Raw genomic sequence first — 56295 nt, 5'->3', positions numbered from 1 at the left:
AGCCATGAAACAAAAATTTGGTCGTGATTTAAAATCTGGCAAATTCATGTATGGTTTCGATGTTGAATTCCAAGTTGAAAGTTATCTTCGTTATCAAGGTGAACAATTTAGTCGTAACTTTGATGCGAATACCTACTTGATCATGACTAAAGCTTTGGATTACTTCGATCCTTCTCGTGAGTATGAACAATCTTTAGTTAAAGCAATGTCGAATACAAAATGTAAATTCCTTGTGATTTCATTTACTACGGATTGGAGATTCTCTCCTTCCCGATCTGTTGAGATTGTGGATGCATTGATTACCAATCATAAGCCTGTGAGCTATGTTGATATTGATGCAGAACAAGGTCATGACTCGTTCTTGTTCCCTATCCCTTTATATGTCAAAACTTTAAGGGCTTTCTTAGGTGGTGTAGACCATCTTGCTTCAACCCCTAAGGAGACCGTGTAATGCGTATCGATCAGAAGCTTGCAGAAAAATGGATTAAACCTGATTCAAGCGTTTTAGATCTTGGTTGTGGCGATGGTGAATTACTGGCTCATATGAGCAAAAAGCACAACATTCGTGCATACGGATTAGAAATCGATCAAGAAAAGATTGCAATTGCAGTCAGTCGAGGGTTAAATATCATCCAACAAGACTTGAACCTCGGTTTGGGACGCTTTGCAGACCAGTCATTTGACTATGTTGTCATGGCACAAGCTTTGCAAGCTGTAGATGCACCAGATGTGCTTTTGCGCGATATGGTGCGTGTTGGGAAACAAGCAATTATTACTTTTCCTAACTTTGCACACTGGAAAACACGCTCTTTCCTTGCTTTAAAAGGGAAAATGCCTGTTTCGGATGCCTTACCCTATATGTGGTATAACACTCCAAATATCCATCTGTGCACGTTTAAGGATTTCGAAGCACTTTGTGCTGAGAATCAAATTAAAATTATTGACCGTTTAGCCGTGAATGGGAATCAACAAGGGAGTTTGCTCAGCAAGCATATCCCGAACTTGTTTGGCGAGGTCGCGATTTATCGAGTGAGCGCTCTATGAAAAAGTTATTCTTAGGTACTTCATTATTTCTAGGGTTGTTGAGTTTCCAAGTTCATGCAGATTATGTACCTCAACAACCATCAACTTCTGCACTGGCTGCACAGTATTCACGTATGCCTGTATCTGAGCTGCAAAAAGCTGCTCGAGCAGGTCAACCGGCTGCCCAGTTTTATCTGGCAACACATTATCAACATGGTAAAGATGTTACTAAAGACCTAAAACAAGCTTTCGTTTGGTATAAGGCAGCAGCCGATCAAGGTATTTCATCTGCTCAGCTGAATGTGGGTCGTATGTATGCTGATGGTATTGGTGTTACTAAAAATGAAACCTTAGCTCGCCAATACTTCGAAAAAGCAGCAAGTCATGGTGACAATCGTGCAAGCTTCAATTTAGCCGTTATGGAAGAGCAAAAGAAAAACTATATGGGTGCTTACCAATGGTATGAGCTTTCTACACGTGATGGCATGTTAGATAATAAAGTGATCAATATGTCTGAGACGAAAAAGACGGCTTTGGCTGCCAACCTGACACCAGAACAAATTCGTACTGCACGTGACCGTGCTGATCAATGGATTCAAAGCCGTTAATTACGCTTATAAGTTTGAAGAAAGCACCTATCGGTGCTTTTTTTATTCGATCATCTTCTTCATTCTTATGAATTTCATATCTTCGAATATGTCCACTTCACTATGTGAAGTAAAACCTAATTTTTTATAAAAATGAACAGCCCCTATATGTGCATTGACTGTTATCTGTTGGATATCCGTTTGAGTTAATTGATCTAACACATAATTAAATAAATGAGTTCCAACGCCTTGAAATTGCAGATTTGGATGAACAAAAAAATGAAAAATATGGGCGGGTTGTTTGTAAGCAATCACCCCCACAAGCGACTGCTCTAATTCTGCAACAAAGTATTTTATCTCTTGATGATTGATGTGCGATACAAGAGCTTCTTTTGAAAATAGGGACTTACTTTTTGGCATTTCATCAAAGTGATTCAAAGCTAAAGCAATACAGGATGCAATATTTTCAGCATCCGCGATCTCGGCTTGACGAATATGAATGCTATTTAAATTTGTCATGTTTAATGATTGGTTATTTTAAAGATGAGTTCATCTGTATCATCGCAAATATCCGTTAGAATAGCTTCAAATTTGAAACAGAAAGTGATTCAACATGGCGTCTAAAGATTGGTTAGATCAAGGTACTTTGGTTTTAGCGAGCAACAATAAAGGGAAAATAGCTGAGTTCGAAAAGTTATTTGAAGAATTAAAACTCCCTGTTAACGTTGTGCCTCAAGGACAACTGAACATTGAGGATGCGGTGGAAGATGGGTTAAGTTTTGTTGAAAATGCCATTATCAAAGCACGACATGCCTCTAAGATTTCGGGTAAACCAGCTATAGCAGATGACTCAGGTATTTGCGTCCCTGCACTTGGTGGTGCTCCTGGTATTTACTCTGCACGTTATGCTGGTGAGCATGGCGATGATGCTGCCAATAATGCTAAATTACTGGCGGATTTAGCACCATTACGTAACAATGGTGACGTGATTGAAGGGATGTTTGTGTGTGTACTCGCCTTAGTTCAACACGCTGAAGATCCTTTACCTCAGATTTTCCAAGGAATCTGGAAAGGTGAAATTTTGGAAGTAGCACGTGGCAAAAATGGTTTTGGCTACGACCCACTGTTTTGGCTACCTGAACTCAATATTAGTAGCGCTGAAATGACCAAAGAAGAAAAAAATAAGATCAGTCATCGTGGTCAAGCCATGCAGTTATTCAAAGCAAGCCTCGAAACGAACTAAACGATCAGTCCATGATAAACCATGGCAAATAAACCAATTGTCATGCAACTTACGATGGTACCCGCTGCGATATATTGGGCTGAAACGCCTGTTCCTGAATAATGTGTTTCTAAAGCAACAATATTCGCTGCGGGTGGCAATAAAAAAAACATAGACATCAGCGCAATAATAACCAGTTCGTGAGGAATCGGTAGAAGCAAATAGGCTACCGCACAGCACACTAAACCAAATAAAAATTTAATCAAAGCAAGTTTTAAACTTTCAATTAAGTCGGACAAGTGAATTTTTACTTGAGATAACCACATCCCAAGGATACACATCCCTGTAAAGGTCATTAACCACTTATCCAATATATACAATGATTGAATTATTGCATTCTGCTGAAAATGACTAACATTCCATAACGAAAGAAAACCAGCAACTAGTAAAGCTAAAATCGGTGGAGAGAAAGTCAACTTTCTCAAAATCTCCATCGCAGACTGCTTTTCAGCACTTAATACGGTCACTGCACAAATATTACCAAAAATAGAGCCCCCGACATAAAGTGCAACCATAGGACTAGATGCTTGCGCACCAAAAATAGCGAATGCAAATGGAAAGCCAAGCCATGTTTAGGTAACTGGAACATAAGGAGACTAATTTGTCTTTTGTACGGTAATAAACAAATAAATACAGCAAAAATGAAGCGATAAAACTAAATAACATCAACCATATACTGCCCTCTTGGTAAAACACCATATTGTAAATAATGATGAGAGGAATCAGCACTTTCGCCAACAACATCGCCATAAAGGGACGAATTTTTTGTAAATATTCTACGCCAAAATAGCCGATAAGAAAGGAGACTAGTGGGAGTAGAAGAACCATATTAAATATGAAATAGATTTTTTCTCATCTTAGCACAACATCTATTTCACTTCAGGATAAGTCTCTTGCACACATAAAAAAGCCATGACTTCAAACTGAAATAATTCCGTCAACTTGCTGTCATAAAGAACTGTTGAAATCATTCAAGATCATTTTCAATAAGGAATATATCATGGCTGGATTATCAATTTGGCACGTACTTATTTTCGCAATTGTCGTTTTACTTTTGTTCGGTACGTCTAAGCTAAAAAATTTGGGTAAAGATGTTGGTGGTGCGGTTAAAGATTTTAAAAAATCAATTAAGGATGACGAAGACCAGAGCACATCTGCTCAATTAAAAGAACCACACACGATTGAACATCAAACATCTCATGATTTGAACTCAACAGCGAAACATTAAAGGTAGGTAACAGTAATGCTGAATATTGGTATGGCTGAACTATTAATGTTTGGCATCATTGCATTGCTTGTTCTTGGACCTGAAAAGCTTCCTGAGGGTGCGCGATTTGCTGGTAAATGGTATGGCAAAATTAAGCGTATGGTCAGCAATGTACAAAATGATATTGATCGTGAACTAAGAATGTCTGAACTTAAAGAACAAATGCAGACTGAAATGAAGCGCATTCAAGAATTAGAAGAAAAAATGAAAGCGCAAATGCAGGAAATTGAAAAACACACAGTATTAAGCGATGAATATTTAAATCCACCTATCCATCAACAGATTCGCTCTGAAACAAGCCCTGTTTATGTGTATTTAAACGTTCAGCAAAGTACAGCAGTTCCTTTTAGAGGACACGCTACACCTAAGCAAAGTTTTATTCATATTCAAAATTCCGCGCAACACAATAAACCGTATGTAGTCTTAGCGGAGGCAGTATGAGTCACAATACTCTCCCAAATATCATCTCTTCAAATGAGGAAAATCCTCAGCTTGAAGAAATGCCAATAACCAAGCATCTTATTATTTTAAGAAAATATTTATTTAGAATAGTTGGGGTCATTCTCGTTTTATTCTTTTGTTTATTACCATTTGCAAATCAAAGCTATCAAATGATGTCTGAGCCTCTTAGAGCTCAACTCCCAATAAATTCATCAATGATTGCAACTGATGTCACCACGACATTTATGGCACCATTTAAGTTAAACTTCTTCGTTGCTCTAATGATCGCTATGCCATTTATCATTTATCAAATATGGGCTTTTGTCAGACCGGCGCTATATAAAAATGAGAAAGCTTTAGCTCTACCATTACTCATCGGAAGTATTACATTATTTTATGCAGGTGTTGCTTTTGCTTACTTTATAGCCCTCCCTTCGATTTTACATTTTTTCATTAGCGTTGCACCTGAAACGGTTGCACCCATGACTGACATTAATAGCTATCTGAGTTTCTGTTTAAAATTATTCTTGGTTTTTGGTTTAACTTTTGAAATTCCAATTGTGACATTATTACTCATTATGATTGGGGTAGTTACCACAGAACAATTGGTTGAAAAAAGACGTTTTATTATTGTAGGTTGTTTCTTCGTTTCTATGTTTGTGACGCCGCCAGATGCACTCTCGATGATTATGTTAGCGATACCAATGTGGATGTTATTTGAATTGGGACTTTTGTTTGGAAAATTACTCGAAAACAGAAGAGCTAAGTCAACTATTTAATATCTTTCCGCTGTTTAATATAGGTGAGTATTAATACTCACCTTTTTCATATTCTTTAAATAAAAGCTTAATTCAACTGACATAAATCTATCACTTGATTGTCATGATTCCGCATTAAGTTGTTTGTGACGCTAAAAACTACCAAGCAAGATGCTAGGAACGAACATGACTGATTTAACACCTTTTAACGATGATTACGATAGCAATGATTCGGGGAATCCAGAATTTCACCATTTACTTGAAAAGCAAATTACGCGTAGAGATCTCATCAAGAAGACTGCTGGTGGTGCAGTAGCATTGACAGTAGCGGCTTCAGTAGCAGGCTGTAACAGTGACGACAATGACAATAACAACTCAAATCCTTCTCTACCTGAATTCGACAAATCAAAAACGCCAACTGAACTAACATTTAAAGCGGTTGATAAAAATATTAAAAATGAATTCACAGTGCCTGAAGGATATGAAGCACGTGTTATTTATGCACTAGGAGACCCGCTTTTTGAAGGTATGCCTGAATGGGATGCAGATAATATTCCGAGTGGTGCTTCATTTACCATGCGTTCAGGTGAATGTCATGACGGTATGACATATTTCGGCATGAAAAATAGCCGTTATGATCAAGACGAGTCAAATGTAGGTTTACTGGTACTCAACCATGAATATGTAGATAACAAAGCAATTTTACATCCAGCGAATAATACCATTTCAGCGGATATTCGTTCTGAAGATGAAGCATTACGTGAAATCAACTGTCACGGCGTTTCAGTGATTGAAGTACAAAAAAATCCTACAACTCAACAAGTCACTCTAAACAAACGCTCTGTATTCAACCGTCGAATTACAGCTGCAACACCGATCGATTTCGCTGGTCCTGTAAAAGGGCATGAATTGGTACAAACCAAGATCAGTCCAGAAGGCACATTTACATTAGGTACGATCAATAACTGTGGTAACGGTTATACGCCTTGGGGCACATACTTAACCACCGAAGAAAACTTTAACCAATACTTTACTCGCGATGATAAAGATCGTTCTGAAAAGGATTTGGAGTCGTTAAAACGCTATAAAATTGCTTCAAATAGTTCTTATAAGTGGCACACAGTTCAAGCACAACTGTTCCCTCAAGATGTTTATGAGCGCTGGTTAACTAAAGTCTCTGCATCTTCTGCAACTCAAGATTTTAGAAACTCACCAAATACATTTGGTTGGATTGTTGAAATTGACCCGTTTGATGGTCGTCAACGCCCAGTAAAACGTACAGCTCTTGGACGTTTTGCACATGAAGATTGTCGTGTCAGTCGTGCCATTCCTGGGCAACCACTAGCCTTCTATATGGGGGATGACTCTCAAGGCGAATATATCTATAAATTTGTTTCAGATGCGGTTTGGGACCCTAAAGATATCAACGGTGGTTATGCTGCTGGCGATAAATATATGAATAACGGTAAATTCTATGTTGCTAAATTTAACTTTAATGAAGCAACTCAAAAGACGTCTGGTGAGTGGATTGAACTCAATATCTCCAATCCACTAATTGCTAGTTATTCAAAATACAAATTTACAGATCAAGCTGATGTATTGGTAAATGCCCGTTTAGCAGGTGATGCAGTTGGTGCAACCAAAATGGATCGTCCAGAATGGGTTGCAGTAAACCCAGAGAATGGTGAGGTTTATGTCACCTTAACCAATAACTCATTACGTGGAAGTGAGCATACAATTGATGCTGCCAACCCTCGTAATTATGCTGATAATGATAAAGGTGGTAGTCCTCGTGGTAATATCAACGGACATATTATCCGTTTCCGTGAAACTGGTGATACTGTTACAGCAAAAACATTTGTATGGGATATCTTCTTATTTGGCGCAGAAGAAGATTCACTTCCGGGTGTAAACCTATCTGGACTCACATCAGCAAATGATTTCTCAAGTCCAGATGGCCTATGGTTTGATCCACGTGGTGTCTTATGGGTACAGACTGATGATGGCGCTTATACAGATGAAACGAATTGCATGATGCTTGCTGCACTTCCAGGTCAAGTAAGTGATGGTAAAGTGACTTCTGCAAATGCTGGTTCAAATAATGCCACTCAACTTACTCCTGCTGGCGCACAGCTTGATGATTCAAAGTTACGTCGTTTTTTAACAGGCCCTTCAGGCTGTGAAATTACAGGTGTAACGATGACACCAGACTATAAAGCTATTTTTGTGAATGTTCAGCATCCAGGTGGCACTTGGCCTGCAAATCACAGCAACACTATCAGCGGTGGTAAAGGTACACGTCCTCGCTCTGCAACGGTCGTGATTACACGTAAAGATGGTGGCGAGATTGTTGGGGAAAGTCTAGAAAAGAAAGAAAACACTCCTGCTGCTTAATTCAAACATTGAAATAGAAAATGCCGACTACGATGTCGGCATTTTTTTTGAGAGATTCAGATCAATTTTGACTATGTGATTCTGATGTTCACCTTGCTGCGTTTTTTCAAGCCAAGTCCATTGGTTTCTTTTCAACAACAGGTAGTTTGAGCATCGTGTTCCATATATCGGGCTTTGTATAAAAGTAGAAGATAACAGCTGCTCCATTTCCACTGATATGCCCGTTTGAGGTAATAAGTCTAAATCAATTTTTCTTTCATCTTGTAAGATATCCCAAACGACATACTCTAAATCATACGCTTTTTGAGCATTGGGATTTAATTGCAATAATGGTAAGAACTCTTGTGTAAAGCGTTTACGCAAATGTTTGGTTTTTTCCCATGGATCACTTAATACACCATTGGAAACCACATATACACCTTTGGCAAGCACTTGTGGAGATTCACCACGATTACTCATATAAACCGCTTGATCAGAGGTTCCAATAAACAGGTTAAATCCAGCGTAATCACATTGCTTTTTTTCTAATTCTTGGGCAAATCGGATCGGTGCTAAATCGGATTCCAGATATTGCTGAATGATATGTCCTCTTGAAGTTGGATATTCCTTCTTATCATTTGCATCACGGTAATTTGTCACAAGTGCCCAACGCCCTGCAGCAGTAATCCCCATCCATGTCCCACCAGATTGTAAATCTTGACCTGCAATAATTGGGCTATTTTCCCACTTATGAATTTGTGAAGCAGGTCGGTGATAAAACTCATCCCGATTTGAAATTAAGCATAATGGTGTTTCATCCAACACTTGCCATGCGATTGCTACAATACACATCGTTGCATCCTTAGAACTTTACACATTGAATGTACAACATTTTTTCAGTCTTTCCGTTAGAATCGACACAAAACATAATATAAAGGAAAAGCAATGCTGACCTATCCTTCTATTGACCCAGTGGCAATATCTGTGGGTCCATTACAAGTTCACTGGTATGGACTCATGTATCTACTCGCATTTTTATTTGCTTGGGGCTTGGCAACATTCCGTGCTAAGCAACGAGGATGGACACCAGACATGGTCTCTGATCTCATCTTTTACGGTGCATTAGGTGTCGTGATTGGTGGTCGAGTAGGCTATGTGTTCTTTTATGGTTTTGATCAATTCCTTGCAAATCCGATATGGTTATTCCAAGTTTGGACAGGTGGCATGAGCTTCCATGGCGGCTTCTTAGGTGTCATGTTGGCCATGTTATTGTGGTGTAAAAAATACAAAATGACTTGGTTCCAAACACTGGATTTTATTGCCCCATGTGTTCCAACAGGTCTGATGTTTGGTCGTATTGGCAACTTTATTGGCGGCGAACTTTATGGCCGACAAGTCACAGATCCAAATTTCGCATTGGGTATGATTTTCCCTACAGATCCTTTACAACTCGTACGACATCCATCCCAACTTTACCAAGCACTCTGTGAGGGTTTGATTCTTTTTATTGTTCTGTGGTGGTTTAGTTCTAAACCTCGTCCACGCATGGCTGTTTCTGCCCTCTTCTTAATTGGATATGGCATCGCTCGCTTCACAGTTGAATTCTTCCGTGAGCCAGATAATGGACAATTATTTATCGGATGGATGAGCAAAGGACAATTCCTTACAGTTCCAATGATTCTCATCGGGCTATGGATGCTTTGGTATGCCTACCAAAAGAAAGTATATGACTGGGGTCCTCTACAAAATAATGGCAAATAAGTAAATCATGCCCTCAAAGGTGAACATCTTGTTCACCTTTTTTTGTGCTAGAGTTTTGACTTATTTACTTTGATTCAGATTACTATGCTCGAGTTTTGGTTTGATCCTAAAGTTTCAATACAACACAAAGCTTTATTTTTTATTTTGATTACGAGTGCTACCGCTACGTTATATTGGATGCAACCGCTTAACTTCGATGCGATCTTAATGTTTGTGGGCACAGGTATCGTTTTTCTTATTTGCCGTTACTGTAAAATTCATTTCGCTTCACACCATCCAACAGGGTTGATGTACCGATTATTTACTTGGATTCCTATCGCTCTGCTACTTGCCTTAATTTTCATACATGCAAAGGATGGAGAAATTCTTTTACCTGGTGCTCAAGGATTAGGATTTATGGCTTTATCTATTTGCTTATTTTCTCCACTGTCACTACTTCATCAACATCAGCATTAAAACGTCATTATGTTAAATTTCTGGTATTCGGAACGATGCACACGCACGCTTAAATTGATCATTTGTATATCAACGTGTGTAGTGATTCTGTTGACAGCTGAAATTAAAAAACTTGATTTTCTATCGACACTAATGAGCTTATGTTTAGGCTTAAGTCTACACATTATTCATCATGTTTTGATCCAATCTAAGCGTCTAAAGCATCAGCTGAAAGCATATTATGCTTTTAGTCCTTTCATCTTGATTGTATTTTTTATCTTCATGCTTTCAGCGCTGAACTTTCAAAATAGCAGAGAGTTTTTTGCACTTTTTGTACAACTCATGGGTTATAGCGCAGTGGGATTATTCGTAGTGAGTTTATATGCATCTCGTACACCCCGCTGAATTTCAAAACAACTAAGCAAATGAAAATAAATATAAAATTAATCACACTCACTTAACGCTTTGCTACAGAACAGTATTATTTCTACTCCAAAACTGTGCCTATACTCAAAGGATGTATCTAATTTAGATTAAATGGAGTACATCATAATGAGTCAAAATTTAACGACCGTATCTAACTTCCAACTTGAACGCTATTTAGGTACTTGGTATGAGATTGCACGCTTACCAATGAAGCATCAACCTGAAGACAGTACGGATATTTCGGCAGTCTATACCTTAAACAGCGATGGAACTGTACGTGTTCAAAATCGTTGTCTTGATGGCAACAAAGAACTGGATGAGTCTATTGGCGAAGCCACAGTTGTAGATGCTGAACATGGCAAATTAGAAGTCAGCTTTTTGCCTGAAGGATTTCGTTGGATTCCATTCACTAAGGGTGATTATTGGGTACTTAAGATCGATGAAAATTATCAAACTGCTTTAGTCGGTGAACCTAATCAAAAATATCTTTGGATTCTGCACCGTGAACCTGTGTTAAATGAATCTATCAAGCAAGCGTATCTAGCATATGCTCAATCCATTGGTTATGACCTAAGCGATTTAATTCATACTGTACATACAGGACACAAAACTGTTTAAGCCCTAAAATTTTGTGTTAAATGAGAGCACCCTAAAGGGTGCTTTCTTATTTCTTTAATTACTCGCTTTCAAAGAGTCTATTCCGTAAGGAAGATATTAAAATGCATGCTGCTTTAGTATAAACTGATGCCAATGAAATTTTTGGCATTGGTTTATTCTTCAAATGCCACATTCAAATCGATCAGGACATTTATGAAAGCGTATTTAGACCTACTACAACATATCCTCGACAATGGCGGTGATAAAGGTGACCGTACTGGTACAGGTACTCGTTCTGTATTTGGTCATCAAATGCGCTTTGATCTTTCTAAAGGTTTTCCTCTACTGACCACAAAGAAAGTTCACTTCCGTTCAATCGTGATTGAATTACTTTGGTTCCTTAAAGGTGATACCAATGTTAAATATCTGCAAGATCATAAAGTTACAATTTGGGATGAATGGTCGACAGCTGAGCAGACTGCTCGTTTTGGACGTCCTGAAGGAGAGCTAGGTCCAGTATATGGACACCAATGGCGTAACTTTGGTGCAACTAAGAAAGACGATGGTTTATACGAGCAAGATGGTTTTGATCAAATCAAATGGTTAATTAATGAAATTAAAACCAATCCAAACTCCCGTCGTTTAATCGTATCAGGTTGGAACCCAAAAGAAGCTGGACAAGTGGCACTCCCTCCTTGTCACACGCTTTTCCAGTTTTTTGTTCAGGATGGAAAATTATCATGTCAGCTTTATCAACGTAGTGCTGATGTTTTTCTTGGCGTTCCATTTAATATTGCAAGTTATGCACTTCTCACCCATATGATTGCGCAAGTCTGTGATCTAGAAGTCGGTGATTTTGTTTGGACAGGTGGTGATACTCATCTTTACGCCAATCATTTCGAGCAAGCACAACTTCAATTAACACGTGAACCACTTCCATTGTGCCAACTCAAACTGAATCCCGAAATTAAAGATATTTTTGATTTCAAATTTGAAGATATTGAAATCGTAAATTACGAATCGCATCCTGCAATTAAAGCACCTGTTGCGGTTTGATTTTAACTAATGTCTTTTGGGATCACAGTTGATACTAATCGTGATCCAACTTTACATTTCCCTCTTTAACTCATATTCGCTGGAAGAATAATCATGGCATTTCAAGGTTTAGAAGTCGTACACGTCGTTGCAATGGATCAGCAACGTTGTATTGGCAAAGGAAATGATTTGCCATGGCATATTTCAGCTGATCTCAAACATTTTAAAGAAATTACCCAAGGTGGTGTTGTGGTGATGGGACGTAAAACACTTGAGTCTATGGGTAGAACGCTTCCTAAACGTGTAAATTGGGTCATTACACGAGATACGTCATGGCAATTTGAAGGAACAAAAATCGCGCATACAATCGAGAGTGCACTTGAGCAGGCAGTCCATGATGTAAAAGCTTCAGAAAAGCCTGGATCTATTTTTATCATAGGTGGTGGAGAAATTTTTAGCCAAACGATCTCTATTGCGGATCGCTTAGAACTCACGCATGTTGAATTAGACGTTCAAGGTGATGCTCATTATCCTGAGATTCCACCTGAATTTAAAAAAGTGGCATCAGAGCAACACATTGATGACAAAACAAATATTGCATTTGAGTTCGCAACCTACCAAAAATAAAGCTTTCTTACATATAGCCAATAACAATGCATAACATCGGTAAAAGAGAGTTTATTCTTGCGCTTGCAAAGGGAGCTTTTCACTCCCTATTTAGTTTATTTGTCATCTTCTCTTCAATTTGGTTATGTATGGCCTTATGGGTTCAAGAGCCATTTGGCTGGTTAGTCAGTCGTATTATCATTGGCTTTTGGGTCGCTTTTGCCTTAAGTGTTTTAGGCATATATGCAACACAACATTTTTTCAGCCGTAGTAAAGATGTTGTCTTATACATTGTCTTTTTTGCGTTCAGTTTAGTTTGGTATTTTAGTATCCCTGCCAAACAAGACCGTGAGTGGAATCCTGAAGTCGCAAGAATTCTCAATTATGAACGTCAAGGTGATTGGGTCACTTTACACAATGTGCGTAATTTTGCATGGAATGAAGACGGAACCTATCAAGAACGCTGGGAAACACGTCAAATTGATTTGAATCAAATCAGTGGCATTAACATCATTACTTCATATTGGATGGGACCACAAATCGCCCACACTTTAGTCAGCTTTGATTTCAAAAACTCTAAACCACTGACCTTTTCGATTGAAATTCGCAAAGAAAAAGATGAAGAGTTTTCTGCTATTGGTGGTTTTTTTAGAAAGTACGAAGTCAGTTTAGTTGCTGCTGACGAGAAAGACATTATTTATACACGTAGCAATGTACGTAATGAGCAGGTCTATTTTTTCCCAATCAACATGGAAGCTGCTGAAATGAAAGCTTTATTTGAGGAATATTTAGAGCAAGCAGATAAACTTAGTCAAGAACCAAAATGGTATAACACCTTGACCAGTAACTGCACCACTTTGGTTTTTGATATGGTTCAAGCGATTTCCAAACATGAACTGCCAGTGGACTACCGATTATTAGCCTCAGGTTATTTACCTAATTATCTGTATGACTTAGGGGCATTACAACATCATTGGGATATCAAAACATGGTACAACAAGGCACATGTCAACCCAAGAACAGACCAATTTAATCAATTTAAATATCAAAGTAGTGAAAATTATTCAAAATTGATTCGTCTGGGTCTCCCTCAGAGTCAGCCAGAGCTTGCACCTTAGCGTATCAGTTGATATACATAAAATTGACTTGAATTTAATTTACATTAGAAAGAAATAACACAGGGGCATTTCATATGTTAAAACAACTTTTAGCCGTATCCGTTATAGGCTCAGCATTACTTTTTACAGCATGTACCACAACACCATCTGCTGAAAAGCAACAACAAGCACTTAATCAATTGCAAAATAAAACTTGGATTTTGACACATATTGGCGCAACAGAATTTAAGACCGACCCTACTGCACACAATGTTCCAAGTATTCAATTTGATGCAGCATCTAGTCGTTTGAGTGGTGCAGATGGTTGTAACCGTTTTATGGGTGCATATAGCATTAAAGCTGACAAAATTAGCTTGAGTGAAGTTGCAACTACACAAATGATGTGTGTGAATACTCAAGAACTTGCAAATCGCTATAATGCTGCCTTGGCAAAAGTCGCGGCATTCCAAGTCTATGACAAAACGCTTCGCCTACTCGATGAGAATGGTAATCCAGTATTGCAGTATGAGTCTGCAATACAACCGCGTTAACAGTTAAGCAACCATTTCACTGGTTGCTTTTTTCATTCTACACCCCATTATTTCAGTCATTGCAACTCAATAAGGTGAATCCCATGCAACAAGCTTTGCTCGGTGGCGGATGCTTCTGGTGTGTTGAAGCAGTTTTCCTTCAACTCAAAGGTGTCACTAAAGTCGTGAGTGGTTATGCGGGTGGGTATACGGCCAATCCAAGCTATGAGGACATTTGCAAAGGAGACACCCATCACGCAGAAGTGGTTTTAGTGGATTTTGATGAAAGTCAAATTAGCTTTGCTCAATTGCTTGATGTATTTTTTGCAACACATGATCCAACCACACTCAATCGCCAAGGTAATGATATAGGTACGCAATATCGCTCTGTCATTTATTATTTTAATGAAGAACAGCGCCAGATTGCAGAGAAAGCGATTCAACAGTTAAAAGCAGAAGGTTTAGATATTGTTACAGAACTAAGCTCAGTACCGACCTTCTACCCTGCTGAAGAATATCATCAAAATTTCTTTGCTCGTAACCCGACTCAGGGCTACTGCAATTTTAGTATCCCACCAAAACTTTTAAAGCTTCGCTCTAAATTTGAAGGTTTACTCAAAGACTAATACAGGTATAAAAAAAGCGACCTTATGGTCGCTTTTCTCATGTTAATCAGTTAATTATCTGTGGCAAAGGCAATGTCAGCAAGCCCGGCTTCGCTTGCACGTGACATCACTTGAGCAACAGTATCGTAACGTGATTCTTTATCTGCTTTAAGAATAATTGTCGGTTGTTGTGCTGAACCACCGGCATCGTTAAATCTTTTTTGCAATTCATCTAAGCTGATAATTTCTGAATCCCATGCAATCTCACCCTGTGAGTTAATGCTTACTTGAATCGATTCAGGTGGCGGATCAATGATATCCGCTGTCGTTTTTGGTAAAGTTAATGGAATTGATGGGTTAGCAACGGTCGCTGTCACCAAGAAGATGATCATCAAAACCAACATAATGTCAATTAACGGGATGAGGTTCATCTCCGTCATGCCTGTATCGTTGTCTTCACCCAATTGAAAAGCCATTAAGCTTGACCTCCAACGTAACTTTCTTGAGTCGCTTTCACTTCAACTTTTTGCGCAGAAGAATCTTGTTGCAGCATCGTGTCGATTAAAAGACTGTGAGCATGATCTTGTAGTTCATTACTTAATGTACGATTAAAGCGAATACAAATGTTGTATGCGATCACTGCTGGAATAGCTACTGCTAGACCAATACCAGTCATAATCAGGGCTTCACCCACAGGGGTTGCAACTTGTGCAAGTCCTGCTTGACCGCTTTTACCTACTGCAACCAATGCATGGAAGATTCCCCATACTGTACCAAATAGCCCTACAAATGGTGCAAGTGAGGCAATTGTTCCGAGTACAGCAACACCTTTTTCAGCAGATGCTTTTTCCAAAGCAATCTGACGCAATAAAGCTTGCTCAGCAACAGCTTTACGTTGTTCAAATCCCAAAGGAGCGAGTTTTGCTTTCAATCCTGCTAATGCTTTAGAGAGTTGAGCATAAGCAACTTCTTTCAGTTGACGTGTTCCCATCACACGTAAAACGACAATTGTCCATGTCGCAATAGACATTGCGAGTAAAACGAAATAAAGCGTCTTACTGACTGCATCAGCATGTTGCCAATAAACTGAAAAGTTCATACTCGAACTCCTAATAAAAGTTAGCCGTTAGAATTCAACTTAAGTTCAAATGGTTGTTCCGCTCTAAACGGATAAGCCACGCCATTTTCCTTATAAGGTCTGAATTTTGCATTACGCACCGAGCGTAAAATCTTTTGATCAAGCGAATCAATTCCACTTGATTTTGTGATTCTGGCATTCACTACATTACCGTTAGTGTCCGCTTCAATCGATACTACAACAGTACGATCAGAACCTTGTAAATCTCGGTTGGTATATGATGGCTTCGGTGTACGAGACCATGATATTTGCCCAATACTTAAATTCTTTGGTGTATTACGTGCTTGCTGCTCACGACGTTCTTGTTCGCGTCTTTCATTTTCCAAGCGCTCACGTTCTTGTTGCTCACGTAGCTGTTGGTCACGCAATGCTTGCTCACGTCGCTGCTGTTCAAGCAACTCACGATTTTTACGTTCTTGCTCTAAACGCTGTTGTTCCTGCTTTTGCTTTTCTAATTTATCTTCTTGAACAATTGCTTTTTGTTCGACAGGTTTAGGCTTTTCAGCAATGACTTTGGGTTTAACCACAGGAGGTGGTTCAACGACTTTCGGTTCTGGTTTTGGTTGAACTTGAGGTTTCACAGGTTCAACAGGAGGTGGCGGCGGTGGCGCATCCTCTTTTATCTGAACAAAACGAACCTTAATTGGATCCTTATCAATAGGTTTTAATTCAGGTGTTTTCATCTGACTCACGGCAAATAAAACACCAATATGCCCGATCACCACTGCAATGAGCGAAGTAAGCACTTTCTTTTTCATTGAGATTGGATTTTGCATCATAGGAATGGGAGATGGGCTCATTAAAATTTATGATCTGATATACATTGACGCTGTCTTCATAAGGAAGATTTCAATCAAACTTATCGGTTAGTACAATTAAAGTACGCCAATAATAAATGAGAAGTGTTTTCATTTGCAACTATTAATTCTGCAGTTTTGATGAGTTTTTTTGATCATCAATAAAAAAGGCATGCTCATGCATGCCTTAATAAATCAGTGATATTTAATTAAAAATCACTGGAATACCACAGTTTTATTACCATCAACAATGATACGGTCTTCTAAATGCCACTTAACAGCACGCGCCAAGACATTACGTTCAACGTCTTGACCTAATTCACGTAATTGATCAACTGTAAAATCATGGCTGACACGCTCAACATCTTGTTCAATAATCGGACCTTGATCCAAATCAGCTGTCACATAATGCGCTGTTGCACCAATCAGTTTTACGCCTTTTTCATACGCTTGCTTATAAGGGTTAGCACCCACAAAAGCTGGAAGGAAAGAATGATGAATGTTGATCACTTTCATTTCCCACTTAGAGACGAACTCTTCATCAAGAATCTGCATATAACGTGCGAGTACAAGCAAATCATTACCTTGCATTAACTCATCAATTTTTGCATATGCTTCGCGCTTGTTCTCTTTATTGACAGGCACAACTTCAAAAGGAATACCGAAGTTTTCCACAGACTCACGTAGATCTTCATGATTCGACACAACCTTAGTGATTTCACAAGGTAATCCACCACGTGCATGACGCCATAAAAGTTCAAGCAAGGCATGATCGACTTTCGATACCAAAATACCTACTTTCTTTACATCTGACACTAAAGCTAGACGCCAATGCATGTTGTAACGTTCAGCTACGTTTGTGGCGAAAGTTTGTAGAATATTTTCCTTACGGCTTTGCAAATTGTCGAGTTCAAACTCAACACGCATGAAATAACGCCCGCCCTGAGCTTCTGTTGCATATTGATCAAGCGCAGTGATGTTTGCCCCTTGATGATACAAAAAGCTCGATACAGCCTGCACGATTCCTGGTTTATCTTCGCAAGTAATCAGTAAACGTGCTGTGTTAGCAGTTGTCATATTCATGATGATTTATATCACTTAACAGTTAAATTGAAAAACAGCCGCGTATTCTAACTCTTTTTTTAATGCTTTCAAATTATCTTTGCTGAAATCAATCTTCTCGATCAGCAGAAAGACTAGCAAATAATTCAGATGTTCCCAACGTTTCAAGCAAGCGCTCATAAGTCTGACGACTTTCACCACGTAAATAAGGACCTTCAAGAAACACCATTTGACGCAGTGCCTGCCAAACCCACTTTTCATCTAGATGGTTGGAATCTTTTAAATGACCAGACATATAGAGAAAGTTCGTCCAATTGGTTAGGACAATCCATAGGTTAATGATCAACGCTTCAATTTCAGACTCTGTCATTTGCATGAGACCTGCATTGACGAAGGCTCGGTAAATCTTTTGACCTTGTTGCATCACTTTACCTGCGAAACGCGGGTAAATTTTTCTAAAGTCATCATTATTTTCGGTTAAATGATATACATCACGATGCAGAAAACGATAGGCCCATAACTGACTACTGAGTACTTGAAAGTATCGGATTTTATCATTGGCATTTACATCACGGTCTTCTGGCAATGCTAGCAGCTCTAAAGTTGCATGCTGATATTGCTCCATCAACTCTTTAATGATCTCTTGCTTGTTACGAAAGTGATAATAGAGATTACCAGGGCTAATACCTAACTCTGCTGCGATATGGTTAGTTGTGACAGATCGCTCTCCACGTTCGTTAAAGAGTTGCAAACTAATTTGCAAGATTCGGTCTTTGGTTTTTAACGTTTTGGAATGCGACATCCTAATACCATCTATAACAAGAATAATGACGTTTAGCCCAAGCTAACATAAAAGTGACTTGACTTTTAGAGTATTTACTCTAAAAATAAAAATCACATCAACCCTTACATTAGTGGTACTGGTCATGAACAGTCAAACAAAAACAAATTTAATGACGACTGAAGCATCGGAAGTTCAGCATTTACATGATCTTCTAGCGCTTCAGAAAGCAGCCTATCGACGTTATCCGAACCCGACAGCAAAACAGCGTATTGAACGTTTGGCTCGTCTTAAAGCAGTTTTGATTAAATATCAGGACCAAATTGCAGAAGCAATTAGCCAAGATTATGGTAATCGTTCGGTTTCTGAAACGAAAATTGGTGAACTACTCACTTCACTCGAACAAATCAAATATTACAGCAAACATTTAACAGAGTGGATGAAGCCTTCTAAACGCCATATCGGTATTTTACATCAACCTGCAAAAGGTTGGGTTCAGTATCAACCTTTAGGTGTTGTCGGTATCATTTCCCCTTGGAACTACCCTTTATTATTGGCGATTAGCCCATTAGTATGTGCATTGGCAGCGGGCAACCATGCCATGATTAAAGTTTCAAGCACCTCTCGTAACTTTGGCTATGTATTACAAAATGCTTTATCTGAAGCGTTCCCACAAGAGTTAGTTGCCGTTGTTACAGGTGGTGGCGTAATCTCTGACACATTCAGTCATCTTGCATTTGATAAATTAGTCTTCACAGGCTCTACCAATGTTGGTAAGACTGTGATGAAAGCAGCATCTGAAAACTTAGTTCCAGTTATTCTAGAACTTGGTGGTAAATCACCAGTTATCGTGCACCCTTCAATTGACTTAAAGGATGTCGCGGAGCGTGTTGCATTCGGTAAATTGTGGAATGCGGGTCAAACTTGTGTCGCACCAGATTATATTTTCCTACCACGTGGTAAAACTTCAGAGTTTATTCACCAGTTTGAAACCGTTGCGAAAACGATGTATCCAACATTACGTGACAACCAAGATTACACCTCTATAGTGAGCGATAAGCAAAATAAACGCTTACAAGGTTACTTAGAAGATGCGATTCAAAATGGTGCTCAAGTCACTGAAATTAACCCATTAAAAGAAGAGCTTGCTTCTGTACGTAAAATAGCGCCAACCCTTCTGACCAATATCAGCCCTGATATGGAAATTATGAAGAACGAAATCTTTGGTCCAATTTTACCAATCTTAGAATATGATCAAATAGACGAAGTTATCGAGTTTATTAATGACCGACCACGTCCACTTGCATTATACTATTTCGACTTTAACGATGCTCGAGCAGAATACGTTTCGCAACGTACTCACTCTGGACACTTTGGTCAAAACGCTGTTGTTACTCATGTTGCACAAGATGATCTACCTTTCGGTGGCGTTGGTGCATCTGGTATGGGCAGATACCATGGTCCCGAAGGCTTCTTCAGTTTATCAAATGAACGCTCAGTCATGTCTATTCCAAAGCTATTCAGCTTGAAATACGTACTGCCTCCGTTTAATAGACCGATCCCTAGTCTTATCCGTAAAGCCTTTCTTCGTTAAATGATCAAGGCATGATCTATCACAACAGGTCATGCCCTGTTTTTATCAATTTCGCTTGTCTTTTAAGCGTATTTTTGATATAAAACGCCCCTTGAATGAATTCAATCCGTTTTATTTTGACTGGCCATACAGGTTTGCTGTTGGCTAAATCAATGGAGTTACACCATGTCTAAGGTTTGCCAAGTTACCGGCAAGCGTCCAGTCGTTGGTAACAACGTCTCACACGCCAACAACAAAACTAAGCGCCGGTTCGAGCCGAACCTGCACCACCACCGTTTTTGGTTAGAAAGCGAAAAACGTTTCGTACGTCTTCGTCTAACTACTAAAGGTATGCGTATTATCGACAAATTGGGCATCGAAAAGGTTGTTGCTGACCTACGTGCTCAAGGTCAAAAGATCTAAGGAGCAACGAAAATGCGTGATAAGATTCGCCTAGTTTCTTCTGCTGGTACAGGTTATTTCTATACCACAACTAAGAACAAACGTACTATGCCGGAAAAAATGGAAATCAAAAAATTTGATCCAAAAATCCGTCAACACGTAATCTTCAAAGAAGCTAAAATCAAATAATTTTAGTTCTTTAAAAAAATACGACCCATTGGGTCGTTTTTTTTGCCTTTTTTTTCTTCAGGTTGTTAAAATTTAATCTCAGTTTGGCATTTTTTATGCTTATACAGCTCAAAAGCCAATTCATAATTTATAAATATTTAAGGGGTGATTAGTGCCACATGATGTAGATTTAATTATATTGCTTGCGGTTGGTTTTGGCTTAGCCCTTATTTTTGGCTTTATCGCCGCACGTTTACGTCTACCCCCTCTTGTTGGCTATCTCATTGCCGGCATTATTATTAGCCCCAAAACCCCCGGTATCGTCGCCGATATCACACTAGCCAATCAACTCGCAGAACTGGGTGTCATGTTTTTGATGTTCGGTGTCGGGATGCACTTTTCACTGAAAGATTTAATGCAAGTTCGGCGTATTGCTGTCCCTGGTGCAATTTTACAAATCACAGTGGCTACCATCCTCGGGATTGGCGTCTCCATGCTATGGGGATGGAGTTTTGGGTCAGCATTGGTGTTTGGCTTAAGCTTATCTTGTGCGAGTACTGTGGTACTCCTAAAAGCTTTAGGTGACCGAGGCTTACTGGATTCAGTCAATGGAAAAATTGCTGTGGGATGGCTACTCGTCGAAGACCTAGTCATGGTGCTCGCATTAGTTTTATTACCCGCTACAGCTGTACTCCTTGGCGGAACAGCACTGGAAGGCGCTGATCCAGATCAAAATGTCTTTGTGACTTTAGGAATAACCTTACTTAAAGTTGCGGGCTTTATTGCCTTTATGCTGATTATTGGTAAGCGCCTCATCCCTAAAATTATTCAGTTTGTCGTACGCTTGGGTTCTCGCGAGCTATTTACACTGACTGTGGTTGCAGCAGCCGTATCCATTGCCTATGGTTCATATGCGATTTTTGGCGTTTCAATGGCATTAGGTGCATTCTTTGCTGGGATGGTGGTTAAAGAGTCTGACTTCAGTCATCGTGCTGAAGAAGAAACGTTACCACTGCGTGAGATATTCTCCATCCTATTCTTCGTCTCTGTCGGAATGTTGTTTGACCCAACAATTATCGTTGAAGAACCACTTCATATTCTGGCTGTGATTGGCATTATCATGATCGGAAAAACATTAGCAGCAATGGCGCTGGTTTTGTTCTTCCGCTATCCATTAAATACCGCACTTACAGTAGGTGCCTCACTCGCTCAAATCGGTGAGTTCTCCTTTATCTTGGCAACACTCGGTCTATCTATAGGATTATTAACCCCTGAAGCTCAAAACTTGATTTTAGCCGGGGCATTATTTTCTATTTCGCTCAATTCTGTTTTATTTTCAGCCATTGAACCCGTACAGAAATGGATTCGTGAGCGCTCGCATTTAGCTCGTTTGCTTGAGCGTAGTGGTGATCCATTGGCGATGTTACCTGACGAGGTCTCACAGGACTACCTGCGCGATCAAGTGGTCATGGTCGGTCATGGAGAAGTTGGACGTCGCTTAACGAAAACACTGATGGAAAATAACATCAAAGTGGTGATTGCTGAAGAAAATCGAGAAATTGTTGAAAAACTACGCGCAAAAGATATTGCTGCAGTATCAGGTTCAGCAACAGAACCAGGCGTATTAATTCAAGCACATATTCAACATGCGAGGCTTTTAATTATCTCGCCGATGGATATTTTAGATATTCATAAGATTGTAGATACTGCCAAACTTCTGAATCCACAGATTCAAGTTTTGATCTGTGCGGAAAGTAAAGAAGAAGCTGAAGCAATACGTGCAGATGAAATTGGTGAAGTGTATTACGCAAAGGAAGAAATGGCGAAGAACATGAGTAATCATATTCTAAATCAAATTGAAATCGCACATCATCATGCACCATCTCACTAAGTAAAATAAAAACCGCGCTATTTGCGCGGTTTTTTCTTAGCTATAAAACTGTGGTTTTTCATCTACGACTTCCGCATGCCATTCATTCGATTGTTTTTCGAGAAGTGCAAATAACGCAGCCTGAATCATGTGTTGGGCAATCAAAGGCATATGATCACCTAATAAAGCTTTCACTTCATCATTAAATTGAATTTTCACAAGTGGCTCATCTTCAGATGCAGCGTGACGAAGCGCTAACTCGCCATTCTCAAGTTGCACCAATTCTAAAATTGCTTCTTGTGTTCCGAATAATTCTTTCAATTGCTCTATAGACATATACCCTCCATGATTCACATGGTGGCAAAATGCTGAATGCACTTTGCATTGCTTAGACTATTTTATATAAGTTCTAAAATTTATATTTCAAGTCTAATCGTTTAAAACTGTCATGATTACAATTAAAACTCAACCATTTCGTTACGAAAACCGTCAATAAGATGGGTTAAGTCACGATGCCACTCTCGAAGAATTTGAGTGTCTGGCAACCACGCTTGAGGTGTCTGCGTGACTTTAATAATAAGATTTGAAGAAGTCTCATCCTCAGGTTCTGGTGCACTTGGTTCAGGTGCATACTGGCACATACGATAAGCGCGCTTTAGTTCTGCAATAAAACCATCCTTTGCAAGATGCTGTAACACGGTGATTTCTGGAGAAACTTGCCCTTTAGCGGCCATATGCTCTTCAATAGATTTTAATGTAGGTGAAAAATCATTTAAACGGTAATAACGCACCAACTCTTGCAAAAATGCCAAGACCGCTCCATGCAAATGAAAGACTGCCGCTTCACGATGGGCTTGAGCTTGTTGAATATGCTCTGTCTGTTCTGCTTGCTGACATGATAGACGGGCAAAATAGAGTTTTTGATTAGTGCGATCTGCATGAAAACGAGCAACACGAGACATGAAAACTTCCTAACAACATTTATGTCATACAACTTAAATGTTGACGCCATATCACGCAATGCTTTTAAGAAAAAAATCAAGATTAATTTTAGATCAACAAGATTGATTGAAAGCCTGATTATTAATGCATACTGCTTAAATAAAAAAGCCAGCCAAATGCATGGCTGACCCTTTCGAATGAATCTAAGGTTATATTAGCGAACAATACCCTTAAAAATTCCTAATGGATTATAAGTCCCATCGCCTTTTTCATTGTCATAATGAAATTTGACCTGATCTTGATCGCCACCTAACAGTGTTCCAGCCCTGTAAAGACCTTCTGAAATCGCAAGGAAGCCAACATCAATTGCTTGATGAACTGTACCAACACCAGGAATTAGGCTCAATGGCTTCCAAATTGGAGCTTGAACATTCAATGTGCTCGAAAATAGGTTTGATGCGTTTTGAAGCGTGTCACCGATTAACGTACCTGCACCTGATACGATTTCTGTTTCTAGATGATTTAATTCTTGAATAGACATTTTTATAACCTTTTGGGGTTTTATAATGGAGCTTTTATACTACACACTTCACTCAAACTTATTCAATCTATTATTAAGATATACTTCACAATAATTTGTATATAAATGTGACTTTAAATGTATGTTTTTAATAAAAATATTAATATATAACAGAAATACATTTCAAAAATATGTCAACTCTTTAAAGTACAAAAGTTGGTCAAAAAAGCTAAAAAAGATTCATATTTATTAGTAAAATTAAATAAAATATCAAATAAAAAGGAGCAATAACTGCTCCTACTTTATTTAGACATCAAGTTATGCTTCTGGCTTTTCGTCTGCAGCTTTTACTCGAATACCTGCACCTTTAACTTTACGGGTGTTCAGCCCCTTAATTGCTTTCACAGCTTCACGGCCATGTGGCATTTCAACAAAGGCAAATCCTTTCGATTTGCCTGTTGCAGCATCTAACACCAATGTACATGAGTCTACTGTTCCAAACTGCTGAAATAACTCCAGAATCTCAGCTTCAGTAATGCTGCGCTCTAAGTTACGAACTAAAATTTTCATGAAAAAACCTTAAGAAGATAGGCAAAAAAACCAAAAAGTACGCGCCTACTCTACTTTTTGTATGAAACAATCTAGATAGTTTAATCGAGATCAATCCCAAAATCTAAATTAATCGACTGTCGCTCAATCAAAGCACTCTTAACCGTTTGCTGTCTGGTTTTATAATGTGTTTCACTTGTACACAAATGTCTTGAAAGATCATTGAGAAAATAGCTTTCAACTTTTCGTCCTTGCTCATCGACTTGTTCCCTTGCCCACGTCACCAAATTTTGCTTGGTTAAAATCAATTCATTTTGTGCACGGGTAAGTGCTACATAAAGCACACGGCGTTCTTCTTCAACTTCATCAAAATCCCCTTGAGCTCTTGCATGTGGATACTGACCAGGTGTCACATTCGCCACGTAACAAACTTTTTGTTCAGTTCCTTTAGCAGAATGTATCGTGATCAAGGTAACAACATCAGTATCTGACTGGCGTTCGATTTCACTGATTGAAACTGGATCAAGCACGTAGGCTTCTAAAAACTCACTTAACTGAGTATGTTTTGAAGCTAACTGTTTCACCAACTCAAAGTCTCCTTGACGACGCCCCCAATCCTTTTTGTAATTTTCACTCAACTGAATTTCTATTGCCTGAATTGCCAAGCTTACGCAAGCTTGAACTTCAGTCTTTAACACATTCAACTGCTTCATAATGAGTAGAGCCTCAGCAGGAATACGTCCAAATTTTTCTAGTTTTTCCGCAATGACGTCATCTTGAGGGTCCTGTAACAACTGTTGCGCTAAACGGCTTGCGCCAACATCACCGACCCCATCCCAAAGCGTCAAAAACCGCATCCATGCAATATCGTCTGAAGGATTGGCAATGACCCGTAGTAAACTCAGTAAATCCTTAACATGCGCAGTTTCAAGAAGTTTCATACCACCAATAAACCGATATGGGACATTGGCTGCAATGAAAGCTGCTTCAATATGACGAGCTGCAAAGCTTGAACGTACCAGAACCATATGATCGCGCCAAGGACTTCCCTCAAGCAAATGTCGCTCTTTAATATCTATGGCAATCCATTTTGCTTCATCAAACTCATTCGGGAAAATATGAATTTTAGGCTTTATGCCTGTACCTCGATACGCATTTAAGCGCTTGTCATATTTAATCTCACTTTGATCAAGCAACCAATTTGATAAATCTAAAATTTCTTGAGTAGATCGGTAGTTTTTTTCTAATTTAAAGATCTGTGCTGCTGGCACACGCTCTTTAAAATGATGAATGTTTTCGAAATCTGCTCCACGAAAACCATAAATCGATTGAGCATCATCCCCGACACAAAACAAACTTACTCGATCCTTTAAAGGCTCTAATAGCGCCCATTGCAATGGATTGGTGTCTTGCATTTCATCCACAAGCATATGTCTGCAAATCGAGGCCACATAATCGACTAGACCCTCAGACTGTGCTAAAGCTGATGCCACGATCGCAAGAATATCGTCATAATCAAGAAAGCTACGTGCCTGCTTTCGAGTTTCATATTCTTTCATGATTTCTGCAATCAGGTCTTTCATTGCTAAGAATTCAGGCATTTGCTTTTCTATGGCAACACTTAGCTTTTGACGCGTATTTCTAGCATATGAATACAGATCACATAATTCAGCAGGCTTCGGGAGCTGATTGGGATTCTTCTTATCATCTTTACCACGTATCAAACGAAACATCATGAGTTGATCATCACGATCAATAATTGAGAATTGCGCTAAGCCGAAAGCTTTTGGTATACGACGCAGCAAGTACATACAAAAAGTATGGAATGTTGATGCTCGTAATCCTTTTGCTTGTTCACCGAGTGCCAATTCGACACGCGCCACGATTTCACTGGCAGCACGACGCGTAAACGTCAAAATTTGAATTTGATTGGCGGGTACACCTTGATCAATGAGATAAGCAGCACGTGCCACAATCGTTTTGGTTTTACCACAGCCCGCACCCGCCAACACCAAACTATGTAAGGCTTCTGTGGTTGCAGCTTGTTTTTGTTGAGGATTTAATTCATCAATCAGGCTGTCTAAACTCATCGCTTCTCATCAATTTTACAATAACAATAGTTTAACAGAGCTAGATTTAGAAAATACAAACACGCTTCAGTTTTAAACCTCAAAGCCCACTTACATAGAGAATTAGATATACTGCCTTACGATATTTTGTACCGTTAAATCTAAATTCTGAACTGCATTTTTCAAGGATTCTGACAAACTTTGATCCAGTGGATTAATACTACAGATGTGATGAAACCCTTGTTCGTACAATGGTTCCACCCCTTCACCAACTCTACCAGCGAATGCAAACACAGGCTTGTTGTGCCGATATGCGACTTGAGCAACGGCAAATGGGGTTTTACCAAATTGAGTCTGAGTATCAATTTTCCCTTCACCCGTAAATACATAATCAGCTTGCGCAATTTTTTCAGCCAATTGAGTTTCCTCAATGATTAATTCAGCACCCGATCGAATATCTGCGCCTGTAAATGCCATCAAACCAAATCCCAAACCACCTGCTGCACCAGCACCAGATCGATGACGTAAATCGACTAAAAGCTGCTGCTCTACCACCCCTGCAAAGTGCGATAAGTTAAGGTCTAATACTTGCACCATTTCAGGTGTAGCCCCTTTTTGCGGACCAAAAATATACGATGCGCCAAGTGGACCACATAATGGATTGTTTACATCTGAAGCGATAACAATTTCTGTTTTAGTCAATCTTGGGTCGAGTTGTGACACATCAATGGAATCGATTTGGTTTAAGTTTCTACCTGTTGGCTCAAATGCTTCATGATATTGATTAATAAATTTCACGCCCAAAGCATGCGCCATACCAGCACCACCATCATTGGTCACACTCCCACCTAATCCGATGATAATCTTTTTCACACCGAATTCGAGAGCTGCGGCAATCAGTTGCCCTGTTCCTACAGTATTAGTGAACAAAGGGTTTCTTAAATGAGGTGGTATGAGATGAATGCCATTGGCTTTCGCCATTTCAATGACTGCTGTTTGTCCCTGATCAATTAATCCAAAATGAGTCATGACACGCTGATCAGCGAATGGACCTTGTACTTCGCACGCGATTTTTAATCCTGATTTTGCCATGACCAATGCATCAATGGTTCCTTCACCACCATCTGCCATTGGATTCAAAATACATTGTGCATCGGGTAAGACTTTATGGATTGCATTTTTCATAATCATGCATACCTGCTCAGCAGGCATGCTTTCTTTGAAAGAGTCGGGAGCCAAAATAAAAGTTTCTATCCTTTGCTGCATACTTTATTGCTATTCTCATATTTAAATTAATTCAGATACTTATTTATTACATTGAGATTTTCAATTTTTCAAATAGAACCCTTATATATATTGTAATAAACTTACAACTCCCCAAAAAAAATAACGGTATAACAATGCAAAAATATCAAATATTTAAAAAAACTTTAGTGCTGTGTACATTCATTTTTGTATGTAATCAAGCTACAAGCTCGTCTGCAACCAATTCACACAGTAGTGAAAATATTCAATTATCAGCACTTTCAGCCAAATGGAAATGTACTGAAGAAATGGATTACATGGGTTATGCTGCGAAAAGCGAAATAGTGTCTGAGTTCAAACCAAATGGTCAATATTTTGAAAAAAATCAAATGACCTTTATTAAAGATAACGAGAAAGCAATTGCTTATACCCAATCTGAAGCTCAATGGAGTTTACAAGAACATATACTCACAATTGATCAAAATAAATTACTGAAATTTGAAATGGACAATGCTCAAGTTGAAGAGCAATTAAACCTTAAATCAGCTTTAGCTGATCCTGATGCTGTGAAATTACTAATTAAAAAACTCGATAACAAAGAAATGATTGCGAATTTCATTCTATTTGATACAGAAATAGAAAATCTCTCAAGAGTATGTGTAAGACAATAAATTTAATGTCATAAAAAAATGCTGACCTAAGTCAGCATTTTCTGTTATTTAAACGTTAAGCTTCAATCCATTTACCATCTTGGTAAATCAAAGACCATTTCGTTTGTTTACCTTCAGGCGTTTCAGAACCAATATATTGCGCTTGATTTTTACGACTAAACTTCACTAAAGTTGGGTTTCCATCAGGGTCAGTATCTGGCGCTTGCAGAATAAACTGATACTTTGGATCTAGCTGTTGAGCAACCGTACGCAATTCCGCAACCTTAGGAGCACGAGTTTCACGTACTTTAGGGAATTTACTTGCTGCTAAGAATAAGCCTGCTGCTCCATCACGTAATACGAAAAAGTCGTCGTGTTTCGTTGAGCGCAAATGTTCCATTTTAATCGGGTCGACACGAGGAGGTGCTGGTTGACCGTTCTTCAATACTTTACGTGTATTTTCACAGCTTGTGCAGGCAAAATAAGGACCAAAACGCCCTGTCTTTAACTGCATCTCACCATCGCATTTGTCACATGGAATTGTTGGACCATCGTACCCTTTAATTTTGAACTCACCTTCTTCAAGCTCAAAACCTTCGCAGTCTGGATTGTTCCCACAGATATGAAGTTTACGACCACCATCAATAACATAGCTATCCATTGCTGTTTCGCAAATTGGGCAACGTTTTTTCGACATTAAATCTGCGGTTTCTGCAGACTCATCATCAGATAATGCGGCCAAGGACTCTACTGGCGTTAAGTTAAGTGTACCTTTACAACGTTCTTTCGGTGGTAAGTTATAGCCAGAACAACCTAAGAATACACCTGTGGTACCGGTACGAATCTGCATCGGACGATCACATTCTTTACAATGCACAGCATCAACTTCAACAGGCTGATTACGGCGCATGCCATTTTCACCCTGTGCAGTAGTCAGACGTTTCTTAAAATCACCATAGAAACTATCTAATAACTCTTTCCAATTACGCTCACCATCTGCAACTTTATCCAGTTGACCTTCTAGATCTGCAGTAAATGCATAATTCATCAAGTTGTTAAAACTTTCGTCCAAACGATCTGTAACGATTTCACCCATCTTCTCTGCATAGAGACGACGGTTATCCAATTTCACATAGCCACGATCTTGGATCGTTGAAATAATCGCTGCGTAAGTTGAAGGACGACCAATGCCTTTTTTCTCAAGCTCTTTCACCAATGATGCTTCTGTAAAACGTGCAGGTGGTTTAGTGAAATGTTGAGAAGGATCTAACTTTTGAAGTTGCAGAACTTCACCCACTTTCACAGCAGGCAGTAAAACATCATCATCCGACTTGTTCTGGCCACGTACTTTCGTAAAGCCATCAAATACCAAAGTACGACCTTTAGCTTTAAGTTCTACACCGTTTGCATCGACCAAGATTGTCGAAGACAAATATTCAGCAGGTGTCATTTGACATGCAACAAACTGACGCCAAATCAGATCATATAGACGCTGAGCATCGCGATCTACGCCCGCAAGCTGATCACCCTTCAACGCGACGTTTGATGGACGAATCGCTTCATGGGCTTCTTGCGCACCTGCTTTATTTCCAAAACGGTTTGGCTTTGCAGGAAGATATTTTTCACCATACTCGGTTTCGATATGTCCACGTACCATATTGACCGCATCATCACTCAAGAATGTAGAGTCGGTACGCATATAGGTAATATAACCTGCCTCATACAAGCGCTGTGCCATCGTCATTGTTTTCTTTACAGAGAAACCAAGTCGAGTACTTGCTGCTTGTTGTAAGGTCGATGTGATATAGGGTGCGCTCGGATTAACTTTGGTCGGTTTATCTTCACGGGCAGCAACTTTAAATTCAGCTTCTTTTAAAACATCCAATAAAGCATCTGTTTGTGCTTTGTTTTGAAGTTTTAATGTCTTACCTGACTGTTTGACTGCTTCTAAACGAATATCATCTTTTTTAGATTTGGTATCTGCAAAAACTTGCCAATATTCTTCAGGAATAAAAGCACGAATTTCTCGCTCACGCTCTACCACAAGTTTCGCAGCAACTGACTGTACACGACCCGCAGATAAACCACGTGCGATCTTCTCCCACAATAGTGGTGAAATCATAAAGCCAACAATACGATCAAGGAAACGGCGTGCTTGTTGTGCATTGACTTTATCAATGTCTAAACGAGCAGGCTGTTTAAATGCTTCTTGAATGGCATTTTTAGTAATTTCGTTGAAAACCACACGTCTATAACGAGAGTCATCACCACCAATGACTTCTTTTAAATGCCAAGCAATTGCTTCTCCTTCGCGGTCCAAATCGGTTGCGAGATAGACCTCGTCAACCTGCGAAGCAAGCTTTTTCAGTTCTGAAACAACATTTTCTTTACCAGGAAGCACTTCATAGTGTGCTTTCCAACCGTGCTCAGGGTCTACCCCCATACGATTAATCAGTGCCTGTTGAGCTTTTTCAGCTTTCTCTTCAGCAGTCTGTTTGGTACGTGTTACTGGTTTCTTTTCCGTACTTTTTGAAGCACCTGTTGGTAAGTCACGGACATGACCCACAGATGATTTCACAATGTAGTTTGAACCTAAGTATTTATTAATGGTCTTCGCTTTAGCAGGCGACTCGACGATCACTAAAGCACGTTTTTTTCCAGCTTCTGACGATTGAGCTGTAGCGCTTTTGGATGTGGACTTAGGAGCATTCGCCATAGTGAACCGTTATTCCTATAAGATTAAAAAAATTAAATTTCAGCCAATTTATGTAAAAGTGCTTTCATTTCATCAAGTTGTGTAGCGTGAAGATCTTCTTCTTCATTCCAGTACAAACCGACGCAATTAGACTGCATATCAATAGCATAAATCCCTTTTAATGCAATGGGGAAATCATTAAATTTCTCATTTCCGTGAACAACATTGAGTTTTTCATTTTCAACCAAAGCGCGCATTAAAGGTAGGCGACCATCAGGAATGATAACGCTGTAATACGCCACCATACTGGCACGATTTTCTGATGCCATTGGAATATTGGTCCATGAAGGTGCAGCAATCAAACGTGGGTGTAATCCCATTTTTCGAGCTTTCTCACGCATAATCCCCAAAGCTTTTTCTCTTGGATTTACACGTAATCCGAAGATCGAGCCCAGCACAAACACAACGATAAGAATCGTTATCCAAAGTCCAGCATTTTCCATAGTTCACCTTTTGCTTCTTATATTAGAGTTGCATAAGCCGAATATAAAAGGCAAGTTGAAAATTAAAAATACGATTTATAGCGGCATGAAACCAGTATTGAGACCTGAACCAAATAAGGCACGATGTGGTATAACCCACCTAAGCACAGTGCAACTGAAATAAAAAAAAGCGATAAAATCATCGCTTTTTTCCTAGGCATATTTTAGTTCAAAAACATCTCATGGCTATAAAGTACTTCATGACCATTCCAATAAATATATCCCTTATCAATCATTTCCTTAAGCAATAATCGCACATCAGATTTTGGAAATAGCTGTTCTAATAAATCACGCAGTTCATAAATATCTTTAGGCTTTCCGGATTTTAAAGCATTCAATTTTTGGATGACTTCCAGCTGGACAGGATCTATTTTTTCAAAATTTTTAAACAAATCACTCTGAATATGTTGAATGTCTTGTGACTCTTCAATTTCAGCTAAAATGTCTTTTGCTTCGATATGTAGCTTCGCCAATAACGCATCTACCTGACCAAGCTTGTGGTCTGCTACTACATCTTCATCAACATTCATATCCAATTGAGCCCACTGCTTTAATACCTTTTTACGAAAGGAAATTTGCTCACCTTCTTTTTTAACTACCTTTAAATTAATCAGCATGCCAATCAATTTAGCGCTGTGCTCGTCATTTATGCGCAACGTATTCTCGATCGAGTTTTTAAGCTTAGCTAAGGTGTTGGGCTTCCCTTCCATACGAACCACAACATCACAATACTGCTTTACTTTAAATAAATCATGATTTTGACGAATAGTTTCAACTGAAGGCACGTTGTATTTGAGTTTTGACACAGGTTGCTCTGGTTGTACCTGTATCAAATTACATTGAATGCCAGAAGCTCGCATCATGTCAGCCAACATGGTGCTACAGTCTCGTGCAGAAATCACATCAATCTCTGCGCCATGCTCAACCAATGCCAAGATTTGCCCCACAATCACAGCGTACTCAAATTCTTTTTCTTTTGCCTCAAGCATTTCTAAAATGACAATTTGACCACTACTAATCCAACTCGCAAATTCAGTCAAATCAGTGAGACTGTAATGAAAACTCCCTTTCGAATGAAATAGATAGGTCGTGGTGTAATGTTGCACAATCTCCCGAAATAACGTCGAAGTCGGCATGTTATTTTCAAGATCTATTAGGACAACTTTAGCGCTCATAGGATAAGATTCAGAATTCGGCAAGTGAAAAGACTATTACAACGACCTTCATATCAAAGGTCAAACTATTTACGCATACTTCTTAATAAATAATCAGTATTTATGTCACGTCTTAATAATGTGGCGGTTTATCCAAAATTGGATCAAATGGAGCAACACCATCGTCAGCATGAGTAGCTTCAACTCGTTGATACAAAATTTGCATTTGTTTCTTTAAATCGCTGATTTCACGGCTTTGTAATGCAATTTGAATATTTAACTGATCAACTAATTCATCTAAAAATGCAATTCGGACTTGCAAATCTTCTATGGGTGCGGAAAATGACGCCTGCTCATTTAGATTTTTTTGATTCGACATTATAAGTCCTCATCAGGGGATTTCAGGAAACATTATGGCCTATATTACCTTAAGGGACGTCCAACTCGCATTTGGTGGACCGTACTTACTCGACGGCGCGAATTTTAGTTTAGAGCGCGGCGAACGAGTGTGTTTGATTGGCCGTAATGGTGAGGGTAAGTCTACTTTACTTAAACTCATTGATGGAAGTTTATTGCCTGACGCTGGTGAAGTTTCCCTGCAAAATGGTATTACCATTTCTATGCTGGCTCAAGACGTGCCAATGGACTCGGGTCGTGTTGCAGATATTGTGGCAGATGGCGCAGGTGAAGCAGCTTCTGTTCTTAGAGCTTATCACGAAGCAAGCGAAGCTTGTGTACTCGGCGATATGGAAGCTTGCGATCGCATGGGTAACTTGCAACATAAAATGGATCAATTAGATGGTTGGGCACTTGAAACTAAAGTGAATTCAATCCTCAGTAAAATGGGACTTGATCCTGATGCTGATTTAGCTGATCTTTCAGGTGGTCGTAAACGTCGTGTGCTTCTTGCACGCGCACTACTCACCCAACCTGATGTTTTGTTACTCGACGAACCAACGAACCATTTAGATGTTGAAAGTATCGAGTGGTTAGAAAAATTCTTACTCGATCAAAATAATTTAACATTACTCTTCATTTCGCATGACCGTTCATTTGTAGACAGTATTGCTACACGTATTGTGGAACTGGATCGTGGCATCTTACGCAGTTATGAAGGGAACTATTCACGTTACCTCGAACTCAAAGCTGCACAGATGGAAGCTGAAGAAAAACAAAATGCGCTGTTCGATAAAAAGCTAGCAGAAGAAGAAGTTTGGATTCGTCAAGGCATTAAAGCACGTCGTACCCGTAACGAAGGTCGTGTACGTGCCTTAAAAGCATTACGTGAAGAATCTAAAGCCCGCCGTTCGCAGCAAGGCAAAGTGAGCATGGCTACCCAAGATGCTCAACGTTCAGGCAAAGTGGTCTTCGAAATTGAAAACCTCAGTGTGCAATTTGGCGACAACACTCCAATTATCAAAGATTTTAATGCACTGGTTCTGCGTGGAGATCGTATTGGTCTCGTGGGCGATAACGGTGTCGGTAAAACCACGCTAATCAAAGCAATTTTGGGTCAACAAGAACACTCAGGTACGGTCAAAACAGGGACACAACTCGAAGTGGCTTATTTTGACCAGCTTCGTAACGTGCTCGATCTTGAAAAATCGGTAAAAGACAACGTGGCCGAAGGGTCAGACTTTGTCGATATCAATGGCGGACGTCGTCATATCTATAGCTATTTACAAGATTTCTTGTTCTCCCCTGAGCGTGCTCGTACACCTGTAAAAGCCCTTTCAGGTGGTGAACGTAACCGCATTTTATTAGCGAAATTACTGCTTAAACCATCGAACCTCATCGTGATGGATGAGCCAACCAATGACTTGGATATGGTGACGCTTGAGCTGCTTGAAGAGATGCTCAGTGATTACAAAGGAACTTTATTGTTGATCTCGCATGACCGTGCCTTTATGGACAATGTCGTGACCTCAACTTGGGTATTCGATGGCAAAGGCAATATCGATGAATATGTCGGTGGTTATCAAGACTACCTCATGCAACGTCCTGATCAAACTGTAGTCGATCAGAAATCTGCGGTGAAGAAAGCAGCTGCAAAAGCTGAAGCGGCGGCAACCCCTGCACCAGCGGTTAAAAAAGTAAAACTAAGCTATAAAGATCAACGTGCTTTAGAACAACTTCCTGCTGAAATGGAAGCTTTGGAAAAGGAACAAGCCGAGATTAATGCACTTTTAGCAGATGGTTCTTTATTTGTGTCAGATAGTGACAAAGCAACTCAACTTTCAATTCGACTTACTGAAATTGATGAGCTACTTTTAGAGAAATTAGAACGCTGGGAAGCGCTTGAAAGTCTTGCGAATGGTAGCTGATTACCCTAGTAAATAAAAAACTCCGCGCTTGCGGAGTTTTTTTTGTCAAGATTGATCACGCTAAACCAATTACTGCAACCAATGCTGCTAGCGCACCTACAATCTTTTTACCTTGTGGAACAAATTTCACCATCAATGCCCCTAAACCCAGTCCAAGAGCATAAATCATTGCCATGGCAGTAATCATGCCTAAAATCTGAATGCCAACATTTCCATTCATCGCTAATTCAGCTCCGTGTGCTGAACCATGAAAAACTGATAGAAACACTGCTGCAATTGGGAAAATTCTGTTCGATTTGGTCCATAAACTTACAGCTAAGATGAACAATGAACCTACAATTCCAATTTCTGTAACGCCATTAGGAATAATTCCATGCGCACCTAAACTGAATCCAGCAACAAGCGCTGTAAGCAAGCCCCATGCCCCAATCATCTTCCAAATTTTAGACATGCTCCACATCAATACGCCGAAACTGAGTGCCATCATCAAATGATCCAATCCTGTAAACGGATGAATGAAGCCCGCCCAAAAATTAGCGTCATGGTGATGATGGCCTGGATGTGCCATTACAAGGCTCGGAACACTTGCCAGAATGAATAGACCGAATTTATTGCATTGTTTCATCCTTTAAGCCCTCTTGTTTAAGCTTTGAATAAACCTTGTTTTTCAATAAAACTGATAATCTCGTTTAAACCATCTTCAGTTTTCATGTTTGAAAACAAGAACGGTTTATCTCCTCGCATACGCTTGGCATCTTGGTCCATCACCTGCAAATTCGCTCCAACCATTGGCGCCAAATCTGTTTTATTGATAATCAGTAAGTCCGACTTGGTAATGCCTGGACCGCCTTTACGTGGAATTTTTTCACCACCAGCAACATCAATCACATATAGCGTCAGATCAGACAGTTCAGGGCTAAACGTTGCTGCCAAATTATCACCACCACTTTCAATGATAATTAACTCTAGACCATCAAACTTTTCACATAAGTCATCAATCGCTGCCAAATTGATTGAGGCATCTTCACGAATAGCCGTATGAGGGCAACCGCCAGTTTCCACTCCCACAATACGATCGGGTGACATGGCTTCATGACGAGTTAAGAAGTTGGAATCTTCTTTGGTATAAATATCATTGGTCACCACCGCCATATTGTATTTATTACGCAATGCACGGCATAAATTTAAAGTCAGTGCTGTTTTACCAGATCCGACTGGTCCACCAATTCCGACACGTAAAGGAGAACGTTCTGACATGATTGATTCCTTATGATAATTTTTAAGATCTAAATAAACGCGAATATTGTGTTTCATGGGACATGCTGAGCATGGCATATTGAGGTAAGGCACTGCTGAGTTGATGATCTTCTATACACATTGCATGCGTTATGGCATCTGGGACTAAACCATGTAAATGCCACAAAATTCGTTGACCACTCATCTGACCGAGCGGCACAGTTTTGACTGCGCCAAGTACTTGGTTTTCTAAAACAGTAAATGTATACGCCGTTAAAACATCTTCGATATTCAGATCCAATCGCCCACATAACTGAGCATATACAGGTACAAATCCAAGTTGTTTTTTGACCGTAACGGGCATTTTCAATACATCTTTAATCCATGCGTTCAAGGAAAATGCCAACTGCTGCGATTCAGCCAATAACTCACGACTTTCACGACTGGCTCGATACAACTGCGCCCAATGATTAAACTGCTGTTCAGCATCATGGGCCTGCATCAAACGCTTCAATACAGGTAGCTCAAAACGAACCAAAAGCATTTCCAGAACTTCTTCGAAGTACGCAATACTGGATTGCTCATCATGGATCAAACCTTGATCGATCGCACTTTCAACACCTTGCGAATAGCAATAAGCGCCTACAGGCAAAGCTGTAGAGGACAAAGTTAACAGTTTGAGTAAGTGAGCTGCATTAGTGATGCGCATGAGCATGAATCGCTTTGATTGGGCTGAGACGATGATCATGTCCATGCTGAGCATAAGCACCACTTTCTGGCTCAAATGGATGATCCACTTCCGTCACCATTAAACCCAATCCTTCGACCATTTCTGCTAAGACATGATCAGGTTCAAAATATAATGCATGAGGAGTGAGCATAAGAGGGACATGACGATTCCCTAAATGATAGGCTGCTTTCAAAAGCTCAAATTCAGATGAAGCTTGGACACACATTAGGCGTTCAGGCAATGCATCCACCCGCAGTAAGTCACCTGATTCAGTTGCTATAAATGATCCTCCGCGAAGAATACCTGTACGCGGTAAATCTGCACCAATATCGCCCCCTGAAGCTAAAGTTGCACGAAAACGGCTCTTTTGTCGTGTATCAAAGTTGAGTTGCACAGTTTCGAAAGCTTGATCTTCTGTCACTGCTTCTATTCTTTGAGTATAGATTTTCATGCCTTTCCTATTGTCGCTTGAATACTTTGCTTTAATTTCAACTCGCGAAATGTCTTGTCAACATCAATCCATTTACGCATCAAAATTAAGCATTATTCATGCCAACATGAAATCTATTGGTGCATCCCCTTCTTTCTTATTAAATAATATTTGATGATCTCTAAAAATATTTAAGCCCAGATCACCAAGATTGCTGCAATTACAACTAAGGCTAATCCCCAATGTTCGGCTTTCGCTAACTTTTCTTTAAAGAAGTAAGCGGAGATCAACAAACTAAACAAAATCTCAATCTGACCGAGTGTTTTCACCACTGGTACACTCATCATGCTCATGGCGGTAAACCATCCCAGTGATGCCATAAAACTACATACACTGACTTTAAAGGTCAGTCCTAGACGTTGCCACATCGCCAGCAGCGTTTGACGACTGAATAAGCTCAGATACAAAAGCATACTCAAGCATTGAAAGCCAATCACCGACAGTAATACCCATGCAGCGCGATGAATTGTTGGCAACATTGTTAGTTCAAGACTGGCCTCTCTAACCAATAGTGAAGTGATAGCAAAACACAAACCACTCCCGATGCCAATCATCAGTGTTTTGGGTGAAAATCCAGTAAAACCATGTCCCCGACTCAACAGAAACACAGCAAAACCACCCAGTAACACCCCAAACCATGCCAACCATGACAAATGATCAGAGAGAAAAGCAACGCCAATGATTGCAGCTAAGATCGCTTCACTTTTAGCCAGTCCCACGCCAATGGCATAGTTTTTTTGTTTAAATAACTGCACCATCAATGCAGTGGCTAAAATTTGGCTAATGCCTGCGATAAAAATATAAACCCAATATTTTGTCGTAAATTGAACAGTCGCTGTTACAGGTGAGAAGTGATAAAGGCTACTCAAATAAATCAATGCAAAAGGCAAGGCGAAGATAAAGCGTGCAAGGGTCACGCCCCATACATCGACAGTGGTACTCAGTTGTTTTTGAAAAGCATTGCGCCATGCCTGCATAAAAGCAGCCATGAGGGTAAATAGGATCCAACTGAACGCCATAAAAATATCACTTTAATGAGTAGGACTGACGGGTTTTATTCTATGCCTCATCCTGCGTGATGACTAATCAAAAAAGGATTGTATGTAGATAGCATAAAGTTTGATTTTATTCGTTAGATAAAAAGATGATATTTTTTGAGCTAACATTCCTCGTGTAACTGTCACCTAAATCAGTTGAAGTAACATGGTATCTAAATTGCATAAGATTGAGATCACTGATAAATTTTTCACATGAATATTTTTATATGTTAAAAGTATGTAATTAGACCCTAAGTCTAATTGCAAGATGCTGCCCCTTAATGCAGTATTTACTTATAAAAAAAATGATTTATCAGTGACGATATTTCACCCTATACCCGATAGCCGGAAGCCATCTCAGGTAAGGACCTACAATGACCAGCTTACACTATTATCAAACTATTTTTGATAAAGCGGGCGATGCAATTTTTGTACATGATATTGGCAGTGTCCAATTTATGGATGCCAATGAAGCCGCTGTAGAACTTACTGGATATAGTAAATCTGAATTGACACAAATGAACGTTGAAAAGATCAGTGCTTTTCAACATGGTTTTGATTTGCATCATGCACTCCGAAAAGTTCAACAGGCCGCCACTACAAAAGACGAAGCAATCACATTTGAATGGTTAATAGAGTCTCAAGACCAACGTCATATCCCAGTTGAAGTATGTCTTAAAAAAGTTGAGATTGAAAATAAACCAAAGCTTCTCGCTCTAGTACGTAACATCAGCGAAATCAAAAAGTATCAATATGCTCTACAGTCTAAAGATCAATATTTCAAAATGCTGCTTGAGCATTCTGGAGATGGAATTGCTATTCTCGACTTACAAGGCAAACTACTTTATGCCAGCCCATCATTACAAGGTATTCTTGGTTATCGGGATCGCTTTGTACTCAATAAGAATGTGTTAACTGCAATTCATCCTGATGATCGTATTAAAGTCAGACAGCTTCTATTTAAGAAAACAGAACAACGTGCAGTTGGTGTGATTCATTACAAAATCTTGCACCACAATGGAAAATGGCGACACCACGAGGCAACCTATCGTAACTTATTAGATCACCCTGATATTCAGGGAGTATTGGTGAATTATCGTGATATCACTGAGCGTATTGAGGCTGAAGAAAAAGCACGTGCTCGTGAAAAGCAACTTGGTCATATGTCACGTTGCAAAACGATGGGCGAACTGGCTACAGCGCTCGCCCACGAATTAAATCAACCACTGGCTGCACTCAACAATTACGTTGGAGGTAGTATTATTCGCATTCAAAACGGTTTAGCCAACACACAAGAGACTCTTGATGCCCTCAATGCTGCTTTAAATCAAACACATCGCGTCAATGGCATTATTCACAGCATGAGAAGCTTTTTACGTAAAGGCGAAGCGAATTTCCAGATTCATTCTGTGAGTCATCTTATTCAAGAGTTACATCCTTTGATTAAGCTTAAAGCAGATCAAGGTGGATGTACCATCCATTATGAATTAAGTGTTTCGCCTATTTTTATATCAGCAGATGAAACGCTCTTTAGCCAAGTCATTATCAATCTCGTCTTCAATGCGGTCGATGCTCTACAAACTAACCCTGAGGGTGAAAGGGACATTTATATCCGCACTTGGCAACATAACCAACATGCTCGAATTGCAATTGCAGATAATGGGCCTGGACTCGAAGGGCAAAATCCAGAACAAATTTTTGAATCCTTCTATTCAAGTAAAAACAACAGCATGGGTATTGGCTTAACTCTGTCTCGAAGCATCATTGAAAACCATCATGGTTATTTATGGGTCTGTGAAGGTGAGTCCGGCGCTATTTTTAATATCTCTCTGGCAGCACAGGAGCGTACAAAATGTATTTAACCAATTCTCATGTTCCCGAGCCCATTGTGTATGTGATAGATGATGATCAAGACATTTGTAATTCACTCACATGGTTGCTCGATTCCGTGCAACTCGAAACCAAAACATTCAATAGTGCTACTGAATTCCTGAATTATCAGCGCCCGCAAACGCCTGCATGTTTGATTCTTGACATTCGTATGCGAGGAATGAGTGGCTTGCAATTACAACAACAATTGAACCAACAAAAAACCCGTATGCCGATCATTTTCATGACTGGCCACGGCGACATTCCAATGTCGGTCAACGCGATGAAAGCTGGAGCCTTTGATTTTTTAGAAAAACCTTTTAATCCACAACATATGCTTAATCAAATCCAAGCCTGTCTACAACTTGCTGAACAAGATTTTATCGAACAAGAAAAACGTCAAGAACAGATGATTAAATTGAAATCTTTATCACCAAGAGAAAGTGAGATTATCAATTTATTGGTCGATGGACTTTCGAGTAAACATATTGCACAAATGTTGAATATCAGCCATAAAACAGTAGAAATTCACCGCACTCATATTCGTCAGAAGTTAGGAACTGAATCTATCGCACAGATCGTCAATATGGTCTTGATGTGTCGTGATCGCTCAGTACCGGCGATGGGTTAACCATCGCCTGAGCGGGAGAAAGATGATATGTTCGATTAAAAAAAACGATCAAAATGAATTTGTTGTTGTGGAATACCAGCTTGGTGAGCCATTTGTTCAATTGATTTCACCATCGGTGGTGGACCTGCACAATAGATTTCATGCTCAATCAATTGTTCACCTAATACATCTTGAATGACATCATGAATAAAGCCTGAACGGATACCTTCAATGAATTCAGAGGAGGTTGCAGGTACATAATTGAGGCGTTCCCCTAATTCTGTCCAGTCACGTAATTGATTTTCAGTGAACAAATCACGTTGCTCACGACCACCATGGAAAAACCAGACTTTTTGATGTTGCAAATGTGGATTGACTGCAACACCACGTGCAATCGCTAACATGGGGGCAAGACCTGAACCGCCTGCCACACAGACAATCGGACGAGGTTGTTCTTGTAAATGTGCTAAACCGTATGGACCATCAATTTGTATTTCTGCTTGTTCACGCAACTGTTCATCAAACAGTACATTGGTCATCTTACCATCAGGAACACGTCGAATTTGGAAGACCCATAAACCGTCGTCATTCGGCAGATTGGACATCGAATAGGCACGAAGTAACTCTTGATTCACCCAAATTAAAGCGTATTGTCCAGGAATAAATTGTGCTGGCTCATCTGATTGAAAATGTACTTCCAAAATATCATGTGTCACCAAATGAGCATGCTTCAATGTTACTTTTTTTTGTTTTGGAATAATTTTAGGAACACATTGTTCGTCTAAACGAAGCTTAATCACGCAATCCGATTTGGGGCGACACTGACACGCCAGTAACCGACCTTTACGTTTATCACGATCGCTTAATCCAGGTGCATCTGCCCATAAATTTTCTACTTCACCTGACAGGACTTCGATTTTACACGTCCCGCAACCACCCGCATTACATTCGTAAGGAATGCCTAGTCCTTCACGTAAGCCACCGCGTAGCAATACATCATTAGCTGAACAATAAAATTCGGCTTGACCGTCTATTTGGATTTTATACATCGGCATCACTCCACCAAATAAACATTATTGTCACGTACAATCGATTGATAGGTTTTCAGTGGAATCGTACAAGGTGCACCACATGGTTCACCGGTTTTGATATTAAATGCACCCGCATGAAATGGGCACTCCACTTCACAGCCATCAATCTCACCATCTGCCAATGATGCATCACCATGTGTACACGTATCATCGGTGACATAGAACTCGCCATCTTCTAAGTGAAACACTGCCAATGGAGGATAACCGTCAATAATGATTTGTAGTCCCTCACCCTGTTCCACATCAGAGGTTGAACACAAAAATTTCTCAGCAACATTGGTCATTTTAATGTTCATTGAGTTAACTCCTCTATCGGTGAATCTGTGGCTTCAGGACCTAGAATGTGATAACCACCATCGGCATGAATCACACTGCCTGTAAGTAATTTTGCTTTCGGGCTACACAATAAACTTAATACTTGTGCGACTTCCTCTGCATCCGCAATACGTCCTAACACATGGAAACGTCCTGCCACTCGATCAGTTTTGGCGCGGTCTCCGCCGGAAATCATTTGCATTGGGACGGACCAAGTCCAACCTAATGAGAGTGCATGTACACGAATACCATCTTGTGCTAGATCCAGTGCCATGCTTTGTGTGAGTTGCTCTAAAGTTGCTTTAGATGCTGGATAGACCCAGCGTTCTTTTTGTGCAATACGTGCACTGACACTGCTGATATTAATTACGGCACCATCAGTACTTTTTTTCAAAAGTGGTCGACATGCTTGTACTAACGCTGCGTGACCAAATACCGTGACATTGAACGTGTTTTGCCAATCTTGACGTGTAGATTCAGATCCATGATCTTCATACAAACACGCCAAATTCACCAAAATATCTAACTGTGTTAATTTGGCACTTAATGTGCGAATACTGTCATCATTAGCGAGATCTAAAAATTCATATTGCGCTTGGGTTGCATCTGCCACTTGCTGACCTTGCGTTTGATTAATGTCGGCAACAATGACTTGTGCACCTAAGCTTTTTAATTCTTGCACCACGGCTTGACCAATGTGCGTTGCACCACCTGTCACCAGGACCACTTTGCCATTTAAGTCTGTCATGAAACCTCCTTGTACTCAGGCCATTCATTAAATTGTCCCTTGCAAAACAGCAGAGGCCGTTGATTACTGTGGCGACATTGCTCAATTTTACCGAGGAAGATTTGATGATCACCCGCTTCAATTTGTTGAGCTCTTTTGCAAATAAATTGCACGACACATCCTTCTAAAACAGGTGCTTTCGAACCTTGAATTTTCCACGTACCATACTGAAATTTGTCCGCAATCGGCTTAGCGAAGTTTAAGCCTACTTCCTGCTGATGTGCACCTAAAATATTAATGGCGAAGTATTCAGCATTTTCAAAAATAGATCGGCTTGGAGAATGATTGACTAAACTCCATAACACCAATGCAGGATCTAAAGACACTGAACTAAAGGAATTAATCGTCAACCCTACAGGTTGTTGATCTTGGTCTAGGCAAGTGACGATCGCCACTCCTGTCGCAAAGCCACCAAATGCCTGACGGAGCGATTTCGCTTCCGCCAGATCAACATCCTGCCAAAGTAATTCAGGCAGCTGCATGTTGAAACTCCTTTCGTGACAAGTATTCTTTTGCCCCAGCTTCACCATCTACCGCTGGCCAGAAACCACATGGATTGTTGAAATGCCCCATAAAATCATCTGCAATCGCTTGGTTTTGCGATGCTGCGCCTAACACTTGCAATAAGCTTTCACTTGGTGGGTTTAACAGCAAGTTGGTAAATTCTGTGGTATAACGACCTGACTTTTCCCAGAATTGCTCGAATACTTCTGTCATCCAATCTGCACTAAAGTCTTCATCACCTCGTGCTAAAATCGCAGCTAAATAATGCTCCACCATACGAGTTGCATTGTTTGCGCCTTGTCCTGCGATTGGATCATTTACAATGACAGTGTCTCCAATCCCCCAAATTTTTGCACCGTTATCTAAGGTTGCAACAGGATCTCGAACTTCAGGGCGGAATGCACCTTTGAGCCATGCATTTGGATCACTTAATTCCATATTATCGACCATACGGAAGCTTTGATCTGGTGTTACTTTGGCAACCGCTTCTTTCATGCGTTGGACCATTTCTTCGCCAGATGTCACATCATCGAAGATATCCATTGGACCATTCGGTACACATTCAAATAAGAAACTACGACATGGACCATGCGTGTGACTATAGAACGGCATACTGAAGTATTCACCTGCACCTGCAACAAAATTAAAATGCAAAGTCTGAGATGGTTGACCTTGCCAACTATTTGGACCACACAAATCATCACCTACGACGAGTGCAGCAGCCAATTTACGTGGCGGCGTTTGATGCACTGAACGTGTTTCATTGCGTTTGAATAAACTCGTGATATTGCCCTTACCTGCCGCCAAAATCGTCAAATCATTTTCAGCAGTGATTACTTCCAAATCTTCTGGACTGACATTTTGAATGATGAGCTTGCCACCACGGCGCGGATATTCCTCTAACCAACGGTGATATTTGGTTCGTTGGTCCATGGCAATACCGTCATTATCATGTAAAAAACCAGTCACAGGTAACATGATATCGCCGTTTGGTGCACGAAAATCGACATGCAATGCTTGACCACGATGCGCTTTCCCATCCCAGAAATTCAAACCAAGTTTGCGTTCAAACTCTAATGTATTGGCGAAGAACATCGTGGTACTGACCATACGACCGTGTAACAATTCATCCGCAGGGCGATCTACATATAAAGTGACATCATATTTATTTTCGAGTAGCGAGAACGCGAGTAATAAGCCTGCTTGTCCACCACCGATAATTGCGATTTTTCTCATCTTGAATTCCCCTTAGGCCGTACTGATACAGTGCCTATATTGCTGTGTTCGGATAAGGTTGATTGAAGGTCAGATTCAGTTCGACACGATCAAATTTCCATTCACCCCATTGATTCCGACGTACTTCCGTTTTATAAAAACCACCTAAACAACAGGTTGTTGGTTGGTTTTGTTGTGTTGATGAATCTGCCAGATTACAGACTTCCCAAAGCATCCATGACGCGTTTGCATGATTTTGATCAATGACTTCAATATCTGGCATCGCCATGATATGTAAGCTCCAAAGCACTTGTGCTTCTGCAATCTCTGACAATGCATTCAAGATATTTTGGCGTCCTTGATATTCTCCAAAACCATTTGCACACCATATGGCATCCTCATGAAATACATGCTGTAAAATGGCTGAATTGTTGCGCTGATCAGCCGCTGTTGCATAACGACCGATCAGGCTACGAATCGCCTCGCAGGTCTCCAGATAGTGCAAACGCTGTTCTAGATTGTGCTGGCTCATCTTCGAGATCCTTTTAAACGTTAACTACATCACCAGTTTCATAAACGAAACGCTTTTCTTCAAAGGCGTATGGCACACCTACTGAACCTTTATAAAGTTCAATATGTGGAGCAACTTCGGCAAAACTCAGGCTTAACCAGTACAACTTGTGCAGCTCTTCAGGCAAGGTACCTAAAGCGTATTGGTCAAGTGCTGCAAGGAGCTTGCGCATTTCAGGCAAAATAGCATCGTAAAAAGCTTGCAGTTCGGCTGTAGTCGAATTTAAGCGTGCTGCATGACGTTGTTTCGATGTCCCTAGAGCCCATTTCGCGACAAAAGGTTCTAAGCTTGCAAAGTCAGCAGGCAATTGTGAAATGATGTTTGACATGTGCATTCTCCTTATGCGCGATTTAGGTATTGTTCAAGAACGTGGTAACCGTGACGAATCAAGATTTCTTCGTCTTGTAGATGCATCACTTTTTTCGCTCGAGACTCAAGTGCTTCTTGGGTATCTTCCATGGTGGCGGTATCTTCTAACCACGCATTACGTTGTAATACTTGTGCAAACTCTTGCGCCCAACGCTCTGAATAGGTTTTCGCTTTAGGCAGGTAATAGCGACCCTCCCAACGGGTTTGGTTATGACCGACCGGCCAGAACTGATGGGTGAACCATACACCTTCAGTCACATGCACCAAGATATTTGGGAAAATGACAGATAATTCAAACGAGAAGTCATCACGATCATTTGGATTGACTGATTTAGGTAGCTGAACACGTTCATAGTGATTCACCAATGATGCGCCAGTGATCTCACCTGACAATGCAGCCGCTGGTTTTGGATTGGCGTTTTTGGTTAAGCACACAGCGCAAGTACGATGATCACCAAACAATTGCACTTCTTGTAAACCTGATGCGAATACATTCGGGAAAGAGCCTGCATGAATGGTCGCCACGTGATACGCTTCAGCAAATGCGTCATGTGCGACTTTCCAGTTACAGTTCAGAACTGTGTTATAGGCAAAGCATTCTTCCATTTCATGGAATGGATAACCGCCTAAATGCTGTCCCATACCGCCTAAGAATTCTTCTACCGATTGAGTGCCGTCATTATCCAAATTGATGAAAATAAAACCTTCCCACACTTCGGTGCGTATTGGTGCTAAACCGTTATGACCTTTGTCAAAGCAAGATGTGAATTTTTCTTCTTCAGGTACGCTGACCAAATCACCTTTAGCATCGTAAACCCAACCGTGGAAACGACACGTTACGACTGCTGCTTTATTAGAACCAAAGGTTTCATTGCCTGTTTCCACCACAACTTTGTTACCACGGTGTGAACAAATATTGTGGAATCCACGGATTTCACCATCTTTACCATGCATTAAAATGACTGAGGTTTTAGCAAAATCTAAGCGTTTAACTTTGTAGTCACCTTGCTTTGGTATCTCTTCTACACGCCCCACTTTCAGCCAAACTTTTGAGAAAACTTTTTCAATTTCTTCCTGATAGATTTCTGGCGAAATACATGGTTCGGTTGGTATAGGCTCAATACCAAGTTCTGGATAGATATCGCCCCAACGAAGTTTTGCATTACTGTTCATATGACATTCCTGTTCAAGTTTTCGTTTCTAAGTTTTAAGTTCAGTAAATTTCATGCTTATTTACGAACAGCGTTTGAAACACGCCAATCAAACGCCGATCACGTGATGAATTAAAGTTGGTAATGTTCGCGAACTAAGTTTGCGATCCCCAGTTTTTCTAAAATTGGCATTGGGCATAAGAAGGTTGCACGTACCATTCCTGGTAAACGGCTAATTTCGATTGAGCCTGTGATGGTGCAACGGTTCATGACCTCATCCACACTTAAACCTGTGACTTTTGCCGCTCGATTTAAAGCATTGTCCGTTGCATCATTGAGGTTCTTACCTGTTCCCATAAATGTGATTGGACCACTTTCCTCAATTTCAGTTTGTCCCCAACGTGCACCTAAAGCTTTCACTTTTTCACGCTCTTCCTTGGTAAATGGACGTGCCATTGGTGGTAAGTCATCTGGTGCTTGAAGCAAAATTGGACCATCAATGGTTAAGCCTTTAATCACTTCCACTTGTAATTCTGTTTCGCCTGAAACGTCCGTGGCATGTCCTGCAATTTCACCATTACCTTGTTGCGCATGCATATCCCCCATGTAAACACCTGCACCTGGTACTTTCACAGGACAAATCAAAATACAGCCTGGACGAATCGAATTGGTATCCATGTGACCGTCTGTTTTGGCTGCGATAAGTTCTTCTTCAGTCATCCCGAATTTATGCGGTGCATCAATCAAATACTGACCAAAGTCGTGGCAGTTGTGAGAGTCTGGTAAGTCACGTGAAGGTGTCGTACCAATATTTCCGAGGAATGGACGCATATGCGCAGCAACCCCTGGCATATCAGCACGTGCAAGCGACAAGATTGAATGTTGCGCTGCATGTTCAGGCAGTGCAGAAAGCTCATTGGCATTGCCTGCTAACTTGTTGGCAATCTCTTGATTGACCGTCAAGCTCACTTTGTTTTCTTCATCCAACACAATCACATAACCATGTGAAAAGCGAAAAGCACTGACTTCTGCCCCACAGTTTTTACAGTGAATCGCATCTTCACCAATTCCTTCTACATAACTTGCTGGTTGCTCTGTACCACATGCTTCACAGTATTTCGCAACAAACGGATCGCCTTTATAACGCCCTTCAACAAATTGCATCACACCCGATGAGGTTGCTGTAGAAGTGACATGCATATCCTTAATCTTTAAAGCGACAGCATCACCTACCTCTGCACCTTCAATAAAGACAGGGAGTGTCACTTCATGACCACCTTGGAATGCAGGTGTAATCATTGGACCCCAACAGCCAGGCGGTGTGCCTGTTTTTAACGTTCCACCATTTTTTAAAGGTCCCAGCATACGTTGGCTTGGTCCCACAATACCGCCTGAAAACTCATTCACCACTAAATAATCGACAGCTCCAGCACTGCCTGCTGCATATTCTTGATTCTCAATTTTCATGGCCTTACCTCTATATGCTTGCTCTAATGTTTGGGTAACAATGTTTTAAAATGGAATGGTGATATCAATTGCGAACTTCTGACCTTCTGGTCGGTTTTCAACATCAAATTCTTTTTGATATTTCGCTGCGATTGCATATCCTTTAGGGAATTGATAGCGAACCTGTGGTCCTACGCTGGCTGCTTTAGCTTTAAAATCACCTAAAACGGCACCTTCACCTGAGTCACCTTCAAGCTGACGATGTACGTAACCACCAACACCAACCGCCAAAGGTCCCATGTGTTTCGCGACTAAGTAATCGACATGCAAAGCATTACCCGACTCGTATTTGGTATCTTTATTCTCGAAATTGATGTCATACATCCACTTGGTACTGACTTCGATACCTTGTTTATTTAAGTATGTGGTCGAGATAATCGGTTGAATGGTGTAATAATTACGCCCAATATTTGCGAGTCTATTTTTGTTGTAAGAGCCAATTGGAATATAAAAGTCGACACCTGTCGCCACATGCCAATCCCCTTTATGCCAACCCAATAAGAATGGATCGATAATGAGATCACCCATTGACATGTGATCATCTTGACGACCACCTAATGTAAGATCTGCATGGGCATATACAAGGAATGCATGCATGCCCCATGTCGCGCCTAAAAATGTTTTGTCACTGACATAGACACCACGAGCAACTGTGGCAAAAGTATCAATTTTAAAATCATCAAATACTGGATAATCATTTTTAAATTTATCTGCGTTGTAGTATTGGTTATAACTGACGAGATACATCCCAGGTGGCGGCATTGCGCCACCAAAAAAACTCTCTGTCCCATCTGGATAAGCACTTCCGCCATTTTCAGCGGCAAGCGCTAAACTTGCGCTACTGAAAAGACATGTGGTCAATGCCACAGAAGTTAGATATTTCCTTACCATTTACCGCATCCCCCTCGTTGCTAAATTCCTTGCTGGCGATGTTCTAAATCGTCTAGCGCATGTCTTAATCTAGTCTTGAAAGGAGGCAGGGAAATATAAGGATGAATCTATGTTGAATTAAGGGATTATCTTGTAGAAATATTGATTTATTCTCACAGGTATAGAGGTTTTAGAGAAATAAAATAGGTTTTCTTCACTATAGTGATAGGTAAAATCCCCTATAAATGTGAATGATTTTTTATTTAAATTACATGTTTTGAAACATTTGAAAGTTAGCGTTGTCATATCGCTGTTGTACTTTGTAGAACACAGAGCAGCTAGATGTGCACAATCATGAATATTAAAAGCAACTCCATCATCGGCGTGGGCATCATGTTGATTGATCAACGTCAAAAAGTTCTATTGGGTTATAGAAACAAAAATGATGAACCTGCCTCATGGTGTTTCCCGGGTGGAAAAATGGATGCCCATGAATCAATTGAAGATGCTGCAGTACGCGAATTGTTAGAGGAAACTGCTTTAGATCTGAGTCAATATATTGAGTCTATTCAACCCTTAAATACGATCATTGATCAAAATGCTGAGGCGGTGAAGATTACGTTCGGAACGATTTATCAACTTTTAGATGAACGTTTAAAAACTCAAATTTGCGTGACAGAACCTGAGATTTTTGAGCGTTGGGAATGGTTTAGCATTGATGAGCTTCCACAACCACTTTTTTCTGAAACTGAAGTCATGATTAGACATTGGCTCAAACAATTTCAAGATAAAAAATGGTCTGTATATTCCTTGTCTAAGAAAGATTAGTTTTAATAAATTAATTTCAAAATTATTTTATAAAGGTATCTTTATTTATTTCATATAAAATATGATTTTCAAGAATATGCCCTGTAGGTAATTCTGGATGCTTGAATTGCTTAACTTCGGTCATACCTAGCCTTTTCATAACTGCTTCTGAAGGCTTATTTGTCAAAGCTGTAAATGCAACTACTTTATTTAAATTAAGCTCTTCAAAAGCATATATCAATGCAGCTCTTGCACCTTCTGTTGCGTACCCCATTCCCCAATATCTTTTTAATAACCGCCATCCAATTTCAACACATGGAGAAAATTCGAATAACACTGGTTGATTGTGCAATCCAATAAAACCAATAAACTCACTAGTATCTTTCAACTCTACAGCCCAAAAGCCCCACCCGTTTCGTTCAATTAACTCATAAATTTTTTCCGCCATCTCAATACTCTGTTGTGGGGTCAAAACTTCATGAAAATATTTCATAACATCTGGATCTAAACCCATTTTTATAAAAGATGAGTAATCTGCTTCCTTCCATTGTCTTAATATTAGTCTCTCAGTTTCAATCATTAGAGTACCTCTATGAATCTATTAAATTTAATATTTTTTGTGCTTGGAAAACTTCTAATATCGATTAAATTTAAAATTTATATATTTTAATTCAGTGTTTAATTTCTTTTAGCAAACGCGTTTATTCCGCTGAAATTTTTATGTATTTAAAATAAATCGATGAATTCTATCTAATGATAAAGTCTTATTAATTACATAAGACTTTATCACCTATCACAGTAATTATCTTTTCTAGAGACAACTTTAAAACAAGAAATACCGCTGTGCCATCGGCAATACTTCCGCAGGCTCACAGGTTAGCAATTTCCCATCGGCTCGCACTTCATAAATTTCAGGATCAACCTCCATCACAGGACAGTAGGTATTCAGTTTCATATCTTTCTTCTGAATATCGCGTGTACCTTTACATGGACTGATCAACTTTTTCAGACCCAATTTTTCATGCACGCCTGCTTCAATCGCGACTTGTGACAAGAACGTAATACAGGTGTTATGCACACCGCGCGCATTTGTCCCAAACATCGGACGATAATGCACAGGCTGTGGTGTTGGAATCGAAGCGTTAATATCTCCCATCGGCGCAGCTGCAATCATGCCACCTTTAATAATCATCGACGGTTTTACCCCAAAAAATGCAGGCTTCCACAGTACCAAGTCAGCAAGTTTACCTACTTCCACCGAACCAATTTCATGGCTTAAACCATGCGTAATTGCAGGGTTAATTGTATATTTAGCGATATAACGTTTTACACGATTATTATCATGTGTCGCATTGTCACCCTCTAAAGGTCCACGCTGCACTTTCATTTTATGCGCGGTTTGCCACGTACGAATCACCACTTCACCGACACGCCCCATCGCTTGCGAGTCTGATGACATCATGGCAATGGCACCTAAGTCCTGCAAAATATCTTCTGCAGCAATGGTTTCACGGCGAATACGACTTTCCGCAAAAGCCACATCTTCAGAAATCGCAGGGTCTAAATGGTGACAAACCATCAGCATATCCAAATGCTCATCAATGGTATTGATGGTATAAGGACGAGTTGGATTGGTGGAAGATGGCAACACATTCGGCTGACCAATGGCTTTTAAAATATCAGGGGCATGTCCACCGCCTGCTCCTTCGGTATGGTAGGTGTGAATGGTACGATTTTTAAATGCAGCGAGGGTTTCTTCCAAGAAACCACTTTCATTTAAGGTATCGGTATGAATCGCCACTTGGACATCAAACTCATCGGCAACGGTCAGACACGTATCAATCGCTGCAGGGGTTGAACCCCAATCTTCATGTAGCTTTAAACCTACTACCCCTGCACGAATTTGCTCACGAATTGGGTCGGGCTGACTTAGGTTTCCCTTACCGAGTAGACCAATATTCATCGGTAAATCATCTATGGCTTGAAGTATTGTCCCAATATGCCAAGGCCCCGGTGTCACTGTTGTTGCAGAAGTCCCTGCCGCAGGGCCTGTACCACCACCAATCATGGTGGTCACACCGGACATCAGTGCGGTTTCAACTTGCTGCGGGCAAATCCAATGAATATGCGTATCGACACCGCCTGCGGTGAGAATCTGTCCTTCACCAGCGATCACTTCCGTCGCTGCACCAAGTGGAATGGTGATATCGGGCTGAATATCTGGATTTCCCGCTTTCCCAATTTTCCAAATGCGACCGCTCTTTAAACCGACATCAGCTTTGACAATACCCCACCAATCCACAATCAGCGCATTGGTAATGACCGTATCCGCAACATCTTCAGCCAACAGTTGTGATTGTCCCATGCCATCACGAATCACTTTACCACCGCCAAACTTCACTTCCTCACCATAGGTAGTGAGGTCTTGCTCAATTTCAATAAACAGCTCAGTATCCGCGAGACGAACTCGATCACCTACCGTTGGACCAAACATTTCCGCATAAGCACGGCGTGACATTTTCATTATTATTTTCCCTTAATCCAACTTACCCATAACACGACCCGCAAAGCCATACACCTCACGCTTACCTGCGAGTGCAACAAGTTCAATATCTCGACTCTGTCCTGGCTCAAAACGCACCGCTGTACCTGCAGCAATATTCAGTCGATATCCTCGTGCCAACTCACGATCAAACTGCAACGCATCATTCGCTTCAGCAAAGTGATAATGTGACCCAACCTGAATCGGTCGATCCCCTGCATTTGCTACCGTCATTTTGAGCGTTGCCCGTCCGACATTCATTTCAATGTCTGTATCGGACGTAATGATTTCACCTGGAATCATATTTAATTTTTCCTCTCAGACATCACACAATCGGTTGATGTACAGTGACCAGTTTTGAACCATCAGGAAATGTCGCTTCCACTTGGACCTCTGCGATCATTTCAGCCACGCCTTCCATTACTTCATCCCGTTTTAGCAATGTTGTTCCAAAATGCATGAGGTCACTCACACTCATTCCATCACGTGCACCTTCTAATAGTGCGGCAGAAATATAAGCCACTGCTTCTGGATAATTCAGCTTTAAACCACGGGCCTTCCGTCTTTCCGCTACAAGCCCCGCAGTAAAAATCAGCATTTTGTCTTTTTCTGTAGGTGTTAGTTCCATAATGCTTTCCTCACTATCTTTAAATATTGATGCAAGATGTGTGCTCAAATATTTGTGTTAAAACAACTTAACTATGTTGCTATGACAAGAATAAATTTATGTGCGCCAAATTCTTGGGAACTCTTCATCAAGATCAAACCAATAACGACGAAGCTTTGCACGAATTGCAGCAAATGCATCATGACACTCACGTACATCATTTCCGAGATAACGTGCTGTCACGACGTAATCGAGTAACGTCAATGTGACGTTAATATTCATACGCATGATTAATTCACGAATTTGATCAATATGTTGATCAAGATAGAAATTTGACCGGTATTGTTCTGGAGGCACTGCCCAAAAACTGGCCATCACTGCATGAGCGTTCATCCCTAAACAAGACTTTAACCAACGATCATTGCCTTTAAAATTTAAACAGTCTGCAACCAATATTTTCTGATTTTGATAAAGCTGAAATTTATTTTGGTAAGCACCCTGTGAGAAAGTTTCATGTCGTGCTTGCCGTCCAATCACCAACATATCCCAACCGATAAAACTGGCAGCAGCGTCCAAATGTACGATTGTTTCTGAATTTGCATTCGCACCATTAAAGAGCATCGTCTCTTGAGGAAGCCATTCGAAAATCGCCTCATCTTGGACATGAATATGAATATGTTGAAATGCTTGTTTAAGATTGGTTTTGTACCACTTCCCTGCGCCAGGTGTGGTAACCAAAGCATGCGAATCCTGATCTATTTTTATTTCAAAGGTAAGATGATCTCCACCAGCAATTCCAGCAGGTGGATGAACAATAATGGCGTGACATACTCCTGTTTTTTCAGGCCAGAGCATCTTTTGCACGCGAACAGGTCCAAAGTGCTTACGATGCGCCAAAATTGTGCGATTTGAATCTTTGGTAAAACCTAACTCTAATTTAGCAAACCAATACTGTGCATTTTTGACTGGCTCATTGAACAATACTTGATTCATTCACGGTCATCTTCGTATTCATATCATTTTCAGTAAATGTTCTGCAAAAATTGCACCAAGTTTGCTCAAGCTAATTTTGGTTAAAGGTTCTTAGGCACTTAATGTTGATATTGATGAGTAATTCATGTGAAAAATCTAAGAACGTTTTTCTAAAGAATCCGATTGTTGCCTTCGCCGAAAAAAAACAGTTCGTGCTAATATAGTGAATTACCTTAAATTGTTATCAAGTTTGAATATGAGTAAACAGAAAAACTACCAACCGGGAGAGTTCCAGTGGTCTTTCTTAATGCCAAAATATTGGGGCATTTGGATTGGTATTATATTTCTGATGCTCCTTGCGATATTACCTTGGGCAATTCAGCATCGTTTAGCGTATCTGATGGGAAATGTAGCTTTCAAATACTTGCGTTCACGTCGTGAAACAACTTTAAGAAATTTAGAAGTCTGCTTTCCTGAATGGATGCCCGAACTCCGTTATGAAAACGCTCGCCAAGTCTTTATTGATCAAATGGTCGGTGTTTTTGAAACACTGAATGCTTGGTATTGTCCCAAATGGTTTAAAGATCGTGTAACGATTGAAGGTTTAGAACATATTCAACAAGCGCAAGCTGAAGGGCGTGGGGCTTTACTACTCGGTACACACTCTACCCTACTCGATGCAGGTGGATATGTCTGTGCCCAGTATTTTGATCCAGATGTCGTATATCGTCCGCAAAATAATCCATTGTTAGATATGCTGATTTACCGTTGTCGTGCCACGATTTATACCCATCAAATCGACCATGATGATATGCGTGGATTAATCCGTCATTTAAAAGAAGGACGACCTATTTGGTATAGTCCCGACCAAGATTTTGGTCTTAAACAAGGTGTTATGGCGCCCTTTTTTGGTGTACCCGCAGCCACTGTAACTGCACATCGCCGTATATTAAAAATAACCAAAGCTGCCGCGATTCCACTTTACTTCTACCGTAAAGGTGATATTACAAATCCGAAATATCATATTTTGATTGAACCTGCGTTAGACAATATGCCAAGTGAAGATGAAATTGCAGACGCGACACGAACAAATTTGATTATTGAAAATCAACTTCGTTTAGCACCAACCCAATATATGTGGTTCCACCGTAGATTTAAAACACGTCCGGAAGGTTTTGAAAAAATTTATTAAAAAAAGCGGCTGAGCCGCTTTTTTATTGTGTTTCTAATACATCTGAATTTTTATCAGTATCAGGCTTTTTCGCCTCTACCATCTTATAGCGGTTGATACGACCTAACTCATCTTTTAAAGTCATATGCTGCATGTCCAAGACATTTAATATCAGCTTTTCTGAAGTTTTATTTTGATTCTGATCTGTCCAATTTACATTGAACTCCGTACCTAAACGAGTCCATTGATTTGCATGAATTTCCCCGACAGCAACAGGGGTTATAAATTTTGGTACTTTTCCGTTGAGATCAATTTGAATCTCTTTTAAATCCACCCTTGGACATTGCTCAGCAAAACATTGATAGGCTGCTGGTTCAGGCGTTACTTTTTGAGCAAAAGACTGTGCTTTAGCTTCTTTAGCTTCTTTAGCTTCTTTAGCTTCTTTAGCTTCTTTAGCTTCTTTAGCTTCTTTAGCTTCTTTAGCTTCTTTAGCTTCTTTAGCTTCTTTAGCTTCTTTAGCTTCTTTAGCTTCTTTAGCTTC

Annotated in this window: 64 protein-coding genes and 2 pseudogenes (1 of these 66 only partly in view); 27 read left to right on the top strand and 39 right to left on the bottom strand. The window is 40.1% G+C overall.

Features of this window, described 5'->3' with window-relative positions; genetic code table 11:
* The 3 genes in view from metX to AC1M9M_RS09870 are tightly spaced (each overlapping or abutting the next) and all read left to right on the top strand, a layout consistent with a single transcriptional unit that may run on beyond the window.
* A protein-coding gene (metX, locus tag AC1M9M_RS09880; protein WP_035265259.1) for a homoserine O-succinyltransferase MetX crosses the window boundary here: on the top strand, nt 1–451 show its end. Its footprint begins 710 nt before the window's first position; the window shows 451 of its 1161 coding nt (coding positions 711–1161); the start codon falls outside the window, past its left edge; its stop codon occupies nt 449–451.
* Complete coding sequence (metW, locus tag AC1M9M_RS09875) at nt 451–1044, top strand: methionine biosynthesis protein MetW (protein ID WP_035265257.1); 594 nt, start codon at nt 451–453, stop codon at nt 1042–1044. Before metX ends, metW begins: the two co-directional genes overlap by 1 nt.
* A complete protein-coding gene (locus AC1M9M_RS09870) occupies nt 1041–1631 on the top strand; it encodes a tetratricopeptide repeat protein (RefSeq protein ID WP_481596240.1) in 591 nt (196 codons plus the stop codon). Before metW ends, AC1M9M_RS09870 begins: the two co-directional genes overlap by 4 nt.
* A 42-nt stretch (nt 1632–1673) precedes the next feature.
* On the opposite strand, the gene AC1M9M_RS09865 is transcribed toward AC1M9M_RS09870, so the two are convergent.
* A complete protein-coding gene (locus AC1M9M_RS09865) occupies nt 1674–2129 on the bottom strand; it encodes a GNAT family N-acetyltransferase (RefSeq protein ID WP_481596239.1) in 456 nt (151 codons plus the stop codon).
* A 94-nt stretch (nt 2130–2223) separates the two neighbouring features.
* On the opposite strand from AC1M9M_RS09865, the gene rdgB reads away from it, so the two are divergent.
* Entirely contained in the window at nt 2224–2853 is a 630-nt protein-coding gene (gene rdgB, locus AC1M9M_RS09860; RefSeq protein WP_481587585.1) for an RdgB/HAM1 family non-canonical purine NTP pyrophosphatase, read from the top strand.
* Here the strand turns inward: rdgB and AC1M9M_RS09855 are convergent.
* Nucleotides 2850–3720: pseudogene (locus AC1M9M_RS09855) on the bottom strand (AEC family transporter). The gene rdgB and the pseudogene AC1M9M_RS09855 sit on opposite strands and share 4 nt — an antisense overlap.
* Nucleotides 3721–3892: 172 nt before the next feature.
* On the opposite strand from AC1M9M_RS09855, the gene tatA reads away from it, so the two are divergent.
* From tatA to AC1M9M_RS09835, 4 genes and pseudogenes are all read left to right on the top strand, one after another.
* Entirely contained in the window at nt 3893–4120 is a 228-nt protein-coding gene (tatA, locus tag AC1M9M_RS09850) for a Sec-independent protein translocase subunit TatA (protein WP_481596238.1), read from the top strand.
* A 15-nt stretch (nt 4121–4135) separates the two neighbouring features.
* Nucleotides 4136–4391, top strand: a pseudogene (tatB, locus tag AC1M9M_RS09845) (Sec-independent protein translocase protein TatB); the annotation flags it as partial.
* Between the two features lie 205 nt (nt 4392–4596).
* Nucleotides 4597–5379 (top strand): twin-arginine translocase subunit TatC, encoded by a 783-nt coding sequence (tatC, locus tag AC1M9M_RS09840; protein ID WP_481596237.1) that lies wholly within the window; start codon nt 4597–4599, stop codon nt 5377–5379.
* 165 nt (nt 5380–5544) lie between these two features.
* Nucleotides 5545–7752, top strand: a complete 2208-nt coding sequence (locus tag AC1M9M_RS09835) for a PhoX family protein (RefSeq protein ID WP_481596236.1) — start codon at nt 5545–5547, stop codon at nt 7750–7752.
* 27 nt (nt 7753–7779) lie between these two features.
* On the opposite strand, the gene AC1M9M_RS09830 is transcribed toward AC1M9M_RS09835, so the two are convergent.
* A complete protein-coding gene (locus tag AC1M9M_RS09830) occupies nt 7780–8583 on the bottom strand; it encodes an NRDE family protein (protein WP_481596235.1) in 804 nt (267 codons plus the stop codon).
* 93 nt (nt 8584–8676) lie between these two features.
* On the opposite strand from AC1M9M_RS09830, the gene lgt reads away from it, so the two are divergent.
* The 9 genes from lgt (at nt 8677) to msrA (ending at nt 14844) form a co-directional block, all read left to right on the top strand.
* Complete coding sequence (lgt, locus tag AC1M9M_RS09825) at nt 8677–9492, top strand: prolipoprotein diacylglyceryl transferase (protein WP_035266733.1); 816 nt, start codon at nt 8677–8679, stop codon at nt 9490–9492.
* Between the two features lie 84 nt (nt 9493–9576).
* On the top strand, nt 9577–9948 hold the full coding sequence (locus AC1M9M_RS09820) for a hypothetical protein (RefSeq protein WP_481591589.1): 372 nt from the start codon (nt 9577–9579) through the stop codon (nt 9946–9948).
* Nucleotides 9949–10029: 81 nt separating this feature from the next.
* Nucleotides 10030–10332 carry a hypothetical protein gene (locus AC1M9M_RS09815; protein WP_180028343.1) on the top strand — a complete coding sequence of 101 codons (303 nt, stop codon included), beginning with the start codon at nt 10030–10032 and terminating at the stop codon, nt 10330–10332.
* A gap of 147 nt (nt 10333–10479) precedes the next feature.
* Complete coding sequence (locus tag AC1M9M_RS09810) at nt 10480–10971, top strand: lipocalin family protein (RefSeq protein ID WP_481591567.1); 492 nt, start codon at nt 10480–10482, stop codon at nt 10969–10971.
* Nucleotides 10972–11163: 192 nt separating this feature from the next.
* Complete coding sequence (thyA, locus tag AC1M9M_RS09805) at nt 11164–12006, top strand: thymidylate synthase (protein WP_035266815.1); 843 nt, start codon at nt 11164–11166, stop codon at nt 12004–12006.
* A gap of 93 nt (nt 12007–12099) precedes the next feature.
* Nucleotides 12100–12612, top strand: a complete 513-nt coding sequence (locus AC1M9M_RS09800) for a dihydrofolate reductase (RefSeq protein ID WP_035266739.1) — start codon at nt 12100–12102, stop codon at nt 12610–12612.
* Nucleotides 12613–12638: 26 nt separating this feature from the next.
* Nucleotides 12639–13709 carry an Lnb N-terminal periplasmic domain-containing protein gene (locus tag AC1M9M_RS09795; RefSeq protein ID WP_481587592.1) on the top strand — a complete coding sequence of 357 codons (1071 nt, stop codon included), beginning with the start codon at nt 12639–12641 and terminating at the stop codon, nt 13707–13709.
* A 74-nt stretch (nt 13710–13783) separates the two neighbouring features.
* Nucleotides 13784–14239: an META domain-containing protein gene (locus AC1M9M_RS09790; RefSeq protein ID WP_035266743.1), complete on the top strand. Its 456-nt coding sequence runs from the start codon at nt 13784–13786 to the stop codon at nt 14237–14239.
* Nucleotides 14240–14322: 83 nt separating this feature from the next.
* Nucleotides 14323–14844, top strand: a complete 522-nt coding sequence (msrA, locus tag AC1M9M_RS09785) for a peptide-methionine (S)-S-oxide reductase MsrA (RefSeq protein ID WP_035266744.1) — start codon at nt 14323–14325, stop codon at nt 14842–14844.
* A 50-nt stretch (nt 14845–14894) separates the two neighbouring features.
* Here the strand turns inward: msrA and AC1M9M_RS09780 are convergent, their stop codons facing one another.
* The 5 genes from AC1M9M_RS09780 to AC1M9M_RS09760 form a co-directional block, all read right to left on the bottom strand.
* Complete coding sequence (locus tag AC1M9M_RS09780) at nt 14895–15299, bottom strand: ExbD/TolR family protein (RefSeq protein WP_035266746.1); 405 nt, start codon at nt 15297–15299, stop codon at nt 14895–14897.
* Nucleotides 15299–15922 carry a MotA/TolQ/ExbB proton channel family protein gene (locus AC1M9M_RS09775; protein WP_180028347.1) on the bottom strand — a complete coding sequence of 208 codons (624 nt, stop codon included), beginning with the start codon at nt 15920–15922 and terminating at the stop codon, nt 15299–15301. Before AC1M9M_RS09775 ends, AC1M9M_RS09780 begins: the two co-directional genes overlap by 1 nt.
* Before the next feature lie 20 nt (nt 15923–15942).
* Nucleotides 15943–16761 (bottom strand): energy transducer TonB, encoded by an 819-nt coding sequence (locus AC1M9M_RS09770; protein ID WP_092766747.1) that lies wholly within the window; start codon nt 16759–16761, stop codon nt 15943–15945.
* A gap of 213 nt (nt 16762–16974) precedes the next feature.
* The gene (gene purU / locus AC1M9M_RS09765; protein WP_092766746.1) at nt 16975–17841 is read right to left on the bottom strand and encodes a formyltetrahydrofolate deformylase; all 867 of its coding nucleotides are present in this window, start codon (nt 17839–17841) and stop codon (nt 16975–16977) included.
* A gap of 88 nt (nt 17842–17929) precedes the next feature.
* Complete coding sequence (locus AC1M9M_RS09760) at nt 17930–18622, bottom strand: TetR/AcrR family transcriptional regulator (RefSeq protein WP_035266753.1); 693 nt, start codon at nt 18620–18622, stop codon at nt 17930–17932.
* A 124-nt stretch (nt 18623–18746) separates the two neighbouring features.
* Here AC1M9M_RS09760 and AC1M9M_RS09755 point away from each other — a divergent pair, with 124 nt between their 5' ends.
* The 4 genes from AC1M9M_RS09755 (at nt 18747) to AC1M9M_RS09740 (ending at nt 22635) form a co-directional block, all read left to right on the top strand.
* Nucleotides 18747–20195 (top strand): coniferyl aldehyde dehydrogenase, encoded by a 1449-nt coding sequence (locus AC1M9M_RS09755; RefSeq protein ID WP_035266754.1) that lies wholly within the window; start codon nt 18747–18749, stop codon nt 20193–20195.
* Between the two features lie 165 nt (nt 20196–20360).
* Nucleotides 20361–20597, top strand: a complete 237-nt coding sequence (gene rpmB / locus AC1M9M_RS09750; RefSeq protein WP_000048256.1) for a 50S ribosomal protein L28 — start codon at nt 20361–20363, stop codon at nt 20595–20597.
* A gap of 12 nt (nt 20598–20609) precedes the next feature.
* Nucleotides 20610–20765 carry a 50S ribosomal protein L33 gene (rpmG, locus tag AC1M9M_RS09745; protein ID WP_001205031.1) on the top strand — a complete coding sequence of 52 codons (156 nt, stop codon included), beginning with the start codon at nt 20610–20612 and terminating at the stop codon, nt 20763–20765.
* A 151-nt stretch (nt 20766–20916) separates the two neighbouring features.
* Nucleotides 20917–22635, top strand: coding sequence for a cation:proton antiporter (locus AC1M9M_RS09740; RefSeq protein WP_481596234.1), 1719 nt, complete (start codon nt 20917–20919; stop codon nt 22633–22635).
* A gap of 36 nt (nt 22636–22671) precedes the next feature.
* Here the strand turns inward: AC1M9M_RS09740 and AC1M9M_RS09735 are convergent, their stop codons facing one another.
* From AC1M9M_RS09735 to AC1M9M_RS09710, 6 genes are all read right to left on the bottom strand, one after another.
* Nucleotides 22672–22950 carry a hypothetical protein gene (locus AC1M9M_RS09735; RefSeq protein ID WP_035266758.1) on the bottom strand — a complete coding sequence of 93 codons (279 nt, stop codon included), beginning with the start codon at nt 22948–22950 and terminating at the stop codon, nt 22672–22674.
* 122 nt (nt 22951–23072) lie between these two features.
* A complete protein-coding gene (locus tag AC1M9M_RS09730) occupies nt 23073–23576 on the bottom strand; it encodes a DUF6586 family protein (RefSeq protein ID WP_481591568.1) in 504 nt (167 codons plus the stop codon).
* Nucleotides 23577–23770: 194 nt separating this feature from the next.
* Nucleotides 23771–24097: a hypothetical protein gene (locus tag AC1M9M_RS09725; RefSeq protein WP_481591569.1), complete on the bottom strand. Its 327-nt coding sequence runs from the start codon at nt 24095–24097 to the stop codon at nt 23771–23773.
* 297 nt (nt 24098–24394) lie between these two features.
* Nucleotides 24395–24646, bottom strand: coding sequence for an RNA recognition motif domain-containing protein (locus AC1M9M_RS09720; RefSeq protein ID WP_035266766.1), 252 nt, complete (start codon nt 24644–24646; stop codon nt 24395–24397).
* Between the two features lie 80 nt (nt 24647–24726).
* A complete protein-coding gene (locus tag AC1M9M_RS09715; protein WP_481596233.1) occupies nt 24727–26715 on the bottom strand; it encodes an ATP-dependent helicase in 1989 nt (662 codons plus the stop codon).
* Between the two features lie 102 nt (nt 26716–26817).
* Complete coding sequence (locus tag AC1M9M_RS09710) at nt 26818–27960, bottom strand: glycerate kinase family protein (protein ID WP_481596232.1); 1143 nt, start codon at nt 27958–27960, stop codon at nt 26818–26820.
* A 134-nt stretch (nt 27961–28094) separates the two neighbouring features.
* Here AC1M9M_RS09710 and AC1M9M_RS09705 point away from each other — a divergent pair, with 134 nt between their 5' ends.
* On the top strand, nt 28095–28610 hold the full coding sequence (locus tag AC1M9M_RS09705; protein ID WP_481596231.1) for a hypothetical protein: 516 nt from the start codon (nt 28095–28097) through the stop codon (nt 28608–28610).
* Between the two features lie 55 nt (nt 28611–28665).
* On the opposite strand, the gene topA is transcribed toward AC1M9M_RS09705, so the two are convergent.
* The 4 genes from topA to AC1M9M_RS09685 form a co-directional block, all read right to left on the bottom strand.
* Complete coding sequence (gene topA / locus AC1M9M_RS09700) at nt 28666–31305, bottom strand: type I DNA topoisomerase (protein ID WP_481587601.1); 2640 nt, start codon at nt 31303–31305, stop codon at nt 28666–28668.
* A gap of 32 nt (nt 31306–31337) precedes the next feature.
* Entirely contained in the window at nt 31338–31787 is a 450-nt protein-coding gene (locus tag AC1M9M_RS09695) for an ammonium transporter (RefSeq protein WP_481587602.1), read from the bottom strand.
* 203 nt (nt 31788–31990) lie between these two features.
* Nucleotides 31991–33001 (bottom strand): hypothetical protein, encoded by a 1011-nt coding sequence (locus tag AC1M9M_RS09690; RefSeq protein WP_035266782.1) that lies wholly within the window; start codon nt 32999–33001, stop codon nt 31991–31993.
* 112 nt (nt 33002–33113) lie between these two features.
* Nucleotides 33114–33359, bottom strand: a complete 246-nt coding sequence (locus tag AC1M9M_RS09685) for a SlyX family protein (RefSeq protein ID WP_035266784.1) — start codon at nt 33357–33359, stop codon at nt 33114–33116.
* A gap of 34 nt (nt 33360–33393) precedes the next feature.
* Between AC1M9M_RS09685 and AC1M9M_RS09680 the strand changes: the two genes are divergently transcribed.
* Nucleotides 33394–35304, top strand: a complete 1911-nt coding sequence (locus AC1M9M_RS09680) for an ATP-binding cassette domain-containing protein (RefSeq protein WP_481596230.1) — start codon at nt 33394–33396, stop codon at nt 35302–35304.
* Between the two features lie 55 nt (nt 35305–35359).
* On the opposite strand, the gene AC1M9M_RS09675 is transcribed toward AC1M9M_RS09680, so the two are convergent.
* From AC1M9M_RS09675 to AC1M9M_RS09655, 5 genes are all read right to left on the bottom strand, one after another.
* The gene (locus AC1M9M_RS09675; protein ID WP_481587606.1) at nt 35360–35929 is read right to left on the bottom strand and encodes a HupE/UreJ family protein; all 570 of its coding nucleotides are present in this window, start codon (nt 35927–35929) and stop codon (nt 35360–35362) included.
* Nucleotides 35930–35946: 17 nt separating this feature from the next.
* Nucleotides 35947–36561: an urease accessory protein UreG gene (ureG, locus tag AC1M9M_RS09670; RefSeq protein ID WP_035266791.1), complete on the bottom strand. Its 615-nt coding sequence runs from the start codon at nt 36559–36561 to the stop codon at nt 35947–35949.
* A 22-nt stretch (nt 36562–36583) separates the two neighbouring features.
* Complete coding sequence (locus tag AC1M9M_RS09665) at nt 36584–37249, bottom strand: urease accessory protein UreF (protein ID WP_481596229.1); 666 nt, start codon at nt 37247–37249, stop codon at nt 36584–36586.
* Nucleotides 37236–37721 carry an urease accessory protein UreE gene (gene ureE / locus AC1M9M_RS09660; RefSeq protein WP_481596228.1) on the bottom strand — a complete coding sequence of 162 codons (486 nt, stop codon included), beginning with the start codon at nt 37719–37721 and terminating at the stop codon, nt 37236–37238. Before ureE ends, AC1M9M_RS09665 begins: the two co-directional genes overlap by 14 nt.
* 170 nt (nt 37722–37891) lie before the next feature.
* Entirely contained in the window at nt 37892–38779 is an 888-nt protein-coding gene (locus tag AC1M9M_RS09655; protein WP_481593285.1) for a DMT family transporter, read from the bottom strand.
* A gap of 392 nt (nt 38780–39171) precedes the next feature.
* On the opposite strand from AC1M9M_RS09655, the gene AC1M9M_RS09650 reads away from it, so the two are divergent.
* The gene (locus tag AC1M9M_RS09650; RefSeq protein WP_481596227.1) at nt 39172–40659 is read left to right on the top strand and encodes a PAS domain S-box protein; all 1488 of its coding nucleotides are present in this window, start codon (nt 39172–39174) and stop codon (nt 40657–40659) included.
* Entirely contained in the window at nt 40650–41297 is a 648-nt protein-coding gene (locus AC1M9M_RS09645; RefSeq protein WP_180028356.1) for a response regulator transcription factor, read from the top strand. The genes AC1M9M_RS09650 and AC1M9M_RS09645 overlap by 10 nt, the downstream gene beginning before the upstream one ends.
* 35 nt (nt 41298–41332) lie before the next feature.
* Here AC1M9M_RS09645 and AC1M9M_RS09640 read toward each other — a convergent pair whose 3' ends face one another.
* The 10 genes from AC1M9M_RS09640 to AC1M9M_RS09595 all read right to left on the bottom strand — a co-directional run bounded on the left by AC1M9M_RS09640 (nt 41333) and on the right by AC1M9M_RS09595 (nt 49676).
* Nucleotides 41333–42325, bottom strand: a complete 993-nt coding sequence (locus AC1M9M_RS09640) for a 2Fe-2S iron-sulfur cluster-binding protein (protein ID WP_481596226.1) — start codon at nt 42323–42325, stop codon at nt 41333–41335.
* 5 nt (nt 42326–42330) lie between these two features.
* Complete coding sequence (locus AC1M9M_RS09635) at nt 42331–42663, bottom strand: non-heme iron oxygenase ferredoxin subunit (RefSeq protein ID WP_092766730.1); 333 nt, start codon at nt 42661–42663, stop codon at nt 42331–42333.
* Entirely contained in the window at nt 42660–43430 is a 771-nt protein-coding gene (locus AC1M9M_RS09630) for an SDR family oxidoreductase (protein ID WP_481596225.1), read from the bottom strand. The genes AC1M9M_RS09635 and AC1M9M_RS09630 overlap by 4 nt, the downstream gene beginning before the upstream one ends.
* The gene (locus AC1M9M_RS09625; RefSeq protein WP_092766728.1) at nt 43427–43951 is read right to left on the bottom strand and encodes a flavin reductase family protein; all 525 of its coding nucleotides are present in this window, start codon (nt 43949–43951) and stop codon (nt 43427–43429) included. The genes AC1M9M_RS09630 and AC1M9M_RS09625 overlap by 4 nt, the downstream gene beginning before the upstream one ends.
* Entirely contained in the window at nt 43938–45209 is a 1272-nt protein-coding gene (locus tag AC1M9M_RS09620; protein WP_481588658.1) for a styrene monooxygenase/indole monooxygenase family protein, read from the bottom strand. Before AC1M9M_RS09620 ends, AC1M9M_RS09625 begins: the two co-directional genes overlap by 14 nt.
* Before the next feature lie 34 nt (nt 45210–45243).
* Nucleotides 45244–45720, bottom strand: coding sequence for a nuclear transport factor 2 family protein (locus tag AC1M9M_RS09615; RefSeq protein ID WP_481587616.1), 477 nt, complete (start codon nt 45718–45720; stop codon nt 45244–45246).
* 13 nt (nt 45721–45733) lie between these two features.
* A complete protein-coding gene (locus AC1M9M_RS09610; RefSeq protein WP_481596224.1) occupies nt 45734–46087 on the bottom strand; it encodes a hypothetical protein in 354 nt (117 codons plus the stop codon).
* Nucleotides 46088–46098: 11 nt separating this feature from the next.
* On the bottom strand, nt 46099–47301 hold the full coding sequence (locus AC1M9M_RS09605; RefSeq protein ID WP_481596223.1) for an aromatic ring-hydroxylating oxygenase subunit alpha: 1203 nt from the start codon (nt 47299–47301) through the stop codon (nt 46099–46101).
* A 110-nt stretch (nt 47302–47411) separates the two neighbouring features.
* Nucleotides 47412–48746, bottom strand: a complete 1335-nt coding sequence (locus AC1M9M_RS09600) for an acetamidase/formamidase family protein (protein ID WP_225530670.1) — start codon at nt 48744–48746, stop codon at nt 47412–47414.
* A gap of 45 nt (nt 48747–48791) precedes the next feature.
* The gene (locus AC1M9M_RS09595) at nt 48792–49676 is read right to left on the bottom strand and encodes a SphA family protein (RefSeq protein ID WP_481596222.1); all 885 of its coding nucleotides are present in this window, start codon (nt 49674–49676) and stop codon (nt 48792–48794) included.
* Between the two features lie 333 nt (nt 49677–50009).
* On the opposite strand from AC1M9M_RS09595, the gene AC1M9M_RS09590 reads away from it, so the two are divergent.
* Nucleotides 50010–50483 carry a nucleotide triphosphate diphosphatase NUDT15 gene (locus AC1M9M_RS09590; RefSeq protein ID WP_481596221.1) on the top strand — a complete coding sequence of 158 codons (474 nt, stop codon included), beginning with the start codon at nt 50010–50012 and terminating at the stop codon, nt 50481–50483.
* A gap of 22 nt (nt 50484–50505) precedes the next feature.
* Here the strand turns inward: AC1M9M_RS09590 and AC1M9M_RS09585 are convergent, their stop codons facing one another.
* The 5 genes from AC1M9M_RS09585 to AC1M9M_RS09565 form a co-directional block, all read right to left on the bottom strand.
* Nucleotides 50506–51042 carry a GNAT family N-acetyltransferase gene (locus AC1M9M_RS09585; protein WP_481591581.1) on the bottom strand — a complete coding sequence of 179 codons (537 nt, stop codon included), beginning with the start codon at nt 51040–51042 and terminating at the stop codon, nt 50506–50508.
* Between the two features lie 243 nt (nt 51043–51285).
* Complete coding sequence (gene ureC / locus AC1M9M_RS09580) at nt 51286–52986, bottom strand: urease subunit alpha (RefSeq protein ID WP_481596220.1); 1701 nt, start codon at nt 52984–52986, stop codon at nt 51286–51288.
* 12 nt (nt 52987–52998) lie between these two features.
* Nucleotides 52999–53307 carry an urease subunit beta gene (locus tag AC1M9M_RS09575; RefSeq protein WP_035270651.1) on the bottom strand — a complete coding sequence of 103 codons (309 nt, stop codon included), beginning with the start codon at nt 53305–53307 and terminating at the stop codon, nt 52999–53001.
* 22 nt (nt 53308–53329) lie between these two features.
* Entirely contained in the window at nt 53330–53632 is a 303-nt protein-coding gene (ureA, locus tag AC1M9M_RS09570) for an urease subunit gamma (RefSeq protein WP_035270654.1), read from the bottom strand.
* Nucleotides 53633–53728: 96 nt separating this feature from the next.
* On the bottom strand, nt 53729–54604 hold the full coding sequence (locus AC1M9M_RS09565) for an urease accessory protein UreD (protein WP_481591583.1): 876 nt from the start codon (nt 54602–54604) through the stop codon (nt 53729–53731).
* A 235-nt stretch (nt 54605–54839) separates the two neighbouring features.
* Here AC1M9M_RS09565 and AC1M9M_RS09560 point away from each other — a divergent pair, with 235 nt between their 5' ends.
* Nucleotides 54840–55775, top strand: coding sequence for an LpxL/LpxP family acyltransferase (locus AC1M9M_RS09560; protein ID WP_481596219.1), 936 nt, complete (start codon nt 54840–54842; stop codon nt 55773–55775).
* A gap of 22 nt (nt 55776–55797) precedes the next feature.
* Here the strand turns inward: AC1M9M_RS09560 and AC1M9M_RS09555 are convergent.
* On the bottom strand, nt 55798–56295 hold a 498-nt coding region (locus tag AC1M9M_RS09555), incomplete at its 5' end, for a hypothetical protein (RefSeq protein WP_481596218.1).

The organism is Acinetobacter sp. ANC_7503, assembly GCF_056780035.1.
This window is presented reverse-complemented; position numbering and strand designations above follow the sequence as displayed.

What these genes read in the sequence shown, in the direction of transcription:
- AC1M9M_RS09610 (WP_481596224.1), bottom strand. Translation starts at nt 46,087, where the DNA reads ATGTCAAACATCATTTCACAATTGCCTGCTGACTTTGCAAGCTTAGAA.
- AC1M9M_RS09725 (WP_481591569.1), bottom strand. Translation starts at nt 24,097, where the DNA reads ATGTCTATTCAAGAATTAAATCATCTAGAAACAGAAATCGTATCAGGT.
- AC1M9M_RS09730 (WP_481591568.1), bottom strand. Translation starts at nt 23,576, where the DNA reads ATGTCTCGTGTTGCTCGTTTTCATGCAGATCGCACTAATCAAAAACTC.
- AC1M9M_RS09605 (WP_481596223.1), bottom strand. Translation starts at nt 47,301, where the DNA reads ATGAACAGTAATGCAAAACTTCGTTGGGGCGATATCTATCCAGAACTT.
- AC1M9M_RS09775 (WP_180028347.1), bottom strand. Translation starts at nt 15,922, where the DNA reads ATGAACTTTTCAGTTTATTGGCAACATGCTGATGCAGTCAGTAAGACG.
- ureE (WP_481596228.1), bottom strand. Translation starts at nt 37,721, where the DNA reads ATGAAAATCTATACTCAAAGAATAGAAGCAGTGACAGAAGATCAAGCT.
- AC1M9M_RS09735 (WP_035266758.1), bottom strand. Translation starts at nt 22,950, where the DNA reads ATGTCTATAGAGCAATTGAAAGAATTATTCGGAACACAAGAAGCAATT.
- rpmG (WP_001205031.1), top strand. Translation starts at nt 20,610, where the DNA reads ATGCGTGATAAGATTCGCCTAGTTTCTTCTGCTGGTACAGGTTATTTC.
- AC1M9M_RS09665 (WP_481596229.1), bottom strand. Translation starts at nt 37,249, where the DNA reads ATGCGCATCACTAATGCAGCTCACTTACTCAAACTGTTAACTTTGTCC.
- lgt (WP_035266733.1), top strand. Translation starts at nt 8,677, where the DNA reads ATGCTGACCTATCCTTCTATTGACCCAGTGGCAATATCTGTGGGTCCA.
- AC1M9M_RS09760 (WP_035266753.1), bottom strand. Translation starts at nt 18,622, where the DNA reads ATGTCGCATTCCAAAACGTTAAAAACCAAAGACCGAATCTTGCAAATT.
- AC1M9M_RS09795 (WP_481587592.1), top strand. Translation starts at nt 12,639, where the DNA reads ATGCATAACATCGGTAAAAGAGAGTTTATTCTTGCGCTTGCAAAGGGA.
- AC1M9M_RS09870 (WP_481596240.1), top strand. Translation starts at nt 1,041, where the DNA reads ATGAAAAAGTTATTCTTAGGTACTTCATTATTTCTAGGGTTGTTGAGT.
- AC1M9M_RS09790 (WP_035266743.1), top strand. Translation starts at nt 13,784, where the DNA reads ATGTTAAAACAACTTTTAGCCGTATCCGTTATAGGCTCAGCATTACTT.
- AC1M9M_RS09565 (WP_481591583.1), bottom strand. Translation starts at nt 54,604, where the DNA reads ATGAATCAAGTATTGTTCAATGAGCCAGTCAAAAATGCACAGTATTGG.
- AC1M9M_RS09755 (WP_035266754.1), top strand. Translation starts at nt 18,747, where the DNA reads ATGAACAGTCAAACAAAAACAAATTTAATGACGACTGAAGCATCGGAA.
- AC1M9M_RS09645 (WP_180028356.1), top strand. Translation starts at nt 40,650, where the DNA reads ATGTATTTAACCAATTCTCATGTTCCCGAGCCCATTGTGTATGTGATA.
- AC1M9M_RS09835 (WP_481596236.1), top strand. Translation starts at nt 5,545, where the DNA reads ATGACTGATTTAACACCTTTTAACGATGATTACGATAGCAATGATTCG.
- topA (WP_481587601.1), bottom strand. Translation starts at nt 31,305, where the DNA reads ATGGCGAATGCTCCTAAGTCCACATCCAAAAGCGCTACAGCTCAATCG.
- AC1M9M_RS09800 (WP_035266739.1), top strand. Translation starts at nt 12,100, where the DNA reads ATGGCATTTCAAGGTTTAGAAGTCGTACACGTCGTTGCAATGGATCAG.
- AC1M9M_RS09630 (WP_481596225.1), bottom strand. Translation starts at nt 43,430, where the DNA reads ATGACAGACTTAAATGGCAAAGTGGTCCTGGTGACAGGTGGTGCAACG.
- purU (WP_092766746.1), bottom strand. Translation starts at nt 17,841, where the DNA reads ATGAATATGACAACTGCTAACACAGCACGTTTACTGATTACTTGCGAA.
- AC1M9M_RS09810 (WP_481591567.1), top strand. Translation starts at nt 10,480, where the DNA reads ATGAGTCAAAATTTAACGACCGTATCTAACTTCCAACTTGAACGCTAT.
- ureA (WP_035270654.1), bottom strand. Translation starts at nt 53,632, where the DNA reads ATGGAACTAACACCTACAGAAAAAGACAAAATGCTGATTTTTACTGCG.
- AC1M9M_RS09780 (WP_035266746.1), bottom strand. Translation starts at nt 15,299, where the DNA reads ATGGCTTTTCAATTGGGTGAAGACAACGATACAGGCATGACGGAGATG.
- AC1M9M_RS09560 (WP_481596219.1), top strand. Translation starts at nt 54,840, where the DNA reads ATGAGTAAACAGAAAAACTACCAACCGGGAGAGTTCCAGTGGTCTTTC.
- ureC (WP_481596220.1), bottom strand. Translation starts at nt 52,986, where the DNA reads ATGAAAATGTCACGCCGTGCTTATGCGGAAATGTTTGGTCCAACGGTA.
- metW (WP_035265257.1), top strand. Translation starts at nt 451, where the DNA reads ATGCGTATCGATCAGAAGCTTGCAGAAAAATGGATTAAACCTGATTCA.
- AC1M9M_RS09575 (WP_035270651.1), bottom strand. Translation starts at nt 53,307, where the DNA reads ATGATTCCAGGTGAAATCATTACGTCCGATACAGACATTGAAATGAAT.
- AC1M9M_RS09595 (WP_481596222.1), bottom strand. Translation starts at nt 49,676, where the DNA reads ATGGTAAGGAAATATCTAACTTCTGTGGCATTGACCACATGTCTTTTC.
- AC1M9M_RS09625 (WP_092766728.1), bottom strand. Translation starts at nt 43,951, where the DNA reads ATGCAGCTGCCTGAATTACTTTGGCAGGATGTTGATCTGGCGGAAGCG.
- AC1M9M_RS09820 (WP_481591589.1), top strand. Translation starts at nt 9,577, where the DNA reads ATGCTCGAGTTTTGGTTTGATCCTAAAGTTTCAATACAACACAAAGCT.
- AC1M9M_RS09680 (WP_481596230.1), top strand. Translation starts at nt 33,394, where the DNA reads ATGGCCTATATTACCTTAAGGGACGTCCAACTCGCATTTGGTGGACCG.
- rpmB (WP_000048256.1), top strand. Translation starts at nt 20,361, where the DNA reads ATGTCTAAGGTTTGCCAAGTTACCGGCAAGCGTCCAGTCGTTGGTAAC.
- AC1M9M_RS09590 (WP_481596221.1), top strand. Translation starts at nt 50,010, where the DNA reads ATGAATATTAAAAGCAACTCCATCATCGGCGTGGGCATCATGTTGATT.
- AC1M9M_RS09830 (WP_481596235.1), bottom strand. Translation starts at nt 8,583, where the DNA reads ATGTGTATTGTAGCAATCGCATGGCAAGTGTTGGATGAAACACCATTA.
- msrA (WP_035266744.1), top strand. Translation starts at nt 14,323, where the DNA reads ATGCAACAAGCTTTGCTCGGTGGCGGATGCTTCTGGTGTGTTGAAGCA.
- AC1M9M_RS09620 (WP_481588658.1), bottom strand. Translation starts at nt 45,209, where the DNA reads ATGAGAAAAATCGCAATTATCGGTGGTGGACAAGCAGGCTTATTACTC.
- AC1M9M_RS09770 (WP_092766747.1), bottom strand. Translation starts at nt 16,761, where the DNA reads ATGAGCCCATCTCCCATTCCTATGATGCAAAATCCAATCTCAATGAAA.
- AC1M9M_RS09640 (WP_481596226.1), bottom strand. Translation starts at nt 42,325, where the DNA reads ATGTATAAAATCCAAATAGACGGTCAAGCCGAATTTTATTGTTCAGCT.
- AC1M9M_RS09720 (WP_035266766.1), bottom strand. Translation starts at nt 24,646, where the DNA reads ATGAAAATTTTAGTTCGTAACTTAGAGCGCAGCATTACTGAAGCTGAG.
- ureG (WP_035266791.1), bottom strand. Translation starts at nt 36,561, where the DNA reads ATGTCAGAACGTTCTCCTTTACGTGTCGGAATTGGTGGACCAGTCGGA.
- AC1M9M_RS09685 (WP_035266784.1), bottom strand. Translation starts at nt 33,359, where the DNA reads ATGTCGAATCAAAAAAATCTAAATGAGCAGGCGTCATTTTCCGCACCC.
- tatA (WP_481596238.1), top strand. Translation starts at nt 3,893, where the DNA reads ATGGCTGGATTATCAATTTGGCACGTACTTATTTTCGCAATTGTCGTT.
- AC1M9M_RS09650 (WP_481596227.1), top strand. Translation starts at nt 39,172, where the DNA reads ATGACCAGCTTACACTATTATCAAACTATTTTTGATAAAGCGGGCGAT.
- AC1M9M_RS09715 (WP_481596233.1), bottom strand. Translation starts at nt 26,715, where the DNA reads ATGAGTTTAGACAGCCTGATTGATGAATTAAATCCTCAACAAAAACAA.
- AC1M9M_RS09615 (WP_481587616.1), bottom strand. Translation starts at nt 45,720, where the DNA reads ATGAGCCAGCACAATCTAGAACAGCGTTTGCACTATCTGGAGACCTGC.
- AC1M9M_RS09695 (WP_481587602.1), bottom strand. Translation starts at nt 31,787, where the DNA reads ATGGAAAATGCTGGACTTTGGATAACGATTCTTATCGTTGTGTTTGTG.
- AC1M9M_RS09675 (WP_481587606.1), bottom strand. Translation starts at nt 35,929, where the DNA reads ATGAAACAATGCAATAAATTCGGTCTATTCATTCTGGCAAGTGTTCCG.
- AC1M9M_RS09635 (WP_092766730.1), bottom strand. Translation starts at nt 42,663, where the DNA reads ATGAACATTAAAATGACCAATGTTGCTGAGAAATTTTTGTGTTCAACC.
- AC1M9M_RS09655 (WP_481593285.1), bottom strand. Translation starts at nt 38,779, where the DNA reads ATGGCGTTCAGTTGGATCCTATTTACCCTCATGGCTGCTTTTATGCAG.
- AC1M9M_RS09600 (WP_225530670.1), bottom strand. Translation starts at nt 48,746, where the DNA reads ATGAAAATTGAGAATCAAGAATATGCAGCAGGCAGTGCTGGAGCTGTC.
- AC1M9M_RS09865 (WP_481596239.1), bottom strand. Translation starts at nt 2,129, where the DNA reads ATGACAAATTTAAATAGCATTCATATTCGTCAAGCCGAGATCGCGGAT.
- rdgB (WP_481587585.1), top strand. Translation starts at nt 2,224, where the DNA reads ATGGCGTCTAAAGATTGGTTAGATCAAGGTACTTTGGTTTTAGCGAGC.
- AC1M9M_RS09705 (WP_481596231.1), top strand. Translation starts at nt 28,095, where the DNA reads ATGCAAAAATATCAAATATTTAAAAAAACTTTAGTGCTGTGTACATTC.
- tatC (WP_481596237.1), top strand. Translation starts at nt 4,597, where the DNA reads ATGAGTCACAATACTCTCCCAAATATCATCTCTTCAAATGAGGAAAAT.
- thyA (WP_035266815.1), top strand. Translation starts at nt 11,164, where the DNA reads ATGAAAGCGTATTTAGACCTACTACAACATATCCTCGACAATGGCGGT.
- AC1M9M_RS09690 (WP_035266782.1), bottom strand. Translation starts at nt 33,001, where the DNA reads ATGAGCGCTAAAGTTGTCCTAATAGATCTTGAAAATAACATGCCGACT.
- AC1M9M_RS09710 (WP_481596232.1), bottom strand. Translation starts at nt 27,960, where the DNA reads ATGCAGCAAAGGATAGAAACTTTTATTTTGGCTCCCGACTCTTTCAAA.
- AC1M9M_RS09585 (WP_481591581.1), bottom strand. Translation starts at nt 51,042, where the DNA reads ATGATTGAAACTGAGAGACTAATATTAAGACAATGGAAGGAAGCAGAT.